Source organism: Desertivirga brevis (assembly GCF_017355835.1).
The window spans coordinates 346029-403699 of record NZ_JAFEWF010000001.1 but is presented as its reverse complement, the minus strand read 5'-3'; the positions used below and the strand labels follow the sequence as shown (position 1 = coordinate 403699).

At 40.1% G+C, this 57671-nt stretch carries 44 protein-coding genes (2 of these 44 cut by a window edge); 23 read left to right on the top strand and 21 right to left on the bottom strand.

The genetic code is table 11. The features are described 5' to 3' along the window. Both J4N25_RS01695 and J4N25_RS01690 read right to left on the bottom strand, forming a co-directional pair. On the bottom strand, positions 1-89 hold the 5' portion of the coding sequence (locus J4N25_RS01695) for a hypothetical protein (protein ID WP_207420409.1). 277 nt of this gene lie to the left of the window's left edge; 89 of the gene's 366 nt are visible here — the first part of the coding sequence; the start codon lies at positions 87-89; the stop codon falls past the left edge of the window. A gap of 62 nt (positions 90-151) precedes the next feature. Continuing rightward, complete coding sequence (locus J4N25_RS01690) at positions 152-937, bottom strand: C40 family peptidase (protein WP_207420408.1); 786 nt, start codon at positions 935-937, stop codon at positions 152-154. Between the two features lie 77 nt (positions 938-1014). Here J4N25_RS01690 and J4N25_RS01685 point away from each other — a divergent pair, with 77 nt between their 5' ends. The 8 genes from J4N25_RS01685 to J4N25_RS01650 all read left to right on the top strand — a co-directional run bounded on the left by J4N25_RS01685 (position 1015) and on the right by J4N25_RS01650 (position 15203). Beyond that, complete coding sequence (locus J4N25_RS01685) at positions 1015-1491, top strand: universal stress protein (protein ID WP_207420407.1); 477 nt, start codon at positions 1015-1017, stop codon at positions 1489-1491. Between the two features lie 336 nt (positions 1492-1827). Beyond that, positions 1828-2478 (top strand): HAD family hydrolase, encoded by a 651-nt coding sequence (locus J4N25_RS01680; protein WP_207420406.1) that lies wholly within the window; start codon positions 1828-1830, stop codon positions 2476-2478. A gap of 95 nt (positions 2479-2573) precedes the next feature. After that, entirely contained in the window at positions 2574-4625 is a 2052-nt protein-coding gene (locus J4N25_RS01675) for a dipeptidyl-peptidase 3 family protein (RefSeq protein ID WP_207420405.1), read from the top strand. A gap of 159 nt (positions 4626-4784) precedes the next feature. Beyond that, on the top strand, positions 4785-5873 hold the full coding sequence (mnmA, locus tag J4N25_RS01670; RefSeq protein WP_207420404.1) for a tRNA 2-thiouridine(34) synthase MnmA: 1089 nt from the start codon (positions 4785-4787) through the stop codon (positions 5871-5873). Positions 5874-5911: 38 nt separating this feature from the next. Next, on the top strand, positions 5912-6586 hold the full coding sequence (locus J4N25_RS01665) for a hypothetical protein (protein WP_207420403.1): 675 nt from the start codon (positions 5912-5914) through the stop codon (positions 6584-6586). A 107-nt stretch (positions 6587-6693) separates the two neighbouring features. Further along, positions 6694-9045 carry a type I DNA topoisomerase gene (topA, locus tag J4N25_RS01660; RefSeq protein WP_207420402.1) on the top strand — a complete coding sequence of 784 codons (2352 nt, stop codon included), beginning with the start codon at positions 6694-6696 and terminating at the stop codon, positions 9043-9045. Between the two features lie 62 nt (positions 9046-9107). Then, positions 9108-9512 carry a hypothetical protein gene (locus J4N25_RS01655; protein WP_207420401.1) on the top strand — a complete coding sequence of 135 codons (405 nt, stop codon included), beginning with the start codon at positions 9108-9110 and terminating at the stop codon, positions 9510-9512. A 1542-nt stretch (positions 9513-11054) separates the two neighbouring features. Continuing rightward, positions 11055-15203, top strand: coding sequence for an alpha-2-macroglobulin family protein (locus J4N25_RS01650; RefSeq protein WP_439648745.1), 4149 nt, complete (start codon positions 11055-11057; stop codon positions 15201-15203). Between the two features lie 92 nt (positions 15204-15295). Here J4N25_RS01650 and J4N25_RS01645 read toward each other — a convergent pair whose 3' ends face one another. Continuing rightward, positions 15296-15874, bottom strand: a complete 579-nt coding sequence (locus J4N25_RS01645; RefSeq protein WP_207420399.1) for a hypothetical protein — start codon at positions 15872-15874, stop codon at positions 15296-15298. A 228-nt stretch (positions 15875-16102) separates the two neighbouring features. Here J4N25_RS01645 and pbpC point away from each other — a divergent pair, with 228 nt between their 5' ends. The 3 genes from pbpC to rnr all read left to right on the top strand — a co-directional run bounded on the left by pbpC (position 16103) and on the right by rnr (position 21506). After that, positions 16103-18475: a penicillin-binding protein 1C gene (pbpC, locus tag J4N25_RS01640; RefSeq protein ID WP_242695751.1), complete on the top strand. Its 2373-nt coding sequence runs from the start codon at positions 16103-16105 to the stop codon at positions 18473-18475. Positions 18476-18495: 20 nt separating this feature from the next. After that, entirely contained in the window at positions 18496-19206 is a 711-nt protein-coding gene (locus J4N25_RS01635) for a 3'-5' exonuclease (protein WP_207420397.1), read from the top strand. Between the two features lie 128 nt (positions 19207-19334). After that, complete coding sequence (rnr, locus tag J4N25_RS01630; RefSeq protein WP_207420396.1) at positions 19335-21506, top strand: ribonuclease R; 2172 nt, start codon at positions 19335-19337, stop codon at positions 21504-21506. Between the two features lie 498 nt (positions 21507-22004). Here the strand turns inward: rnr and arsB are convergent, their stop codons facing one another. The 5 genes from arsB to J4N25_RS01605 all read right to left on the bottom strand — a co-directional run bounded on the left by arsB (position 22005) and on the right by J4N25_RS01605 (position 27983). After that, positions 22005-23078: an ACR3 family arsenite efflux transporter gene (gene arsB / locus J4N25_RS01625; protein ID WP_207420395.1), complete on the bottom strand. Its 1074-nt coding sequence runs from the start codon at positions 23076-23078 to the stop codon at positions 22005-22007. After that, a complete protein-coding gene (locus tag J4N25_RS01620; RefSeq protein ID WP_207420394.1) occupies positions 23078-23494 on the bottom strand; it encodes an arsenate reductase ArsC in 417 nt (138 codons plus the stop codon). Before J4N25_RS01620 ends, arsB begins: the two co-directional genes overlap by 1 nt. Positions 23495-23518: 24 nt before the next feature. Beyond that, a complete protein-coding gene (locus tag J4N25_RS01615) occupies positions 23519-24082 on the bottom strand; it encodes a DUF6428 family protein (protein ID WP_207420393.1) in 564 nt (187 codons plus the stop codon). 50 nt (positions 24083-24132) lie between these two features. Further along, positions 24133-24462 (bottom strand): ArsR/SmtB family transcription factor, encoded by a 330-nt coding sequence (locus tag J4N25_RS01610; RefSeq protein WP_207420392.1) that lies wholly within the window; start codon positions 24460-24462, stop codon positions 24133-24135. A 110-nt stretch (positions 24463-24572) separates the two neighbouring features. Then, entirely contained in the window at positions 24573-27983 is a 3411-nt protein-coding gene (locus J4N25_RS01605) for a response regulator (protein WP_207420391.1), read from the bottom strand. A 226-nt stretch (positions 27984-28209) separates the two neighbouring features. On the opposite strand from J4N25_RS01605, the gene J4N25_RS01600 reads away from it, so the two are divergent. Together J4N25_RS01600 and J4N25_RS01595 are read left to right on the top strand one after the other, a co-directional pair. Next, complete coding sequence (locus J4N25_RS01600; protein ID WP_207420390.1) at positions 28210-29502, top strand: esterase-like activity of phytase family protein; 1293 nt, start codon at positions 28210-28212, stop codon at positions 29500-29502. Positions 29503-29863: 361 nt separating this feature from the next. Continuing rightward, on the top strand, positions 29864-30640 hold the full coding sequence (locus tag J4N25_RS01595; protein ID WP_207420389.1) for a GNAT family N-acetyltransferase: 777 nt from the start codon (positions 29864-29866) through the stop codon (positions 30638-30640). Positions 30641-30711: 71 nt separating this feature from the next. On the opposite strand, the gene J4N25_RS01590 is transcribed toward J4N25_RS01595, so the two are convergent. Both J4N25_RS01590 and J4N25_RS01585 read right to left on the bottom strand, forming a co-directional pair. Continuing rightward, the gene (locus J4N25_RS01590; RefSeq protein WP_207420388.1) at positions 30712-31317 is read right to left on the bottom strand and encodes a class I SAM-dependent methyltransferase; all 606 of its coding nucleotides are present in this window, start codon (positions 31315-31317) and stop codon (positions 30712-30714) included. A 115-nt stretch (positions 31318-31432) separates the two neighbouring features. After that, positions 31433-31795, bottom strand: a complete 363-nt coding sequence (locus tag J4N25_RS01585; protein WP_207420387.1) for a hypothetical protein — start codon at positions 31793-31795, stop codon at positions 31433-31435. A gap of 445 nt (positions 31796-32240) precedes the next feature. On the opposite strand from J4N25_RS01585, the gene J4N25_RS01580 reads away from it, so the two are divergent. Both J4N25_RS01580 and J4N25_RS01575 read left to right on the top strand, forming a co-directional pair. Then, on the top strand, positions 32241-32705 hold the full coding sequence (locus J4N25_RS01580) for a hypothetical protein (protein ID WP_207420386.1): 465 nt from the start codon (positions 32241-32243) through the stop codon (positions 32703-32705). A 200-nt stretch (positions 32706-32905) separates the two neighbouring features. Then, entirely contained in the window at positions 32906-35125 is a 2220-nt protein-coding gene (locus J4N25_RS01575; protein WP_207420385.1) for a monovalent cation:proton antiporter family protein, read from the top strand. Positions 35126-35237: 112 nt separating this feature from the next. Here the strand turns inward: J4N25_RS01575 and J4N25_RS01570 are convergent, their stop codons facing one another. The 3 genes from J4N25_RS01570 to J4N25_RS01560 all read right to left on the bottom strand — a co-directional run bounded on the left by J4N25_RS01570 (position 35238) and on the right by J4N25_RS01560 (position 38328). Further along, entirely contained in the window at positions 35238-35390 is a 153-nt protein-coding gene (locus J4N25_RS01570) for a hypothetical protein (protein WP_207420384.1), read from the bottom strand. Positions 35391-35779: 389 nt separating this feature from the next. Beyond that, positions 35780-37957 (bottom strand): TonB-dependent receptor plug domain-containing protein, encoded by a 2178-nt coding sequence (locus J4N25_RS01565; protein ID WP_207420383.1) that lies wholly within the window; start codon positions 37955-37957, stop codon positions 35780-35782. 62 nt (positions 37958-38019) lie between these two features. Beyond that, a complete protein-coding gene (locus tag J4N25_RS01560) occupies positions 38020-38328 on the bottom strand; it encodes a hypothetical protein (protein ID WP_207420382.1) in 309 nt (102 codons plus the stop codon). A gap of 174 nt (positions 38329-38502) precedes the next feature. On the opposite strand from J4N25_RS01560, the gene J4N25_RS01555 reads away from it, so the two are divergent. The 8 genes from J4N25_RS01555 (at position 38503) to J4N25_RS01520 (ending at position 48254) form a co-directional block, all read left to right on the top strand. After that, complete coding sequence (locus J4N25_RS01555; protein WP_207420381.1) at positions 38503-39141, top strand: (2Fe-2S)-binding protein; 639 nt, start codon at positions 38503-38505, stop codon at positions 39139-39141. Beyond that, the gene (locus tag J4N25_RS01550) at positions 39138-40121 is read left to right on the top strand and encodes an FAD binding domain-containing protein (protein WP_207420380.1); all 984 of its coding nucleotides are present in this window, start codon (positions 39138-39140) and stop codon (positions 40119-40121) included. Before J4N25_RS01555 ends, J4N25_RS01550 begins: the two co-directional genes overlap by 4 nt. Before the next feature lie 14 nt (positions 40122-40135). Further along, positions 40136-42376: a xanthine dehydrogenase family protein molybdopterin-binding subunit gene (locus tag J4N25_RS01545; protein ID WP_207420379.1), complete on the top strand. Its 2241-nt coding sequence runs from the start codon at positions 40136-40138 to the stop codon at positions 42374-42376. A 184-nt stretch (positions 42377-42560) separates the two neighbouring features. After that, entirely contained in the window at positions 42561-43619 is a 1059-nt protein-coding gene (locus tag J4N25_RS01540; protein ID WP_207420378.1) for a PAS domain-containing protein, read from the top strand. Positions 43620-43712: 93 nt separating this feature from the next. Further along, a complete protein-coding gene (locus J4N25_RS01535) occupies positions 43713-44072 on the top strand; it encodes a response regulator (protein ID WP_207420377.1) in 360 nt (119 codons plus the stop codon). A gap of 52 nt (positions 44073-44124) precedes the next feature. Then, a complete protein-coding gene (locus J4N25_RS01530) occupies positions 44125-45672 on the top strand; it encodes a PAS domain-containing sensor histidine kinase (protein WP_242695750.1) in 1548 nt (515 codons plus the stop codon). Next, positions 45662-46024, top strand: a complete 363-nt coding sequence (locus J4N25_RS01525) for a response regulator (RefSeq protein ID WP_207420376.1) — start codon at positions 45662-45664, stop codon at positions 46022-46024. The genes J4N25_RS01530 and J4N25_RS01525 overlap by 11 nt, the downstream gene beginning before the upstream one ends. A 19-nt stretch (positions 46025-46043) precedes the next feature. Beyond that, positions 46044-48254, top strand: coding sequence for an ATP-binding protein (locus J4N25_RS01520; protein ID WP_207420375.1), 2211 nt, complete (start codon positions 46044-46046; stop codon positions 48252-48254). A 187-nt stretch (positions 48255-48441) separates the two neighbouring features. Here J4N25_RS01520 and J4N25_RS01515 read toward each other — a convergent pair whose 3' ends face one another. The 8 genes from J4N25_RS01515 to J4N25_RS01480 all read right to left on the bottom strand — a co-directional run. Further along, positions 48442-48675, bottom strand: a complete 234-nt coding sequence (locus J4N25_RS01515) for a hypothetical protein (protein ID WP_207420374.1) — start codon at positions 48673-48675, stop codon at positions 48442-48444. Between the two features lie 78 nt (positions 48676-48753). Next, complete coding sequence (locus J4N25_RS01510; RefSeq protein ID WP_207420373.1) at positions 48754-49881, bottom strand: glycoside hydrolase family 88/105 protein; 1128 nt, start codon at positions 49879-49881, stop codon at positions 48754-48756. An 11-nt stretch (positions 49882-49892) separates the two neighbouring features. Further along, positions 49893-50228 (bottom strand): L-rhamnose mutarotase, encoded by a 336-nt coding sequence (locus tag J4N25_RS01505; protein ID WP_207420372.1) that lies wholly within the window; start codon positions 50226-50228, stop codon positions 49893-49895. A gap of 52 nt (positions 50229-50280) precedes the next feature. Beyond that, positions 50281-50931 carry a GDSL-type esterase/lipase family protein gene (locus J4N25_RS01500; protein WP_207420371.1) on the bottom strand — a complete coding sequence of 217 codons (651 nt, stop codon included), beginning with the start codon at positions 50929-50931 and terminating at the stop codon, positions 50281-50283. 4 nt (positions 50932-50935) lie between these two features. Continuing rightward, the gene (locus J4N25_RS01495) at positions 50936-52339 is read right to left on the bottom strand and encodes an alpha-L-fucosidase (protein WP_207420370.1); all 1404 of its coding nucleotides are present in this window, start codon (positions 52337-52339) and stop codon (positions 50936-50938) included. A gap of 2 nt (positions 52340-52341) precedes the next feature. Beyond that, entirely contained in the window at positions 52342-54066 is a 1725-nt protein-coding gene (locus J4N25_RS01490; RefSeq protein ID WP_207420369.1) for a glycoside hydrolase family 3 protein, read from the bottom strand. A 20-nt stretch (positions 54067-54086) separates the two neighbouring features. Continuing rightward, on the bottom strand, positions 54087-56357 hold the full coding sequence (locus J4N25_RS01485; RefSeq protein ID WP_207420368.1) for a right-handed parallel beta-helix repeat-containing protein: 2271 nt from the start codon (positions 56355-56357) through the stop codon (positions 54087-54089). 128 nt (positions 56358-56485) lie between these two features. Then, positions 56486-57671 carry the final stretch of a hybrid sensor histidine kinase/response regulator transcription factor gene (locus J4N25_RS01480; RefSeq protein ID WP_207420367.1) on the bottom strand. 2873 nt of this gene lie beyond the right edge of the window, so only the last 1186 of its 4059 coding nucleotides appear in the window; the start codon falls outside the window, past its right edge; the stop codon is at positions 56486-56488.

Here is a 57671-nt window from a genome sequence, read left to right as displayed (position 1 = left end):
TTAGGGTCGAGCGGTTCAAGTTTGCCATACTGTGCAAAAGCGCAATTAACAAAAAAAAGCAGAAAAGATAATAGGGTTAGCTGTTTCATACGAATTACTTACACAAAAGTATAGAATAATCGTCAAAAAGTTATCCCCTAACTAAATTTGATCAAATTGTATATCTTTTTATAATGCGTAGTTTATGTGTGTGCTTTTTTAAGTCAAGACTATAAATTCCCTGGTCGTCAATCGGATCAATTTTTACCCTTCCAGATGCATGTATAATGTTGTTTTCATCTAGCATTATTCCTACATGAACAATCCTTCCCTCGTCATTGTCAAAAAAAGCAAGGTCGCCTGGTTTTACCTCTTGTAAAAAATTAACTACCAAACCTTGTTCTGCTTGTTGCCAGGCATCGCGACTTATCTGAATCCCTAACATCTTGTAAACTATTTGAGTGAATCCAGAACAATCAATGCCGAATAAGGTACGACCTCCCCATAAGTAAGGAGCATGAAGGAATAATGTTGCGAGAGGCCCTACGGCGCTAGGAAATTTAGTGGCACCACAGAACACTGGTTTTTCAATAAAGGAATAACGTTCTTCATTTATTGAAAATGTCCTGTCGAGGATATTATCCGGTATCGAACTCCCTGATGCAAGATAAATTACTTCACCAGTCGATAGTTTTTTTATACGATGTGCTATATCGAAGTTCAAGGTGAGAGATTCCTTATATTGCTTTAAATCATTCTCATCTATCCCCACATATTGTTTGCGATCTATCCAACCCTCATATTGGTCGTAACAAGTACGGATTCGAATCCATTTTTCTGTTTTTTCCAGAACTTCAAGGCAATCACCGAAAAGCAGCTGGGATAATATTTCGCTACGGTCTGTGGCTTCTGAGCGAATAGGTACAATGGATAAATTACAAATTCCAAATTCAGTCATATATACAAATCAACACAAAAATTAGCAAGATTATAAACTTTAAAAACTTAACTAAATCAATTAGTGTTTTTATGCTTATGAAAACTTTAAATGATGTACATAAAATACTGATAGCTGTCGAAGACAGCCTTTATTCTAGCCGAGCAGTCGATTACGGTTTTGATCTGGCTCAAAAATTAGGTGCGGAAGTTGGTCTTGTGCATGTGGATGAGCTTCCAGTAGCAACGCCGTATGTTGCTGATCCCTTAGTAACCGAACAACCCGTTATGATGCCCGAACTAATTAAGGTACAAGAGGAAACTAGCAAGAGGCTTCTTGACAGAATTGCTGACGAGAAAATGGGAAAAGCCCCCATATATACCTTCCCAAGGATCGGCAATACTCGAGATGAAATTCTAAGTGCTGCTGAAGAATGGAATGCTGATATGATAATTCTGGGAACGCACGGAAGAACCGGTTTTGATCATTTCATTTCGGGAAGTGTGGCTGAGAGTGTAGTTAGAAAGGCAAAATGTCCTGTTCTAGTGATTCCTAATAAAGAGTATGGCATTTGATACTATATTTTATAGTACACTTAATTACCCTGGGTAAATCGTATTGGATTTAGGATTGGGGCGTCCAAATACGTTTTGAAGATGTCTCAAAACCTTAAAAAGAGTTCTCCCCAAATCTTTTATATAAAGTGCCAGTAGGTGCAATTACCAAATACCTTAACCCATTCTATCTTAACTTTCACGAATATGCAGACATTACCAGAGATGTTTTAAAAGTACGGGGAGTAAATAGATATTTTAATTTTTTTATGAAATCCGGCAAAGATTGCTCAGGAGAAGAAGAAACAATTGCCTAAGCGACGATAAGTTAAAAAGCATTTTGTTTATACTTGCTTTATGTTAAAACCTGATAGTTTAATCTTTGATATGGATGGCACCTTATGGGATGCTCTCGATTTATATGTTGAATCCTGGAATAGCGGTTTAAAAGCTGAAGGAGTTAATACTCTGGTATCCCCAGAATTATTAAGCTCATTAATGGGCAAAGACTCAAGTGTAGTTCTAGACGCAATTCTGCCGGAATATTCAAAAGACGAGCAGCTTAGAATTTATAAAACGATCAATAAACACCGTGCTAACCTGGTTTCCACAAAAGGAGGCAGCTTATACGAGGGTGTTGTAGATGGTATAAAACAACTTGCTCAAAAGTATAAGCTCTTCATCGTTAGCAATTGTCCTGAAGGTATGATCCTTCTGTTTATGGAATGGGCAAAAATAAGTGAATACATAACTGATGAAATGGCATATGGCGTAAATAACAAGCCAAAACATCATAATATTAAGCTCCTGATAGAAAAGTACGATTTGAAAGCACCGGTATATATCGGTGATACTGAAGGGGACCAGCAAGAAAGTGAGTTAGCCGGTATTCCTTTTGTATTCTTTAGTTTTGGCTTCGGCAAGGTACAGAAACACGATCTTAAGTTCGATGATTTTAAAAGCTTTACAGACCACTTTATGAGTTTGGAGACTTCTTCGGTTTATTAGCCTCTTAATATAGTTTCGTTTTATTCATACTCGTAAACCCTTAAACCTTATTAATAATTTTTTTATTTTGCTATTTTTAATACACGATCATTAATATGAAGTTAAACTCTCTGGTACTATCAACCTTACTGTTTAGCAGTTTAGGTTATAGCTCTACGGTGTTGGGGCAAGCTCCAGGAAAGCACCCCACATTCGATGTGAATGCTGAGGCTTTTGCTGACCTCCAAATTTTGCGATATCAAGTTCCTGGTTTCGAAACATTATCCTTACAGCAGAAAAAATTGGCCTACTATCTTTACGAGGCAGGCCTCTCAGGTAGAGATATTATTTACGACCAAAAAGGTAAATACAATCTTCTGGTAAGGAAAACTATTGAGAATATTTACGGCACGTATAAAGGAGACAAGAAAACTGCCGATTGGCAAAAGTTTAAGACATATGCCGGAAGAGTATGGTTCAGTAACGGAATTTACCATCATTATGGGAATGAAAAGTTTTTGCCTGAGCATGACTTCTCTTATTTTACAAGACTGGTAAAAAATTCTGATCTAAAAAACTTTCCATTAAAGAAAGGCGAAAGTATCGACTCTTTTTTAAGCAGGATTAAACCTATCATATTTGATCCTAAATTTCAACCTAAAATGGTTGATCTCTCTCCTAATATTGATAATATTGTCGCCTCATCGAATAATTTTTATGAAGGCGTAACACAAAAAGAAGTAGAAGATTTCTACTCCAAGTTCGACAACAAGGGCAATGCTCCTTCATGGGGACTTAACTCAAAAACCCTGAAAGTTAATGGCAAGGTAACTGAGAAAGTTTGGAAAGTTGGAGGCATGTATAGTGCTGCGATTGAGAAAATTGTTGTCTGGTTGGAAAAGGCGGTTGCTGTTGCGGAGAATGCGCAACAAAAGGATGCCTTGCAAAAACTTATTAAATACTATAAAACTGGTGATCTGAAAGATTTTGATGATTACAACATTGCTTGGGTAAGAGACACGGCATCGAGATTAGATGTAGTGAACGGGTTTATTGAGGTATATAATGACGCCATTGGAAAAAAAGGAAGTTTTGAAAGTGTCGTTTCATTAAAAGACCTTGAAGCTACAAAAAGGATCAAAGCAATTGCAAACCAGGCGCAGTGGTTTGAGGATAACTCGCCGCTTATGCCTGAGCATAAAAAGAAAAAGGTAACAGGTATCACAGCAAAAGCAATTACAGTTATTGTTGAGAGTGGAGATGCTGCTCCCTCTACTCCTATTGGAATAAACCTTCCCAACGCCGATTGGCTAAGAAAGGAACATGGTTCTAAATCTGTTTCTCTAAGTAATATTATACATTCTTACAATGTAGCTTCCAGTAAAGGTGGTGGTACACTGGACGAGTTTGCTTATGGGGCCGAAGTGAAAGAAAGAATTAAAAAATACGGAGCTCTGTCGTCTGATCTTCATACTGATATGCACGAATGTATCGGCCATGCTTCCGGCCAAATAAATCAGGGAGTTGAAACGCCGGATAAAACACTTCGTAACTATTCATCTGCTCTGGAAGAGGCTCGTGCGGATCTTGTTGCTCTATATTACGTTATGGATCCAAAGCTTATCGAGATTGGCGTAATGCCCTCTTTAGATGTTGGGAAGGCTGAATATGATAGCTATATTATGAACGGTCTCATCACTCAGCTTACAAGATTAAAACCCGGAGATGACCTTCAGGAAGCACATATGCGCAACAGACAACTAAACGCGAATTGGGCTTACCAAATGGGTAAAAAAGATAACGTTATTGAATTTGTAAAGGAGAATGGAAAAACCTACACAAAAATCAATGATTATAGTAAGCTTAGAACACTCTTCGGTCAGTTGCTTAGAGAAATTCAGCGTATTAAGTCTGAAGGTGACTATGAAGGGGGAAAGAACCTTGTAGAAAACTACGGTGTTAAGGTAGATCAGGAACTCCTTAAAGAAGTTCTGGCCAGATATGCCAAACTTGATGCTAAACCATACAAAGGTTTTGTACAGGCCAAGCTAGTTCCTGTAGTAAAAAACAATACAATAACGGATGTTAAGGTGGTATACCCAACTTCATTTTATGATCAGATGATGGAGTATGCCAAGAAATATTCTTTTCTACCTGTAGAAAACTAATTTTTAATCAGGAGACTGGCCCTCTACACTATGAGGGGCAGTTCTCCGGATTTTCCTTTACTTTTCCCTAAACCTAAATCCTATTTTCGATTTTACAAGTTCCTGACTTCCTCTTTTCACGCAACATTTTTAAAACACTTATCTTTGCACACTTATATTATGAGTAAGCACGGAAGAATTTTAGTTGCGATGAGTGGCGGAGTAGATAGCTCGGTTGCCTCAGTAATGTTACATGAGCAGGGGTATGAGGTTATCGGGTTAACCATGAAGACATGGGACTATGCATCTTCCGGGAGCTCTTCTAAAGAAACTGGATGTTGTAGTCTCGATTCCATAAACGACGCCAGATCCCTCGCTGTCTCTTATGGCTTTCCTCATTATATCCTTGATATCCGTAATGAATTCGGTGATTTCGTAATTGATAATTTCGTTGACGAGTATCTGGCAGGCAGAACGCCTAACCCTTGCGTGCTGTGTAATACTTATATCAAGTGGGAAGCCCTTTTAAAGCGTGCAGATAAACTTGATTGCGAATTTATCGCTACTGGTCACTACGCAAATATCCGTTTACAAGACAGCGGTCGCTATGTGATTTCAAAAGGTAAAGACGAAAATAAAGATCAATCTTATGTATTATGGGGCGTTTCCCAAAAAAACCTTGCCCGTACCAAATTTCCATTAGGAAGCTTTACTAAAGCTGAGATTCGGCAGATGGCATTGGATATGGGACAGGAGGAATTAGCTAAAAAAAGTGAAAGCTACGAGATCTGCTTTGTTCCCGACAATGACTATCGTTCCTTTCTCCGTCACCAGGTTCCTGATCTTGATATGAAGATAGGAAAAGGAAATTTCATACTATCTAACGGTTCTGTAGTCGGCGAGCATCAGGGATATCCGTACTATACAATTGGTCAGCGAAAAGGCCTTGGAATTGCCTTAGGACAGCCAATGTTCGTTACGAGGATCTTGCCTGAAAGTAATACGGTGATGCTTGGAACTCAGGATGAACTTAAGCAAACCACAGCTTTAGTAAGAGATGTGAATCTTATTAAATATGAAAGCATTGCTGAGTCTATTGAAGCAGTTACAAAAATTCGTTATAAAGATTCCGGTACTTTAAGCTCTATTGTTCAGGAAGGCGACGTGATGAAGGTAGATTTCCATCACGAGGTAGCTGGTATAGCACCAGGGCAATCAGCTGTATTTTATGAGGGAAATGACCTTCTTGGTGGTGGGTTTCTTTTATAGTTAAGCGGTTTTAATTATCTAGTAGTATGAACAGAATTATGGATATAACTTTTAAGCTGACTTTTTTTGGCTTTGCTATGTTCCTGATAGGCTGTTCTAAAACCGAAAATGCCGACCTTCCCGATCTGAAAAAGGAGTACTTTCCCCTCTCGCCTGGACGTAGCATTACCTACCAAGTTGATTCAGTCGCCTTTAATAAGTTTGATAATTCAGAGATGAAGTTTTCATTTCAGATTAAAGATACCCTTATAACGGAAATTGAGTCAGGAATACGGACTCATACAGTTTATATTGAACGGTATAAAAGGGAAAACCCGGCGTCGGGTTGGACTTTCCAAAAGGTAATATCACGAAATATTACAGAACTTCGAGCTGAAGAATTTGTTGATAACCAAAGGTTTGTGAGAATGGTGTTTCCTCCGTTCAAGAGCTCTATATGGAATGGAAATACATATAATAATCTTGAGAAGCAGGATTATTTCTATAAATCTGTTGATAAAAAAGACACTATTAATTCCTTGGCCTTTGACTCTGTGGCAGTAGTTGTTCAAGTAGATGAGAGTAACTTACTGAATGAACACTTTGCAGAAGAGCATTATGCAAAGCATGTTGGACTAGTTAAAAAACAGGTAAAAAGCATAGAAAAAGACTTTTATACACAGAAAACCACTCACGGCTATATTTATACTATGCAAATCTTATCTTTCAAATAATCAAGCTGTTCACTCTCCCATTTTCCGCTATCTGAACTTTTTTAAAGCAATTCAATTTTGCATTAGTTCTATTAATGACTTTATTTGCAAAAAAATGAGGGTTCTTAATGGCTAAAAATTTACTAATAGTTGAGTCTCCCGCTAAGGCAAAGACAATAGAGGGATATCTTGGAAAAGACTTCCTGGTAAAGTCAAGTTATGGCCATATACGAGATCTGGTTAAAACAGACGACGCAATAGACGTGAACAATAACTTTAATCAGAAGTATGAGGTGCCGGCTGATAAGAAATCGCTAGTAAGTGAACTTAAGAAACTGGCAAAGGAAGCAGAGACTGTTTGGCTAGCATCCGATGAGGACCGTGAGGGAGAAGCTATTTCATGGCATTTGTTCGAAACACTTGGCTTGAAAGAAGACAAGACAAAGCGCATTGTTTTCCATGAGATAACCAAACCGGCTATTTTAAAAGCTATCGAGAACCCGCGTCAAATAAATTACAATCTTGTTAATGCTCAGCAGGCAAGGCGTGTATTAGACAGATTGGTCGGTTTTGAGCTTTCTCCTGTTCTTTGGAGGAAGGTAAAGCCTTCGTTGTCAGCTGGAAGAGTTCAGTCAGTTGCAGTCAGACTTATCGTAGAAAGAGAAAGGGAAATCAATAAGTTTAAAGCAACCGCAGCCTATAAGGTTACCGCTATATTTTCAACAGGTAAACAAAAGGAGCTTTTCAGAGCCGAATTACCTGAACGTTTTGAGGAAGAAGCAGCTGCTACCAAATTCCTTGAGGACTGCAAAAAAGCAGTTTATCAAATAGCCAGTCTCGAAACAAGACCGACAAAGAGAAGTCCAGCCCCTCCTTTCACAACATCAACTTTACAGCAGGAGGCAAGCAGAAAGTTAGGTTATTCGGTATCGAGGACGATGTCTATTGCTCAGAAGCTTTATGAACACGGGCATATCACTTATATGCGTACAGATTCAGTGAATTTATCTGATACGGCGCTAAACGCTGCTTCTGCCGAAATTAATTCGGCTTACGGCAGTAAGTATCATCAATTAAGAAAATTCAAGACTAAGGCTGCCGGAGCGCAAGAAGCTCACGAGGCCATTCGTCCAACCTATTTCGAGCAGCATACCATCGAGGGGGACGCTTCAGAAAAACGTCTTTACGACCTTATCTGGAAACGCGCTATTGCCTCTCAGATGAGCGAAGCGCAATTTGAAAAAACAACGGCGAAGATTACGATCACAGGTCGTACCGAGAATTTTGTCGCAAACGGTGAGGTGATGAAATTCGATGGGTTCCTTAAGGTCTATATGGAATCAACAGATGAGGAAACTGAAGCTAGTGTCGATGAGGATAATGCTAATGCTATCCTTCCACCTCTTGCACAAGGACAAACTTTAACTGCACAGGAAATTAAAGCTACTGAGCGCTTTTCCCGTCCCCCTGCAAGGTATACTGAAGCTAGTCTTGTGAAAAAACTAGAAGAGTTAGGCATCGGCCGTCCTTCAACATACGCCCCAACTATTTCTACTGTTCAAAACCGCGGCTACGTAGTAAAGGAAGAACGGGAAGGTAAACAGAGACAGTTTAACCAGCTTACCCTAGTGAGTGGGGAATTGAAAAAAGAGGTGAAAACTGAAACGACAGGAGCTGAAAAAGGCAAGCTCTTTCCTACAGATATTGGTGCAGTTGTGAATGATTTTTTAGTTCAATATTTTAAAGGTATTGTAGATTATCATTTCACCGCCTCTGTTGAGAAACAATTCGACGAGATTGCTCATGGCCTGAAAGAATGGACTGAAATGCTTAAGTCTTTTTACAGTCCTTTCCACCAGGAGGTAGAAACAACTATTCAAACTGCGGAGAAGGCTCGTGGAGAACGTGATCTTGGTGTTGATCCTGAATCCGGAAAAAGAGTGTCGGTACGTATTGGTCGGTTCGGTCCTTTTGTTCAGATTGGAGACACTCCAGAGAACGAGGGAGAAGAGAAACCAAGGTTTGCGAGCCTGAGGTCAGGTCAGATGATCGAAACCATCAGCTTAGAAGAAGCTCTTGAACTATTCAAGCTACCAAAGAAGGTTGGTTCTTACGAAGATAAAGATATGACGGTGGCAATTGGTCGCTTTGGGCCCTACATACGCCATAACAGTGCTTTTTATTCGTTACCCAAAGGGCTTGATCCTCATGACGTAACGGAAGAGCAAGCTATAGAAATCATAGAAGATAAACGTAAGAAGGATTCTGAAAAATTGATTAAAGTATTTGAGGAAAATCCAGAGGTAAAAATATTAAATGGCAGATGGGGTCCCTATATTGAATTCGGAAAACAGAATGTCAAAATTCCTAAAGGCAAGGAACCAAAGGACCTGACATTCGAAGAAGTTAAGGCCTTAGCAGAAGCAGCAGAAAAAGAGCCTAAGAAAGGTGGTAAGAAGTTTGCTGCTAAGAAGAAGTAGTTGATAAATATAGAGCCGGGAGCTGTTGTCTTGCGGTAATGCCCGGCTCAAATGATATAAAAATGAAAAAAGACATTCCTGTAAAGATAGTAGAAGACGTAGCGATCGCAGTTGTTCTTGAACGAGAAACCCCGGAAGCAAAAGTGTGGAATGTCTATCTGGTAAATCTTAAAAATGAACCTATTGAAACCGTCCTGGTAAGCTCTAAAGGGTATGGGGTTAAAAATGGAGAGGACGTCAAAACCTCCATACTTCGGCACTCCATCGGAACTGTAGGAGGTCAGGATTTTGCGAAGATAGAGGCTATCGACGAGCAGGTTTTTGGTTTAACTAATGAATATTGGCTTAGCTTTTATATCAATGGCCACATCTACGACAAGAAATTTATCTTTCTCCCCGAAAGCATTGTTGAATCAAATTTAATACGGATTCCGGTTGTAAATAAACCAGGAGTTATGATCGGCTAAGATTTGTAAAAATATTTTTTGTAGCTGTAATTTATTGCTTAAATAATTATTACTTTCCGTGGATAAACCTTACATATGGTTCCCGGAAATACTTCATTTTTCAGAAACAGGCAGAATTTTCTTATCCTAATCCTGTTCATCCTGGCAGCGGTAGCTATCCTAAGTCGCCAGAAACATTCAAGAAAGCTTAGCGAAAGTAATTACGAATTATTCACGGGTTTTGTGGACAGTTACACAACCGGAATTATCTCAAGGCAAAGTCCTATAACCATTCATCTTGCTTCAGATCTTCAAACCTTTCATGGTCAGAATGAGGAGATAAAAGAAGAATTGTTCCATTTCTCACCGAAGATAAAGGGCAAAGCTTACTGGAAGGACTCCCGGACTATTGAGTTCAGACCAGAGGGAGCTTTAGAACCGGATAAAGAGTATTCTGCTTCATTCAAGCTTTCAAACATTATGGAAGTTTCGGAAAAAGTTGGGGAGTTCAATTTCGATTTTCAAACCATCAAGCCTGATTTTGCTATTGAAATAGATGGGCTCCGCTCCTCCTCAAGTAACTCTTCAGAGAAGATGAAGTTGAAGGGAACAATCACTACCGCTGATGTTGAAGAAAGCACTGCTGTTGAAAAGATCATCGAGGTCAGTTACGATAAGGATATTAATATTACCTGGGAACATAATCAGGAAAGTAAGCTTCACACCTTCACCATTAACAACCTAAAACGTTATAAAACTGAGAAAGAATTAAGCATCAATTATAGTGGAGCCGCGATTCAGGTTGAGGGAAAAGGAACAGAATCGGCAACTGTACCAGCTTACAACGATTTTAAGGTACTGGATGTAAAAACTGTTCAGGACAAGGAGCAATATATATCAGTACGCTTTTCAGATCCTATACGCATTGGTCAGGAACTAACAGGCTTATTGGGATTGAGCAATATGTCCATGCCAGCTTATACAATCAATGGCAGTGAGGTTAAGTTATACCCTGTAGAAAAACTCGACGGGAATTATACGGTTTTTGTTAACGAAGGTATTGAGAATTTCCAGGGAAGAAAGCTGCCGAGATCGTTCTCAGGGAACATTGTCTTTCAGAATGTTGAACCTTCTGTAAGTATCCCGGGGAAAGGTGTTATCCTGCCTCATTCGGGAAAACTAATGATGCCATTTGAAGCAGTTAACCTTAACGCTGTAGATGTTACCATTATTAAGATCTACGGGAACAATATTCCTCAATATCTCCAGAATAATGATTTCAATGGCGAGAGTCAGCTTAGGCAAGTCGCCAGGCCTGTTAAGCAAACCACTATTCGTTTAGACCAGGATAAAAGTGTCAACCTTCATAAGAAAACAAGATTTATGCTGGATATAGACAAACTGGTAAGGACAGAGCCAGGGGCCATATATCGCATTATGATAGGTTATCGCCCCGATTACAGCATTTATACTTGCAAGGCCGGAAGTGAGCAGTCGTCTGGTGAAGAATCTGAGGACGAAGAATACGGCGAAGACGAAGAGTATAGTGCCAGCGGACAGGGAATTGATGAGGATGACGAATTCTGGAGTAGGTACGATAATTATTATCCTTATGGATATAACTGGGATGAAAGGAACAACCCCTGCAATAAATCTTATTACAATAAAGAGCGTTGGGCTTCAAGAAATGTCCTTGCTTCCAATATCGGCTTGATTGCCAAGCAGGGTGGCAATAACCAGATATCCATAGCTGTCACAAATATTCTTTCTGCTGAGCCAATGGCTGATGTTGAGCTCGAGTTGATGGATTATCAGCACCAGATTATCGGCAAGGCTACATCCGGGAACGACGGTCTTGTAGATATACAGCTAAAAAGAAAGCCTTATTTGCTTGTTGCAAAAAAGGGAGAAGAACGCGCCTATCTGAAACTTGACGATGGCAGCTCCCTTCCCCTTAGTCGTTTTAATATAGGAGGAGAACAAGTACAGAAAGGTCTGAAAGGGTTTCTTTATGGTGAACGCGGCGTTTGGCGACCTGGAGATTCTTTGTATCTCACATTTATTCTGGATGATAAAGAGAACAAACTTCCTGCAGGCTACCCTGTCGAACTGGAGCTCTATACACCTCAAGGACAATTATATAAGAAACAAAGTCAAAATAAGTCCGTGAACGGCTTTTACACCTTCAAAACTGCAACTGAAACGTCCTCTCCCACCGGAAATTGGACCGCAAAAGTTAAAGCCGGAGGGGCGCTCTTTGAGAAACGGTTAAGAATTGAAACGATCATGCCGAATCGTCTTAAGATCAATCTTTCCTTTGATCAGAAGAACTCCCTTACTAAAGGTGAAGACGTCAGCGGGCAATTGAAGGCGGAATGGCTCTTTGGCGGTGCTGGCCGAAATCTAAGTGCAAAAGTAGACGCATTTGTTTCAGCAGCACATACCCAATTCAGCGCGTTTGAAGGATTTATCTTTGATGATCCAATCCGAACATTCAGCTCTCAGACGCAGTCTGTATTTGACGGAAAACTTGATGAAAACGGAGTAGCACTGCTAAATGCAGACATAAATATTGAAGAGCAGGCTCCGGGAAGGTTAGATGCCAGCTTCCTTGTTAAAGTGTTTGAACCTGGTGGTAATTTCAGCATCAACCAGGTAACCTTACCCTACAACGTTTATAATAGCTACGTCGGCATTAAATTGCCTGAAGGTACAGGTTACAACGGAATGTTAACTACAGACAAAAACCATCTCGTTGATATTGTAAGTGTCGATACGAAAGGGCGCCTTCAATCCGGTGTGCAGGAAGTTGAGGTCGAGCTTTATAAGATGAAATGGGCCTGGTGGTGGGACGAGGATGAGAGCTCCGTTAGCAATTTCACCCAGGATGAGTATAATAAATTAGTTTCCACAAGCACTGTAACGTTGAATAATGGCCGGGGAAGTTGGAATCTCAGAATTAATCAGCCTGATTGGGGTCGCTTCCTTGTAAGGGTAAGAGATGCCAGAACAGGTCATACCACTGGTAAGATTGTTTATATTGATTGGCCTAACTGGACAGAAAGGATGCAGAACGACAATCCTACAGAAGCTTCAATGTTATCCTTCACATCAAACAAATCAAAATATAAGGCCGGAGAACAAGTTAAACTCACCATTCCATCAGGAAATGCAGGCAGAGGACTGGTTAGTATAGAGAACGGTAGCCGCGTCATCAGGCGCTTTTGGTTCGAAGCTAAAAAGGGACAAACCCAGGTAAGATTCAAAGCTGAAGCAGAAATGACTCCCAATGTCTTTGTGAACGTCACTCTGCTTCAACCGCATTCCCAAACTTTAAACGATCTTCCGATAAGGATGTATGGAGTAATTCCCATTGAGGTTGAGGATCCCAATACTATCCTTAAACCTACAATCAGAATGCCTGAGGAAATAAGACCTGAGTCAAATGCCTCAGTTACCGTGTCTGAAGCTTCCGGTAAGCCCATGACTTACACTATTGCCATTGTAGATGAAGGCCTCCTGGATATTACCAACTTCCCTACCCCCAACCCTCATGCTAGTTTTTACGCCCGCGAAGGTTTAGGCGTCAAAACCTGGGATCTTTTCGATTATGTGATAGGTGCTTATGGAGGCGAACTTCAACGCATCCTAAGTATTGGAGGAGACCGGCAGTCAGGGAAAGGTGGTAAGAACCCTTCAGCAAATCGGTTCAAACCTGTAGTCAAGTTTCTAGGGCCCTTTCAGTCTGATGGCGGGTCAAAAACGCATTCGTTCAAACTCCCACAGTACGTTGGCTCAGTAAGGGTAATGGTTATTGCCGGTAATAAGGGAGCTTACGGTTTTGCAGAAAAAGCCGTAAAGGTGAAGAAACCTTTGATGGTGCTTGCTACACTTCCAAGGGTATTATCTCCTGGTGAGCAGTTCAAATTACCAATCTCGGTCTTCTCTATGAGTAACGCTGTAAAGCAAGTTTCGGTAGAGGTACAATCGAAGGCTTTCAATTTCCTCACAGGGAACAAAAGGGTAATAAGTTTTCAAAAACAGGGTGATCAGCTTCTGTACATGGATCTCGGAACAAAGAACGTAGCGGGTATAGCAAAGATCAAGGTTGTAGCCAGAAGCGGAAAAGAAACCGCATCTTATGATGTAGAGATAGATGTACGAAATCCAAATCCTGTAATCACAAGGGTAATTGAGAAAACACTGGAGCCTGGCAGTTCGATAAGTATCCCTTTTGCTCCTTTTGGTACAGCTGGCACTAATAAGGCAACCTTGGAAGTCTCTTCCATTGCGCCGATGAACTTAGACAAGAGACTGAGCTACCTGATCCAATATCCTCATGGTTGCGCAGAACAGGTAACTTCTGAAGCTTTTCCTCAATTGCACTTATCGAAGTTATTGAAGTTGTCAGACAAGAAGAAAGCACAAACTGAGTATAATATTAAGGCTGCAATAGGAAGATTAAATGGCTTCCAAACCTCAGACGGCGGAATTGCCTACTGGCCGGGATCAGAGGAGGCTGACGAATGGTGTTCCAATTATGCAGGGCATTTTTTAATTGAAGCTGAAGCGAATGGGTATATTTTGCCTTCCGGATTTATGAATCAATGGAAAAAATTCCAGAAAAACAAAGCCGTATCATGGACGCCGTCTACATTGAACTTCTATGGTGGGGATTTGGTTCAGGCTTACCGTCTCTACCTTCTTGCTCTTTCAAAATCTGCCGAGTTGGGAGCAATGAACCGCTTGAAAGAATTTAAATATTTATCTGTGCAAGCAAAATGGCAATTGGCTGCTGCCTACCGCCTGGCTGGTCACACAGAAGTTGCAACTCAATTGATAAGAGGTTTGACAATGTCAGTAAAACCCTATCGGCAGTCCTTTGGCACCTTCGGCTCCGATATAAGAGATCAGGCCATGATATTAGAAACCCTGGTTCTAATGGGAAGAAATAAGGAAGCCTATTCCCTTGCCAGAACCATTGCTTTTCGCTTGTCTCAGCAAGAGTGGTATAGCACCCAATCAACGGCTTATGCTCTCATCTCCCTTGCCCGGTACTGTGGGGCGAATGCTGCTGGAAATAAATTACAATTTGCCTATTCTATAAATAATACAAAAGGTGTCGTAAATGAAACTTCATATGTATGGTCTCAGCCAACAGTTATTACCTCTGGCAACAAAGCGAGCATCTCAAACAAAGGAAAAGGACGACTCTTCATCCGTATTATTCAACAGGGTAAGCCTGCTATAGGGCAAGAGCAGTTTGCACAGAACGATGATGATGTTCTTTCTATGAGGGTGAACTACTTCACGATGAATGGCCAGTTGCTGGATCCCGCCACGCTTACTCAGGGCACCGATTTTATGGCTCAGGTCAATATTACAAATCCAGGTAAACTAGGCCGCTACGATAACCTGGCATTAACTCAACTGTTCCCTTCAGGATGGGAGATCATCAATACCAGGTTATTAAATACTGAAGAAAGTTTTAAAGCAGCTAATTATGACTACAAGGATATCCGGGATGATAGGGTCAATACGTATTTTAGCTTGCAGGAAGGAAAAGAGGCTACGTTCTTTGTTTTATTAAATGCGTCGTATATAGGCAGATTCTATCTTCCTGCCACCTACTGCGAGGCCATGTATAACTCTTCTGTTTCGGCTGTAAGTCCTGGCCGTTGGGTACAGGTAGTTAATAATCAGCTGAAATGAAAAAAGGAATAGGCTGACGCCTATTCCTTCTGAAAGCCCTGGGGTTAACAGGGCTTTCTCGCATAAGAGACTGGTTTAGTTTAGCCCGCTTTTTATCCTTTATGATGCCTTGTTAGTGTTTTGGAAATTCCAATCCCTACCATCCAGGTATCAGCTGTATTAAATTTGTGATCGTATACTATCTCTGCCCCTAGTTGCCATGAACCTTTCAGGTGAAATTCATATTCAGCCCCTGCTGAGGTGATGAAGAAGTTTTCGTGATGAGCAATTTCATCTCCAAACCCGAATAATAAACCTAGATGTTTGTGGGTATGGTAGGTGCCTATAATTTTTGAAGCTACGGGTCTCTCTGTTTCAGCGCTTTTGCTTTCTCCAGCTTGTTCCTCTAACTCAATATCGTGCATTGGAATGTCGTTGTGCATTCCCAACGACCAGCGAGAGTTAAACATGTAATCGTAATTCAAGGCGTAAGCTGGAACAAAAGTACTATGTATCTCATTACTCTTCCCTTCATTAAAATATAGCTCAGCTAGAGAAAATGTAAACCGGTGCATGCCCTTTTCTCCCGATTCGTGAACTTTGAACTCAGACTGACTTTTTCCTGCAAATGCAAAAAATACAAGACCGGCTACCAATAAACTCTTTTTGTTGAATAAACGTTTAATATTCATTTAACCAGATTTAACATCGGGCAAATTAAAAGTTGTGTGATTTTTAAAAGATGATCCTCGTCAACTTTAAACGGATTCTTATCATTATAATAATTGACCGTAGTCGAGTTTCAAACTCAGTTACATGATCTGCTGAATACCTAAAGGTTAATTCATTTAGGAATACTATATTTAGTCCTTCCATATCAACACTTGGGCATGTTTACTCGCAAGTCGTTTAAATTGCATTTGAAATTTAAGGAATTCTTATTAAGGAAAAGCTTTCTGGCCGGCCTGTTTATTGCGCTCCTTGTTAGTTTCTGGTTTTCTGTTCCCGATCCACTTTTTAAAACTCCCACTTCCTTTGTTATTGAAAGTGCAGAGGGCGAATTACTTAATGCATCCATTGCTGCTGATGGACAGTGGAGGTTTCCTGCATCTTATAAAGTGCCAGAGAAGTTTCAAAAATGCATCGTCGCCTTTGAAGATAAAAGCTTTTATCAACATATTGGCATCAATCCTCTTTCCATTGCAAGGGCACTAAAACAGAATTTTAAAAGAAAAAAAATTGTCAGCGGTGCAAGTACGCTCGATATGCAGCTAATTAGGCTTGCTACAAGATATAAGAGAAATTTTTTTAACAAATTACTGGAAGCCATAAAAGCGGTTAGACTTAATATTAGGTATAGCAAGGATGAAATTCTCAGTCTTTACGCCGCAAATGCTCCTTTTGGGTCAAATGTAGTAGGATTGGAAGCAGCCTCTTGGAGATATTTTGGAAGAGAACCGTCAAAGCTATCCTGGGGAGAAATGGCATCTTTAGCTGTATTACCTAATGCTCCTTCGCTAGTTCACCCAGGAAAGAACAGAAGCAGACTCCTGAACAAAAGGAACAGATTAATTGATATCCTCGTTTCGGAGAAGGTTCTAAGCCAGATTGAGGGAAATCTAGCCAAATCTGAGCCCTTACCAAATAAACCTTTTGCACTGCCCGCATTAAGTCCTCATCTGATCAATTTGGCAAAAAGTGATTATAAACGAGGCAAAGTAAGCACAACACGGATAAGAACATCTGTAAAGAGTACTTTACAAAGACAGGTGGCCGGTATTCTCGATATGCATCATAAAAGGTTGATGGCGAACCAAGTAAATAATTGTGCAGCCTTAGTAATTGATGTGGAGAGTGGATCAGTCCTTGCCTATATTGGAAATATTTATCAACCTAAGGAAGCTGAAATTGAAAGTCATGTAGATGTTATCCAAGCTCGAAGAAGTCCTGGCAGTACACTGAAACCCTTTCTGTATGCTGCCATGCTCAATGAAGGTATGATCCTGCCTAATAGTCTGGTACCGGATATTCCTACCCAGATTGCTGGCTACCAACCCAATAACTATGATTTGGGTTATGATGGTGCAGTACCGGCATCTAGGGCGCTCGCCCGCTCCTTGAATGTTCCTGCAGTACGCATGTTACAGCAGTACAGATACGAGCGTTTTCACAATTTTTTAAAAAATTTAGGGATAACCTCGCTACATCAACCGCCTGATTTTTACGGATTATCTCTTATTCTTGGTGGCTGTGAAGTTTCCATGTGGGAGCTTTGCGGGATTTATGCAAGTATGGCCCGGGTGCTAAATCATTACAATTATAACGGTAAGTATAATAGCTCCGACTGGCGTTCACCCTCCTACCATGGTTTAAAAAAAACATTGCAAGATGAAAGTAGCACTATGTTGAATGCAGCATCAATTTATTATACCTTCCAGGCTATGAATGAAGTAATGCGCCCAGGCGAAGAGCTTTTATGGAAGCAATTCGCAGGATCGCAGCAAATTGCATGGAAAACGGGAACGAGCTTTGGCTTCAGGGATGCATGGGCTGTGGGGGTAACACCTAAGTATGTAGTAACAGTATGGGCAGGAAATACAGATGGAGAAGGCAGGCCCGGTTTAACAGGTATTGACGCAGCAGGCCCCGTTCTCTTTGATATTTTCCGATTATTGCCAGCTCCTCAAAATGGTTGGTTCGCCTCTCCCTCTCATGATATGAAGACATTTCAGGTATGCGAAGAAAGTGGGTTTAAAGCGTCGACGTTATGTACAAATACTCAACTTATCCGATTACCGCCAGCCGCCATGCGTGCTCCTGTTTGTAACTTCCACCAAACCGTTCATCTTGACCTTACGGGGCATTATCAGGTAAATTCGGAGTGCGAGTCGCCTTCTAACATGATTCATCGCTCCTGGTTTGTTCTTCCTCCAGTCATGGAGTATTATTATAAAACTAAGAATTACACGTACAAAGCCTTACCACCATTTAGAGAGGGCTGCAATGCAACAGAGATAGCAAATATGGAGTTGATCTATCCGAAGAACAACGCGAGAGTATATATCCCCAAGGGAATTGATGGAAAGCAGCAACAGGTGATCTTCCAGGTTGCCCACCGTAAATCAGGAAAAAAAGTATATTGGCATCTCGATAATACTTTTCTTGGGCTTACGCGGGACCTTCATCAGATGGCTTTGCTGCCGGCACCAGGGAAACACATTATAACATTGGTTGACGAGGAAGGCCTTCGTTTGCAGCAAACATTTACGGTACTAGCTAAGGAAGAACTTTAAAACAATTACTATATTGCCGGATGCTCGAAAACTTAGATCTTCAGCAAGTCATGGTCCTCGACATTGAAACTGTGCCACAATATGCTTCATTTGAGGAAGTTCCTAGCGTATTTAAAGAATTATGGGAGCTGAAAACAAGGTCAGCGCGCAAAGATGGAGAAACGCCTGATGAATATTATCCACGCGCGGGCATCATGGCTGAATTCGGCAAGATCGTATGTATTTCCGTAGGGATTTTTACTAAACACAATGAACAGGTAGGTTTACGCGTTAAATCATTTGCTGGGGACAATGAGTGCAACCTACTTTCTGAATTTATCTCCCTGTTAGACAAGCAGCCCGCTAATTTTACCCTATGCGCCCATAATGGCAAAGAGTTCGATTTTCCGTATTTATGCCGGCGCACATTGATCAACCAACTTTGTATTCCGTCTCAACTTAGAATTAGTGGTAAAAAGCCATGGGAGATTAATCATCTGGATACTATGGATCTTTGGAAGTTTGGTGATTATAAGAATTATACCTCTTTAAATCTTCTAGCTGCAGTTTTTAATATACCAACCCCTAAAGACGATATTAATGGCAGTGATGTCCATTGGGTATACTGGAAGGAAAAAGACATAGAGCGTATTAAAACCTATTGCCAAAAAGATGTGATCACTACCGCTCAACTATTACTAAGATTTAAAAGCCTTTCCTTAATGAATGATAATAATATAGTGATAGTTTGAAGTTTAAGGTTGCAAATCAATTATCAAGACGGAAAAAAGAACGATTTTATTCGAATCTTGTTATTCCAAAAGGTGAAGCAATTCACGCATAAATATTATAAAAGTAGGCACGGCCCCAATTCGATACAATGGCAAAAAAGAAAACAGCACATATTATACAAGTTTTTTCTCAGCTTATAAGCTCTATATTTGAGAAAAACGGCAATAAGCCTTTAAACTACAAACAAGTAGCATCAAAGTTAAACCTTAATGACTCCGAGTCCCGGGAAATCATTAAAGATGTTTTGAAAGACGAGAGCAAACACGGCTTATTTAAGGAAGTAGAGCTTGGTAAATACCAACTGAAGGAGTTGAAGACTTTCCTTACCGGAATTGTTTCCATGACAAGCGATGGATCGGCCTTTATCGTGCCTGAAGATGAATTCGAAAACGACATTTACATAGCCCCTCGTAAAGTAAAGACGGCATTAAATGGAGACCGTGTAAAGATCTACGTTTTTGCAAAGAGCAACGGAAAGCGTAAAGAGGGTGAAGTTGTTGAGATTCTGGAACGGGCAAAGATGGAGTTCACAGGGATAGTTAAAGTATCAGAGAACTTCGCTTTCTTTATCCCTGACGATAAGAAAATGCTAAGGGATATCTTTATTCCTCTTGAGGAGCTTAATGGCGCAAAGCATGGTGAAAAAGCTATAGCAAAAATCACAGATTGGCCCGAAGAAGCAAAAAATCCTATTGGCACCATTACCCGCATTCTCGGAGTTCAAGGTGAGAATAATACCGAGATGAATGCAATTCTTGCTGAATACGGTTTCCCGCTTCAGTTCCCTGATGAAGTGGAAGATGAAGCAAATCAAATCCCGGATGAAATTACGGCTGAAGAGATTGCTAAACGGAAAGACTTCCGTGAGATATTAACCTTTACAATCGATCCGGTTGATGCTAAGGATTTTGATGATGCTATTTCCTTCCAATATTTGGATAACGGAAACTACGAGATCGGAGTGCATATTGCGGATGTGTCGCATTATGTATTACCTGATTCTCCATTGGATAAGGAAGCATTCGAACGTGGTACATCTGTTTACCTGGTGGACAGAGTGATTCCAATGCTTCCTGAAAGGCTTTCAAATGGGGTTTGTTCTTTACGACCCAAGGAAGATAAGCTTTGTTTCTCTGCTGTCTTTGAGCTGGATAAAGATGCTAATATCATTTCAGAGTGGTTTGGAAAGACGATTATTCATTCTGACAGGCGTTTCAGTTATGAAGAAGCGCAGGAAGTGATTGAAGGTAACTCAAAGGAGTATTCAGAAGAAATTCTGATCTTGAATGACCTGGCTTATAAGCTAAGAGACAGGAAGTTTAAACATGGCGCCATTAGTTTTGAAACTTCTGAAGTTAAGTTTAAACTTGATGAAAATGGCAAGCCTGTTGGAGTTTACGTTAAAGAGCGCAAAGACGCGCATAAGCTAATCGAAGACTTTATGCTGCTGGCCAACAGAAAAGTGGCAGAGTTCATTGCGAAAAAAGGAAAAGGTAAAAATAAATTAACCTATGTTTATCGTTCTCACGACGCTCCAAATGAACAAACCCTTCTTAGTTTTGCAGCTTTTGCTTCTAAGTTCGGCTACAAGATCAACACAAAATCAGATAAAGAGATTGCACGTTCGCTGAACCACTTGATGGAAGATGTGGAAGGAAAGAAGGAACAGAATGTTCTTACATCGCTTGCTATCCGTTCCATGGCTAAAGCCATTTATACAACTAAAAAGTCAAGTCACTACGGTCTGGCCTTTGATTTCTATACCCACTTTACTTCTCCTATAAGGCGTTATCCGGATGTAATGTCTCATCGACTTTTAGAACATTATTTGGCGGGAGGACAAAACGTGAATGCTGAGCACTACGAAAAGCTCTGCCTTCATGCTTCCCAAATGGAGAAGAAAGCTGCCGATGCTGAAAGGGCATCGGTGAAGTACAAGCAGGCCGAATACCTGGAAGAGAATATCGGACGAGAGTACAATGGAATTATTTCGGGAGTAACCGAATGGGGTATGTATGTAGAGATCATCGAAAATAAGTGCGAGGGAATGATTCGACTCCGGGACATTTCAGATGACTTTTATGTACTGGACGAGAAGAATTATTGTATCATTGGCCAGCGTAAAAAGAAGAAATACCAATTAGGCGACGAGGTAAAGATCCTGGTTAAAAAGGTAGATCTGGCTAAAAGACAGATTGACTTCACGCTAATCCAGGACAAACTTAAAAACGAATGGGATTTTAAATCGGAGGACGCCTAGTATTTAAAAGCTAAAATTTAGAGGGTCATGCTAAGATAGCAGGGCCTTTTTCCTTTTAGGCCCTTTCCTCCTACTTGGATGCTATAGAAACTTTAATGCTATAGAAACTTTAATGAGACGACGTCTAAATTAAGGAATGAAGGTAGCCCAGCTTTTAGCGATCAGAAATTAAATGAACTTTCAAAAAAAAATAGCCTGCTGTATGGGACAGCAGACTTAACCTAAACCTTATCACAATTATTTGTTCAGCAAATATAGAGTTTTTTTAATAATCATATCATTTGTTATTACTTTAAATGTTTTTTGAGTTTTTGTTACCTGTGGAAGGTTCTGGTAGTACTTTTTGCATCAACCCTAGCCTTTCTTAAGCAAGCTGGCAATTCAATCCTTGGTCCTACCACTATCGGCTTTTCCACTACCCGATGTTCTAACTGATAATTCCGAGCCCACGAACTACTCCTATTCGGTTTCACAAGTATGCTCATTGCAGTTATTTTACTACATTTTATCATCTCTAAAATATTTTTCTCTGAAATAGAACGCAACATTTACCAAAGCTATCAGTGCGGGTACTTCCACTAATGGTCCAATTACTCCGGCAAAGGCCTGGCCTGAGTTGATTCCAAAAACTCCAATAGCCACAGCAATTGCCAGTTCAAAGTTATTTCCCGTAGCAGTAAATGCAATCGAAGTACTTCTGGAATAGTCTGCCCCGAAGTGCTTACCTATAAAGAAACTGGCAACGAACATCAGTACAAAGTAAACCACCAAGGGAATGGCTATCCTTATTACGTCCATAGGGATTTGTACGATCAGTTCTCCTTTTAAACTAAACATGATAACAATCGTAAATAAGAGCGCTATAAGGGTGATAGGAGAAATTAAGGGAACGTACTTTCTCTGAAACCACTCTTCCCCTTTCATTCTGATCAGAGAATAACGACTGATAATTCCCAATGCAAAAGGTATTCCCAGATAAATCCCGACGCTTTCAGCAATCTGAGCAATAGTGATATCAATCTGTAGCGACTTTAAACCAAAGAATGGTGGTAATACAGTGATAAAAATGTAGGCATACACACTATATAACAGCACCTGAAAAATACTGTTAAGGGCAATCAAACCAGCGCCGTATTCCCGGTTTCCTTCCGCCAGCTCATTCCAGACCACTACCATTGCGATACACCTGGCCAAGCCAATTAATATTAATCCGACCATATACTCCGGATAGTCTGCAAGAAATAAAATAGCCAGAAAAAACATAATAACGGGGCCAACTATCCAATTCAAAAACAAGGATGCTCCCAGTACTTTAGTGTCCTTAAATACTTCGCCCATATTCTCGTATTTAACTTTAGCGAGAGGCGGATACATCATCAGGATCAGGCCAATTGCCAGGGGGATATTCGTAGTTCCAGAAGAAAAAGAATTGATGAAGTTAGCTGAAGATGGAAAGGCGTAACCAACCACAACCCCTATTGCCATTGCCAGGAAGATCCATAAAGTAAGGAAGCGGTCTAGGAAACTTAACCGCTTCCGTTCTGCCGCTGGGGTACAATTAGTTGCACTCATTAATTTAAGTGTTGACTTACAAAGTCTTGTGAATAAACCTTAATCATGTCTCTAACCCTTCTAAACTCTTCCAGAATTTCCTCTTCGGTTCCAATCGCCTTCGCGGGATCAGGAAAGTTATAATGGAATTTCTGCGCATTGCTTGGGAAATAAGGGCAACGTTCTTTGGCATTGTCACAAACGGTAATTATATAATCGAAGGGAATATTAAAATACTCGTCAACGTTATTAGAGGTGTTACCAGAAATGTCAATATTATCCTCTGCCATAATTTTAATTGCCCTTGGATTTACTCCGTGGGTTTCTACACCCGCACTGTATATTTTTGCCTTTTCTCCCGCAAAATGTTGTAGATATCCATCGGCAATTTGACTGCGGCAACTGTTGCCCGTACATAATACTAGTATATTCTTCATTTTTAATTTGGTCTTTTTTATAATCTAGCAGCAGCCTGCTCCAGGTGTGCAACACCTTTCGGCTACCAGGTTCTTAAGTTCAATCTTAGGTTTTTCAACTACCTGGGGCGAGCAGCATACTTCTTCACCATTGGGAGTTCCGCAAGTTTGATTTCTTCCTAAAGCTTTACATTGCACGCTATCTGCTTGTAGATTTACGATTAGATTTTCTCCCTCTGCAGCAATACTAAAAGGAAACATTTGACGGGTATCAAACCTTGAATTTCCAAATTCTACTTTCAGCTCCGCTAAAGGATCAAGCACTATCGCTTTTTCTACAAGATCAATAATAGACATTGCTTTACTTGCCGTCATCGCTCTTTCCTGTTGTTTTTCTTCAGGTTCCCATAGCTGAACGATCACTTCTGTCCAGGTATTAACTTTCCCTCCGCAATCAACTGAAGTTATAGGAGCCAGTTTAATTTCAGTAATATGATAGGAAGGTTTTACCCATTCACCGTCCGCATACTGAAACTGTAGACTTAGATGGGGATAATTGGTAAGCTCTGCTTTGAAAGCCTCCCAGCTCATTGCGTTTGGATTGTTCATATGCTATAATTTAATTATCGTAATTTTACGATAAATTGGTTTAAAAATTTTTAACAGCAGTTTTGAGGTCCTTTGTAGGAGGCAAAGAAGCCACCTATCTGTCTTTCAAGGATTCTCCAATTTTCGGCATGAATGCAATAACATACGCTTACACCTTCAATGGTTCCCTGAATTAGGCCGGCATTCTTTAGTTCCTTCAAATGTTGTGAGATAGTCGCTTGTGCAAGTCCCAGTTCATTTACCAGGTCTCCACAAATACAAGCATTAGCTTTAATAATCTCCTGAAGAATGGCAATCCGGGCAGGATGAGCAATAGCCTTTAGCATTACGGCCAGCTTATTCTGTTCTTCGGAAAATATTTCAGTTTTAGTTATTCCCATTGATATCGCAATATTACGATTAATCTTATTATTTCACAAGGGTGTGTGACGTTTTATTAGAAAACACCTATTTTGGATATCTACCCTTCATTTATGAATAGAAAAATAAATTAAACTGCTGTTAAGCTCAGAAGACGGGTCATTAATTCGACAAGGGCGTCAACATCTACAGGCTTTGAAATATACTCATCTGCACCCACTGCCAAACATTTATCTCGGTCGTCTTTCATGGCTTTCGCTGTTATCGCTATAACAGGTAGATCCAAAAATCTGCTATCCTTTCTTATTGCCTCAATAGCTTCGTACCCGTTCATTACCGGCATCATAATATCCATCAGTACTAGATCTACATCAGGATTTGCATCCAACTTCTCTAATGCCTCTTTACCATTATATGCAATCTCGAACTTGAAATTCGCACCCTGGAGGGCACTGGTTAATGAAAATACGTTCCGGATATCATCATCTACTAGCAAAATAGTTTTCTCTTCAGTAATAGCCTCAAGTAACGATTCACTTGTTTCTTTTTTCTTTTCCTTTACCGGGCTTGTTTTCAACTTATCGATAAAAAGGTTCACTTCTTCAACTAGTCTCGTATTGGAGTGCTGCGTTTTAAATACCATCGAATTAGTATACCTGTTTACCCGCTCTAAAGTATTACGATCAAGCTCCATAGCAGTATTTATTACAACAGGAATTTCTTCGTTGCGACCATTTGATTTAATTTGATCTAAAAGATCCAGACCCGATATATCAGGTAGATTGATGTCAAGGATTATACAATCGAAGTCACTTTGATTTGTGAGATGGTCGATTGCCTCTTTTCCTGTAAAGGCCTGAATAACTTCAATGCCGATGCCGGATAATTGAGAAGTAAGAACGTCACTTTGAACCTGATGATCTTCAATCAGTAGTACCTTTTTCAAATGCATAACCTTTAGTCCAAACAGTGAATCGAGAGCATTTTCAAGCTGTTCTTTTTCAATTGGTTTTTTTAGAAATCCAAGCGCCCCTTCAGTGATTGCCTTAGATGAATTCTCTTCTTTTGCCGACATTAAATGTACAGGGATATGATGCGTTTGAGGATCTGTTTTTAATTGTTTAAGCACAGACCATCCATCAACAACCGGTAACATGATGTCCAACAGAACAGCGTCGGGTTTCGTTTGCCGGGCCATCTCTAGACCTGCATCACCACTTTCTGCAATTGTTGGAATTAATCCTCTTTCAATACAGATCTTTTCAACGATCATTGCAAAGTTCCGATCGTCTTCAATAATCAGTACGGTTTTACTTGTATCTGCTGATGAATTTCCTTCAGCAGGAGCTATATCTAATTGCTGCTGGGTTGGGACAGGATGCAGATCTTGAGTAAAGGAAATAATGGATGGTAATACCAAGCTAAAAGTACTACCTTCTCCCGGTCTGCTTTCAAGTGTTATTTCACCTCCAAGTAGCTGTGCAAGTTCGCGACTGATAGACAAACCAAGACCAGTTCCCCCGTAAATCCTGCTTGTTGATCCGTCGGCTTGTTTAAAAGCTTCAAAAATTGTTTGATGCTTATCTTCAGGAATTCCGATTCCTGTATCTTGAATAGCAAATCTTACTTTCCAATCCTCACCCTCATTATAAGTATCTATCTTCACCGTTACAGACCCGCGATCTGGTGTAAATTTAAAGGCGTTAGAAAGAAGGTTTTTCAATACCTGTTCTAATCTTCGTTCGTCGGTTACTATTGCGGCAGGTACAGCAGGCTCTGTTAAAATATTAAATGATATTCCTTTTGATTTCGCTGTTTGTGAAAAGAACATTTCCATTCGTTGCTTCACCTCCTTAATAGCTACCTCCCTAACGTCAAGCTCAACCTGGCCTGCTTCAACCTTCGCAAGGTCGAGTATGTCATTGATCAAGGCAAGCAAATCGCCACCCGCAGTGTGTATTACCTTGGCATACTTTACTTCTTCCTCATCCAAGTGGGTTTTTTTATTCTCAGAAAGGATCTTAGCAAGTATGAGTATACTATTAAGAGGAGTCCTTAATTCGTGACTCATGTTAGCAAGGAACTCTGATTTATATTTATCAGCCTGTTCTAGTTCTGCCATTTTTATGGAGATGGCTTCTCTGGCCAATTCAATAGCATTGTTCTTTTCTTCCAGCAAGCGGGCTTTGTCAAGCAATTCGGAATTTGCCTGTGATAATTCTTCTTGTTGTACCCTTAGTTCTTCTTCCGAAGATTGTAATGCTACAGTTTTCTCAAGAAGTTCTTCGTTGGTCATACGTAACTCCTCATGCTGATTTTCTAACTCACTTGCTTGTCTTTGGGCTTCAGCATATAATTCTTCTATTTTCTGCCTTGACTGTACTGCATGAATAGCAATACCAACGCCATCCCCAACTCTTTCTATAAAAAGGAGATCAAGAGCAGTCGGTTTGTTTACAAAACCCAACTCAATTACTGCAATCAATTTCTCGTGGTAAATAATTGGTTGCATCAACACGTGTTTCGAGTTTATTATGGAAAAGCCTCCCTCAACACTGCGTAGTTCTTCATTCAATTCTTCAATCAATACACGCTTTTTATCAATTGCTGCCTGCCCTATTAGACCTTCTCCAACCTCTATAGCTGGCTTTAGCGCTTTGGCGTAGCCGTACTTCCCTTTAAGTACAAGTAGATTTGTTTCTTTGTCAAAAATGTAAACCGATCCAATACGTGCTGAACTAAATTCGCATATTCCCGAAAGAATGGTGTCCGATAATTCTTCAACGCTCAACTCTCCACGCATAGACCTTTCTAACGACGAAGTGCCCTTTAGAAGCAAGTTCTGTTCAGTGTTCTCCCTCGAAACTTTCTCTAATTGCATGTTGGATTGCATCAAGCTCTCCTCAACTTTCTTTTGAGTAGAGAAACTTCGTGTGATAAATAAGAATAATAGCGATATTAGGAGAATTATGAAAAAGCTACCTATGTAGAAAAATCGGATAGTTTTTGATGAATTATGGTCACTTTCATTCCTCCGTTGATTAAGCAATAGGGATTGATTAAGTTTAATTTTTTCAACCAGGCTTTCGAGGCGGTCTAATGTAGTGTCTTCAGCTAACAATTCTTTGGCTTTTTCCGTTCCATCAAGGTTCGCAACCCACAGCACCCTGCTTAAAGCAAAAAGCTTTTCGTCTACATTGGCTTTTAGAGAATCAGCAGTAGCTTCGTCCCTCCTGTCTTCATTTAATAAAAATACAACACGATCCACAGAAGGATTAATCTTGCTTAGTGCGTTATTGTACTTATCCAGGTAGCTTTTTTTACCTGTTGCAATGTAGCCTCTTATATTGCTTTCTGCTTCAACAACATTAAATACTGCCTGGTTAGTAAATTTTAATATCTCTTGGGTATGATCTACAGCAGCACCGTCCTTTTGGAAATCTCCAATACGACTATAAGCGATGTAAACTCCAATGAGAACAGCAATAATTGTTAAAATGAAGCCTACTAAAATTTTTTGGTGGAAAGAGAACCTGATCATACTTGGAATAAATGGACTAAGAGTATCCTATCTTCAAAAATCTTAAGTTTATTCCTATTTTTCTATCATTTCGGCGGATTTAATAAAAACTTAATACATAATGTTGAAATATTATGTAAAATCAATTGTTTCTCTTTTAATCTTTTTGATTAATTGCTTTATATAGTTTTAATGATAATTTTATACAGCCTCCCTTGCTTTGTCTGAAATTCAATCAACGTTTTCAATGAACAAACAAGTACTAAGTTTTACTGCGGCTTTAACTATAGCCTTAACCTCTTGTAAAAAGGACAATAATGAAACTAAAGCTATCGAGTACCCTACAATGGCCGAAGCTGTGGATCCAGCAGTTCTATTTACAGCGAGTAATGGTGTAAAAGTGTACAATGGCGGCTATGGCTCAGCTGTAGCAGTAGACCCTGCATCTCCTGACGTATTTTATATGCTAACAGACCGGGGATCGAATGTAGCCGGTCAGGCAGCTAACTCAATTATCATCGGGAAGCCCGATTTCGCTCCTCAAATCGGTAAATTTAGATTGAAGGATGGCAAGCTAATGCTCGAGCAGGTTATTGAGTTAAAAAACTCAAGTGGAGCTAAACTTAATGGGCTTCCTAACCCTGCAGGTATGGGGGCCTCCGGTGAAACAGCCTACGATTTAAGTGGAACGGTACTTACGCCAAGTCCAGACGGAATTGATTCAGAGGGCCTTGTTCGAATGGCTGATGGATCGTTTTGGGTTAGCGACGAATACGGGCCACACTTGGCACATTTTGATGCGAATGGTAAAGCGCTGGAGCGAATTAATCCATTCGGTAACGGACAAGGAGGTCGCCGTATCCCCGCTGTTTTTGCAACTCGAAGGGCTAATCGTGGGATGGAGGGTTTGACAATCACTCCTGATGGTAAAACTTTGGTTGGAATTATGCAATCACCCATGTATAATCCATCAAGAACGGCTGTTTCCAACTCTGTTGTAATCCGTATCCTTACTTACGATATTTCCAGTGGTGCCACCAAACAGTATGCCTATTTGATGGAAAGCACTAGTCTTACAGGCGTAAGTGAAATTGTTGCAGTGAACAGCACCACATTTTTAACTTTAGAAAGGGACGGACTTTTTGGAGGAGCGCCAACTAATCCTGCTGCATTCAAAAAAGTGTTCAAAATAGATCTATCATCAGCCACAGACATTTCTGATCCTACAAATGGTGCAAATGGAAAGCTATTTGGCGGAAAAACAGTAGAAGAATTAAATAATGCTGCTGGATTGACTGCAGCAGGTATCACTCCTGTAAGTAAGGTGCTTGTACTTGATCTTCTTAGAGATCTGCCATCTGTTTATCCGCATGATAAAGCGGAGGGACTTGCTCTTCTTCCTGGAAATATTCTTGTTATTTCCAACGATGACGATTTTGGTGTAGTAGATAATGGTGCCAGCGGATTTGCACAAAAGATGTTACCTATTACAAATAAAGTAGATGGAAACAGATTATACTTTGTTAAGATCAATTTGTAATAATTCATCTGCAATTTCTAGAAAATATTGAAACTTCAGGCGCTATAAATGGCGCCTGTTTTATTTAACCCCTTAGTATTCTCTCTATTAGGTGATATATGCAAATCTCTTGCTGTTATGTTAACCTCTATCAGACTTAGCAATTCAACAGCCTAATGACCATTAATGTCGTACTATTCATTTAGGTAATATTTGGCGTTTAGCAACAAGATGGGATCTATGGCTTGTACTAAATTTGTGTTTTACCATTAGGATAATTAGCTGTGGGAAAATGACAATACTCATTTAATAATATTCTCTTTATACGTAAATTTAGGAGTACCTCCAGGCATACGCCGGCATCGGGAATCAAATCTTAAGAATGATGGAAAGCTTTTTAGACCTTAATCTCGAAAATATCTCGAATGAACATATTTGTTGTGCCATTTCGGACAAGAAATGTACGGAAAGCTACGAAGCAAAGAAAGAATGGCTACGTGGAGAGTTTAAAACCGGATACGTCTTTCGCCGGTTAAACGCAAGAGCAAAAGTGTTCATAGAGTATGGACCTTCTGAACTAGCTTGGGTGCCCGTTGAGGCACCAAACTACTTTTTAATCAATTGTTTTTGGGTTTCCGGTCAGTACAAGGGCAAAGGCTACGGGAAGGCGCTCCTCCAATCCGCTATGGATCATGCCAGGAATAATGGAAAAAACGGGCTGGCAACTGTTGCAGGTAAAAAAAAGTTTCATTTTATGAGTGATACCAAATGGCTGATCCAACAGGGGTTTGAGGTTTGTGATTCGCTTGAAATGGGATTCGTTCTTTTAGTGAAAAAAATTAATCCTTGTGCAGAAAACCCAAAATTTAAGACCAAGCTAGATTATCAGAGCATCCAGACGAACGGCTTGGTTGCCATTTATTCAAACCGTTGTCCCTTTGCGGAATTTCATGTTAAGACTTCATTGGTTAAAACAGCAGCGAAGCGACATCTTCCGTTAACAGTGATTAAGCTAGAAACAATGGAACAAGCACAATGCGCCCCCAGCCCTGCAACTATTTTCAGCTTATTTTACAAAGGGAAATTCGTTACAACCGATATAAGTGCTTGTATGGATAACAGATTCGACAGAGTGTTGTCCGACTTCCTTAAATACTAATTCTTCAATCATTTAAATGCCTTCGGCATCTCATCAAAGATGTTATGGGTACAACAATGGGAATTCAATCATCAAACGCTCTTACGACACTTTATGAGATAAAAAGGATAGTTCTCCTCTACCTTGCTGACTTCAAACAGGCCTGCATCTCCAAATTCTTCTTGTATGGTTCCTTCGTCATAGAAGAACATTTTTACCCCACCAAACATTTCAAACCTATCTTCACTAATTTGCCTCCCCCGCCCATAGGTTGTTGCCTGTTTCGTTATAGTGGTAAAAGCCATCCATCCGCCGCCCTCAAGTTGATTATAGCAGGCTTGGATCAGTCCTTTTCGTTCTTCCTGATCCAATAAGTGAATTAGGGCATAGCAATATATTCCATCATATTTTTTATCATCAAAGGGCATTTCCGTTACAGAGCCATGGTAAATAGAAAGATAATTCCCGAAATGTTTTTTCGCAATATTTATTGCCGTTTCTGAAATTTCAATTCCTGTTACCGACATCCCATGGTTAAGAAATATTTTAGCATTACGACCATATCCGATTCCTGGAATCAAAACTTGCTTTACTCCGTTATTAACAAAAAGATCCTTAATCAGCAAAGTAGATTTAGAAGGTTCAGGTCCCCACATTTCTTGCTTCTCCTTAAATGCTTCTTCCCAAAATTCTGTCATCTTGGTATTGTTAAATTTTCATAGTATGTGATTCCCCTAAGCACACTCTCCTGCCATTTAGAATCATTTTCTGCAATTATAATAGTTGCAAAGTTAAATTTATACCCTTCATTTTCTACACCTTTCGAGTCATCAACATGAATATCAATTCCAAAGGCGGGCGGTATTTTGAATAATTTTTTCTGTGTTCTCTCATTTCTTTATCATGAACTCGTTGGTTTATCACCCTTTTTATTCGAATTCCATGGGAGAAGAACATCAGCTTGATTTTCACTATAGAACGGAAAGATGTTGTGTAAATATAAATAGAGTGTCCGTCTTGTCCGAGCTTTTTGAAAAGATCAATTGTTCCCTTCCTGATTTGCTCAATTCCTAGAACCTTTTGATATAAAGATTGCTTTTCTGTTTCAAATGTCTTTACTCCCGGAATAAGGAGATCATCGAGGTCAAAAGAGAGGGTCATTGTCTTTTTTTTCATCAATATATTTACCATTATTGTCTGGTCATAAGTTATCCTAGCTACCCTAAAATACAAAAAATACTCATAACTGGTTAGGTCAGCGTGTCTGGTTTATTTGAATTCGAACTCCCACAGGTCAATGCCTGGCAAGGTAGGCAAGAACAAAGGCCCATTTTACATTCGGGCTGCTTATCCGTTATTAAAATCGGTCAATAATATGAAGAATATGATCAATAGCTTTTTCTCATTGTCTCGAACTAAAGGGGTAAATTATTCCTGGACCAGAATTTGGGTAGAAAGTGAAGTTGTAAAGGGGCGGCTTTTCCTTTTTTTATACCCCGATTAAAGAAATGAGGATAACGCCCCATTACTTATATTATAAAATCGTTAATTCAAAAGATCTAACATTTAATAGGTAAAGACTTGTGTTTCTTGGGTGGTTCTCCCCGTCAGTTTGAAAAAAATGCTCTTAAAAAGTAGGTTTTATCAATCTACTTATCTGCTTCATGCTTTTCAAAAGACATTAATTAGAACTAATTCCCCTAGTTTTGCAACAATGAAGTTGAAACAGATCCTTGCTGCTTTTAAGTACCTGGCGCTATTTGCGTTCTGGGTGCTTTCGTTGGGGTATGTTTTCAAATTAAAACAGGATGTTAGAGGGAAGGTTTTTGATTATAAACAGGAGTATTCTTCTTTTAAGGACCAGTCGAAGCACCATGGAAAGCTTTTACTTAACCATCTACCGCGATTACAAATCAATCTTAAGGATCAAAACTTAAAATCCTTCATTCCTGTATTTAATTTAAATGCAAATTCGGGATCCTTCTTAGCCTCGTTCTACGCGCCCGATTCTGGCTATTTCAAGATCATTCACCTGTTTTTTTTAAAACATCAAATCCTACTATACCCCTTCCATTCTTTATGGTAGATGGAGAATTCAAAGGTTATTTAATCCCCTCTTACCAGGGAACTTGAGTTTTTTATCACACTGAAAAACATTGAATCTGTTTCACTAAATGTAGCAATTGCCTGTGGGCCACTGTTTGATTGATTATACCCTTATTACTAACTAACACTTTGTGCCTTTCTTTATTTTAACTGGAAAGGCATTCATAAAATATTTCGCTGATGGTACATTTACCTCAATTAATAACTGACCTCGGACTTATTCTTGGCGCTGCCGCTATTACTACCCTAATATTCAAAAGGATTAAACAACCGCTTGTACTGGGCTATATCCTAGCCGGATTTCTAGTTGGTCCTCATTTTTCTTTTATTCCTACAGTTTCAGAGGAAAAAAGTATAGCTATCTGGGCAGAAATTGGGGTGATCTTCCTGCTCTTCAACCTTGGGCTCGAATTCAGCTTTAAGAAATTGTTGAAAGTTGGTGGTGCGGCTTCTATAACCGCTATTGTGGAAGTTGTTTTCATGCTCCTTTTTGGTTTCCTATCTGGAAAGGCCCTTGGATGGAATACTATGGATAGTATTTTCCTCGGTGGTATCCTTTCTGTTTCATCTACTACAATTATAATAAGAGCTTTTGACGAGTTAGGTGTAAAACATAAGCAATTTGCGCGTCTGGTATTTGGAATCCTTATTGTAGAGGATCTGGTTGCAATCTTGCTCCTCGTATTGTTAACCACTATTGCAGTTAGCCAAAACTTCGCTGGCTTGGAAATGCTAGAATCTATCCTTAAGCTGGGCTTTTTTCTGGTTCTGTGGTTTGTCTCAGGGATATTTCTTATACCTAGTTTGCTCAAAAAGGTTAGTCGTTTCATGACAGATGAAACAATGTTGATCCTTTCGCTTGCCCTTTGCCTGGCCATGGTTATTTTCGCAACAAAGGCTGGCTTCTCTCCTGCTCTAGGTGCATTTATTATGGGTTCTATTCTCGCAGAAACTGTGTATGCTGAAAAGATTGAACATCTTACGCTTTCAGTAAAGGACCTTTTTGCAGCGGTTTTCTTTGTTTCTGTTGGAATGCTTATCAATCCTCAGGTTCTGGTTGATTATGCTGTACCTATTTTGGTTATAACAGTTGTTACAGTCGGCGGAAAGTTCTTAAGTTCCTCACTGGGTGCCCTACTATCCGGACAGCCCTTAAAAACCTCGGTGCAAGCAGGAATGAGTCTCGCTCAAATCGGAGAGTTTTCCTTTATAATAGCTACCCTTGGCCTAACCCTTAAAGTTACCAGCGATTTCCTTTATCCTATTGCCGTGGCTGTTTCTGCTCTTACCACTTTTACTACGCCTTACCTGATCAAGGCTTCAAATTCCTTCTATGGCGCCTTGGAGCGTAACCTGCCTAACCGTTGGATTGCTGCAATTAATAATTACAGTACAAGCACCCAAGGTATTACTACTACAAGTGATTGGGAGATCTTACTTAAAGCATATGTGGGGAATTTCTTTATTCAGTCAGTTATCCTTATTGGGATAATCGTGCTTGTTTCTCGGGTTGCCATGCCCTTCGTTCTTCGACATATTGAACAGGATTTGCTGGCAAAAAGTATTGTCTTTACACTGTCAATGATCCTTATGGCACCATTTCTCTGGAGTCTTGCAGCGAAAAGAATTGAGAAACGTGCTTATTCGCACCTTTGGTTAAATACTCAATATTCTCGTGGTCCTTTGGTTGCATTAGAACTTCTAAGACTAGTGTTCGCTATCACCTTTGTTGCATTTTTAGTTACTAGTATTTTTGAAACTACTATAGCAGTAATTATTTTAACCGGCTTGGTCGTTGCTGTCTTAGCTATCTTCTCATCAAGGTTGAACAGCTTTTACAACCGGCTGGAGAACAGGTTCGTTTTAAATTTTAATGCCCGGGAGGTTGAACAGTCTCAGAATAAAATTATTCCCTGGGATTCGCACTTAGCTACAATGCAGGTTTCTGCAAACTCTTCTTTCATCGGTCGCACCCTTATTGAGCTTGCTATTCGCGAAAAATATGGCGTTAATGTTGCTATGATTGAGCGTGGTAAAAGGGTAATTACAACGCCAGGAAAAGACGAACGTCTATTTCCGTACGATAAATTGACTGTAATTGGAACAGACGAGGAACTTGCTACTTTAAAGCATCTCCTGGAAACCGAGGAGGATGAAGATCCGAAATACGATTACCGAAATAATATTCAACTTCATAAAGTGCCAATATCCTCCCGATCTCCTCTGTGTAACAAAAGTATAAGAGATTCCTCCGTCCGAGAACAAGCACAGGGACTGCTGGTAGCAGTTGAACGGGAAGGTAAAAGGATATTGAATCCAGAAAGTTCTTTTATACTTAGAGAAGGCGATATGATTTGGATGGTGGGCAACCGTGCTAAAATAGAAAGCCTTTTTTTCTGAAAGTTTAATTGTTTTTAAGAGGACAGAAAGTACCTCTCTAAAACTTTCATCCTTCGTTTGTGAGTTTCTGCTCATGGAGGTTTCTCTTGAATATCAAGGTTTGGAGCTGGAATTAAATATATTCCAGCTCCATTTCATCGAACAATCTGTCCTTTCCGTGATCTATGGAAACCACAATTTTCTCGCCTTTTTGGTAGGGGAAAGCTACAATGCCTGTTTGTCCAGTTGCAATTACTCTTACTTTTGATAATACTTTGAAAAACATAGCAACTCCTTACTAATACTAATAAGACAAAGTTATAAATGATCTCTTTAAATGCTAAAAAAATTAGTATTATTGTTTCGGTTGACCTTCATCTAGAGTAATGCAGGAATTATCTATTTCTGTTCATATATCACAAGCAAAGGTTTAATAGTAATGAGGAGATCTTGATAGCCAGGGTTGTATGATTAGATGTATTAGCATTAATAATGGTTAAGAAATAAAAAAGCCTACCGTATGGGACAGCAGGCTAACCTAAACCTAAAAACTTCACAAAAAACCCGTGAAGTGCTTGTCTTTCAAGAGCAAGCATTCAAATATTGTAAAATTATTTAAAAAATAATAACATCGATTTAATTTGAAATGCGTTTCTGTATTTATAAATTACTCGATTATAGGCGAAGTTTCAACCCTCCATTCACCACAAAGCCATCTAAAGGTGCATAAATGTCTTTGAAAACGGGATTAGAAATACTTCCTGTATAAATACTGTCAAAGCGTGTTTGTCTGGTGTCAGTGAAGTTCTCAAAGTTGATATAAAGCGAGAACTTGTCCCATAATTTTTCGGCCATAAAGCCAAAAATCCAGTACGGATTTCCATTGGTTCCGTCATTCAACTTCTGTTTGCTATAATAATAAGCTTCTGCGCCAAATTTCCATTTATCTTCCACTTCATACATCAGGACATTATTTAAGCGATGCTTCGCTGTAAGAGGGTTTTCGCGTAAAACGTTTCCTATATGTATTTGAGCATCTGTAAAACTATACCCTAAAAATAATTTTAGGTCCTGATATGTTAATTTCAAGTTTGTTTCCATCCCGCGGGTATCCATATGACCAACAAGGTTGTTAAATTTATACTGGTGGTTACCATGCTGCTCAAGCGTCAATGGGGCATTTAGGAAAGTATAAAAGAAAAGTTGATTGATACCAAGGCTAACCCTCTCGTTAAATAAAGTGGTACGATAATTAACATCCCAATTAAATCCGTAACTTTTTTCAAGTTTATTAGTGTTACTGGAAACAGGCAGCACATTTTGATACTGAATTCGCTCACTTTCTTCGGTAAAGATAGTTGGAGATTTATAGCCTAAGCCGCCGCCAATTCTTGAATTAAATTGCTCAGTTATTTTGATTAAACCTGATGCTCTAGGCAACAACACAAATCCGTAATCAGCTACATAGTCAGTTCTTATGCCGCTTTCCAACTCTAACCATTCCGTAATATGAATATTATTTTGAACAAATGCACCAACTGTAGTTTGTGAATAATCACGTAAAGGAAATGAATTTCGCGATTTCTCTTTAAATTGGTCTGTCCAAAGGTTTAAACCTGCTATCCATTCCGATCGTTTGCCACTAAGTGAAATGTTTGCCTCTGTAAATGATCCATATTGTATACCATTAAAGGCATAGCCCGGAACACTTATACTCCTGTTAAAATAACTAACGCTATTACGAAAATTGAATGCGGTGTGACCGTTCATTTTGTGATTTAGAGAAAGTTGGCTGGATATCCGCTCCGTAATATTTTTCTCAAAAAAACTGTGAGCCGGATCATTACTTCCATTTATGTAATGCAGATCTCCACCAATCCTTTTTTCGAAAGTTGAATTAAGCCCGATATTTAGTGAAGTCTTTTCATTTAGAAAAAGAAAGAGTTTTGGATTAAATGTATACCTCGAAAACTCGGGAATGGCTGTCAGGTCAACGTTACCAGGAGCATAAGGGCGATTGCTATTTCTTGCGGCAAATATTGTTAGTCCAGCTTTACCGTAACTCTCCGCATAAAAACCATTCAAATCCAGTCCTCCTGCTGTGGTACCATTTAAATGAAAATTCAATTCACGTTCTTCTCTCGGTGATTTACTGACTAGATTTACCAATCCTGCTATTGCACCTCCTCCATATAGCGTAGAAGCCGATCCTTTGATCACTTCCACCTGTTTTAGGTCTAATGGAGGCGTCTGTAATAAACCCAGTCCACTTGCTGCTCCTGAAAACAAAGGAAAGCCGTCTTTGAGTATTTGAGTATATCGCCCATCCAGACCCTGAATTCTAATAGAAGCATTTGCACTGGTTGCAGACGTTTGTTGAGTTTGAATACCCGTGCTTTCATTCAAAATCATACGAATGTCCCCCGGCTTCATGTTCCCCTTTTCATCCAGCTCCTCTCCGGCGATAACCTCGATCCTTGTGGGGATATTAGCAATGGTCCGGCTGCTACGCGTTGTAGAAACCACAACTTCCTCCAGCTCCTCTCCCTCTGCTTTTTCTAATAGAACCAATAGATCAACAGGTTTTGTTTCAAAGAGTGAGACTCTATCCTCTTTTGTTTTATAGCCGATATAACTGTACCGTATTTCGTATACTCCGTTAGGGATATTTAAGAAAACCGCTTCACCCTTGGTATCAGTTATTGCTACTTTATTAATTTTTGGAATAGTAACCGTTACACCGATAAGTGGCTCAGCTGATTCTATGTCTTTTATCAATATTTTAATAGTGTTTTGTGCAAAGGCAGATAAAACAAATGCCATCGCAACAAAAAGCATGATAATTCTTTTCATTGAAAGTTGTATAATCCCTTCTGGGAGTTGGTAAGATTAAATTGATAATAATTAGTGAAGGTTTAAGCTGCTTTTGGGGGTTGCCAAATAGAAACGGCAAATTGAATGCTATAGGTAACTGAATAAGCCTCGTACTTCTCTGATTTGATAAATGAGATATTTAGCACATTTAATATCGAGGGAAGTATAACGGAAAAAGGGCAGCGGGCACAGTGACAGAACGGAGAGCAAGGTTTCTCATCAGGATGCTTACCGTTGTCCGCCTGTCCAACTTCTTTTCTTACATTTCTTTCATAACTATCCAGATCATTACAAAGATCTACTCCCGTAATGAGCATTAAAATCGTCATGAAAATTGCAAGTACTTTCATCAGCGCAAAGATAATAAGTGAATTTTTATTAACTATTGATTTGACGAGAGATTAATGGGTCTCCATTATTCGTGGAACGAATCCTAATTACAAATAGTTTAAACAAAGAGGTTGCTACTGTAATTAGTAATTCGTAATACCCTCAATATTAATCCAGCATTTGAACTTAATAGCATGGACAGATCAAATCCAAAGAACCAGAAAGGCGGTGAATTAAAGAATGAGAGCCGGCGGGATTTTCTGAAACAGTCGGCAGTATTGACTGGAGTTGCGTTAACTCCCTCAGTAGCAATAAAAGCAGCAGACAAACAGTGGGACGAGAAACTTGCGGAAGCACTTGAAAAGATTCCCTTGAAATTAAATATAAATGGTGAGAGTAAAAGTCTAATGGTAGAGCCAAGAGTTACTCTTTTAGATCTTTTAAGGGAACAGCTGAACCTCACAGGTACTAAAAAGGGTTGCGATTACGGTCAGTGTGGAGCTTGTACTGTACACGTAAATGGAAAACGCGTTTTGTCTTGTCTTACTCTGGCTGTAATGCAGGATGGTCAGAAAGTTACAACTATTGAAGGCCTTGCCCAAGGAGATAAACTGCATCCAATGCAGGAAGCTTTTCTAAAACATGACGGCTTTCAATGCGGATATTGTACACCTGGTCAGATCATGTCTGCTGTGGCTTGCATCAGGGAAGGCCACGCCGGTTCTGAAGACGAGATAAGAGAATTTATGAGTGGTAATATTTGTAGATGCGGAGCCTACCCTAATATAGTTAATGCAATAGTAGAAGTAAAGAACGGAGGAAGGAAGGTATGATCCAGTTTCAATATACCCGTGCTACTGAAACCAAGGCGGCCATAGATGCAATTTCTAAAGATAGATCATCGATGTTTATTGCAGGAGGAACGAACCTTGTAGATTTGATGAAGCGAGGTATCATGATGCCTGAAAGAATTGTTGATATCTCACGGCTTCCTTTAAACCAAATTTCTTCAGATGATAAATTACTAAAAATCGGCTCTTTGGCTTTAAATAGCGCTGTGGCCGAAAATAAGCTGGTGCAGCAGAAACAGCCATTACTAGCGCAAGCTCTTAATGCAGGAGCATCTGCGCAGATAAGGAATATGGCAACTGTTGGAGGGAATATGTTACAACGGACTCGCTGCCACTATTTTTACGACACTTCACTCCCCTGCAATAAAAGAGAGCCTGGAAGCGGATGCGGAGCTCTGGAAGGATTTAACAGGATGCATGCCATTTTTGGATTCAGTGACAAGTGTATAGCCGTCCATCCCAGCGATATGAGCGTAGCCTTAGTTGCTTTGGATGCATCGGTATTGGTAGACGGACCAAGAGGCCAGCGCCGGATTCCTTTTATAGACCTTCACCGTCTTCCGGGAGATAAACCTGAAATAGACACCAATTTGATGGCGGGTGAATTGATTTTGGGTGTAGAAATACCTGAGAACACTTTTGCAAAAAATGTATACTACCTAAAGGTTCGCGACCGGGCTTCTTATGCTTTTGCACTCGTTTCAGTGGCCGTAGCTTTACAAATTGAAAAAAAGGTGATCAAAGATGCCCGGCTTGCATTGGGCGGAGTAGCTCATAAGCCCTGGCGTTTAACCGAAGCAGAGCGTTCCTTAATAGGAAAGCCTGTGTCTGAATTCAGTTTCCAGCAAGCGGCACAGATTGCAATGAAAGGCGCAAAAGGATTTAAATATAATGAATTTAAGTTGAAGCTAGCTCCTAATTCTATTGTACAGGCATTAAAGGTTGCATCAAAATTGGTTTAAAAATCAGACATTCCATGAGCAGGTTTTTCGATAAAGTTATAGGAGATCCCCTGAACCGTGTAGACGGTAAACTAAAGGTAACAGGTGCAGCCAGATATTCTGCCGAGTACCAGTTACCAAATATAAGCTACGGTGTTATCGTATCCAGTACTATAGCTAAGGGAAAAATTCGCTCTATTGATTCTAGGGCAGCACTTCGAGCTCCAGGGGTAATTGCGGTGATTTCCCATGAAAACGCTATAAAGGTTCCGGGATGGGCAGATAATGAACACCCAACAGAACCTCCAACTGGTGGACGGCCATTAAGGGCCTTCTACAATAACCGTGTCTACTCCAACGGCCAGCCAATAGCCATTGTCGTTGCCGATACCTTTGAACGAGCAAGGTATGCTGCAATGCTGGTTAAAGCAGAGTACGACACGGACAAGCATGAGACAAACTTTGAAGAGAACAAGGGAAAGGCTGTAGTTCCTGCTGTGGTAAAGAAAAATTCTAAGTCGGGACTTGCAGATTATGAACGCGGAAAAGCTGATGGTTATAAAAATGCGGCTGTTAAACTGGAAGCAGAGTACGTCCATCCTACCGAAGTACATAATCCAATGGAATTGCAGGCAATTACAGCATATTGGGAGGCAGATGACAAGCTGGTCGTTTATGATAAAGTGCAGGGGACAAAGCCTACTCAGCAGGCTTTTGCCAACGAATGGAAGATCCCCGTGCAAAATGTAAGGGTGATCTCTGAGTTTGTTGGTGGCGCTTTTGGAAATGGCTTACATAACTGGCCCCATGAAACCGCTGCTATTATTGCTGCAAAGATGGTGAAACGGCCGGTAAAAGTTATGCTAACGCGCGAACAGATGTTCTTTATGGTTGGTTACAGACCTTATACCTGGCAAAAAATAGGGATTGGTGCAGATAGGGATGGTAAGATCACCGGTATTTATCATGAAGCCATCGGCCAGACTTCATCTTATGAGGAATTTACGGAGTCTACCCTGCAGCAAACGAAAATGATGTATACGAGTCCAAACCTTGGTACGAAATACCGGCTTCTGCCGTTGGATGTAAGTACACCTATATGGATGCGGGGTCCTGGAGAGGCTACCGGAGCTTTTGCTTTAGAATCAGCAATGGATGAACTTGCCTTCGCGCTAAATATTGACCCTGTACAATTCCGTTTAATGAATCATACGGATACCGACCCTGACAAAAACCTACCATGGTCTACAAAATATCTAAAGGAATGTATACACGCAGGAGCTGAAAAGATCGGATGGAGTAAACGTTCCTTAAAGCCGGGAGGTGTTAAGTCTGGAGAATGGCTGGTTGGCTATGGCATGGGAGTAGGTACTTTTGGAGCACACAGGGGGGCGGCAGCTGTAAGGGCTAAACTGTTAGCTAATGGAAATGTGGTATTTCAAAGCGCAGTAACTGATATTGGTCCTGGAACAGGAACAGCTATGGTGCAGATCGCGTCAGAGCATTTGGGTTTGAGCCCCGATAAAATTACATTTCAACTTGGTAATTCTGATTTTCCTCAGGCACCTAATCAGGGTGGATCAGCTACAGTGGCCACTGTAGGCTCTGCAGTAGTAGCTACCTGTAAGGCAATGAAGGAAAAGCTTCTCGCAATGGCCCCCGCCTCCGATAAACGTTTTGCTAATTTGAAACTCGAAGATATTACTTTCGACAAAGGCTTTATATCACTTTCCAAATCTCCTTCAGTAAAAGTGTCGTATACTGAGGTCCTTAAGAAACAGAATCTCTCAGAGTTAGATGTGCTTCAAGATTCGAAGCCTGATCAGGAAGCTTCTAAATACTCAAGATATTCTTTTTCTGTCCACTTTGCCGAAGTACATGTTCACCCATTAACTGGGCAAGTAAGAGTTAAAAAAGTAGTAAGTTGTGCGGATGCAGGAACAATAGTAAATAAGAAAACCGCGGCCAATCAGTTGATAGGGGGCGTTACCGGGGGAATTGGAATGGCTCTTCAGGAAGACGCAGTGATGGATCACCGCTACGGTAGATACGTTACAAAAGATCTGGGGGATTATCACGTCCCTGTTCACGCTGACGTGCCTCCTATTGAGGTGTATTTCGTAAACAAGCCCGACTATATCGTGGATCCTATGGGAACTAAAGGCCTTGGTGAAATTGCTATTATTGGCGTTGCCCCGGCTATTACAAATGCTATTTTCAATGCCACAGGTAAACGGATAAGGGAGTTACCTGTTACACCTGATAAATTAATTTAATAATTAAAAGATAGTTTCCATTCCTCTTTGTTTACCCCCAAAATGATTTGATTATTAATTAGTAGTAAATTAAGTATTTGTAAATCAGTTTTTTGAAAGATTTTCAATCGGTCAAAAGATCCGTATTTATACTGAAACCGTATTTATACTTATAATTGTATAATCGTTAATTCTAAGTTTAAGTATGGGTAAGGATACGGAGGAGCTGGGATTTAAAATACTTGCTAACACAAAAGCTTTACTAGGTTATTGGGATAAGAATATGGTCTGCCGCTTTGCAAATCGAGCATATGAGGAATGGCTCGGAATAAAGCCGGAAGATATTGTAAATAAATCCACGTTAAGAGAATTTCTAGGTCCCATTTATGATAAACACCTGCCGATGATACGGAAGGTCTTCCAAGGTGAGCCGCAAGCTTTCGAACGGGAATTTGTAATTCCAGGAGGCGGAATTCGCAGGGCTATTGTTAGTTACACACCAGACATAATTGGAGATAAGGTCGAAGGCTTTTATGTGCATGCTGCCGATATCGTTGCGCCCGTCGCGCCAATGCATTCTGGTGTTCAAGGGGTAAAGTATAGAGATCATGCAATTGAAATTATTAAAACTCTTCAGTTAAATGTCCTTTCCAGGTTTCCTGGCATTGAGCAAATGGCCAAAGATGAGGGTATCTCTCAATCGAAATTAAAACGTGACTTTCGTAATAAAACTGGATTAAATCCATTCGCCTATTATCGACGGCTGCAAATGGAGTTTGCTCATTCTTACCTTAAAGAAAATCGATGCAGTCGGAAACAAATGTCAGCTCTATTAAATTTTGCTAATCCATCCAACTTCTCAACTTGTTACAATAACTATCTTCGGGAAAGGAGTTTAGAGGAGGGTAATGCAAATTTAGCTGATAATCGATACAAGATTTTTATCGAACAACTCCCCTTCCCTATTGCCATGGTGGATAATGATTTAAGAGTTCTTGCAGTTTCTGATAGATGGCTATCCTTCGATTCCAGAAGGAGACAAGATATATTCGGCAAGACGGTTTTTAATTTGTATCCGGACATTCACCCAAAGTGGAAATATCTAGCAATTGAGGCTTTGAAAGGCCGGCGTTTCTCTTCAAATCATAATTACTTAAATAGTAGTAACAGTATTCGTCTTGTAAAATGGGAACTGAAACCCTGGTATAACCATTTAGAGGAAGTAGGTGGTTTAATTGTATATTTTGAAGATACGAGAACCTGAACTGTTAGTATCCTGCCTCCAGCAGGTATTATTTAAACTTTAGCAGGTAGGAAATTTTTTTTACCTGTTTTACCTTGGCACCCTACTTACTCAATGAAAAAAGTACTTATTATCGAAGAAGATTTAAATATCGGTGAAATTTTTTCACTGGTTTTAAGCGAGCACTTTTTTGTTAAAATACTTTATACGATCAATAATGCTTATTTCGAAATAGAAAAGTTTCAACCCGATCTTCTATTGCTTGACCACTGGTTGGGAATAGCTAAGCTTTCATCTCTCATAGTTAAGCTTAAAAATGAAAAGCAATTGGCTAATATCCCAATTATTATATCATCCACAGACGACCGAATAAAAGAGGTTGCAGAACAATTGGAAGCAGATTCATGTTTGTCTAAACCTTTTGATCTTGATCATTTGCTCGAACTGGTCAGGGAGCATTTGGAGCTAAGATGATACCAAACTAATTTGAAGATTTAAGGGTTAACAAATTAAACACAACTACAAATTGAAAGAAGAGTTACATACAGATCCTTCTTCTCCTGGAAATGACAACGAGCTTGATTTGATGCGAAAGGCGCTTGATGCTAGCATTACAGGTGTCATCATTACCGATAATTTACTAGAGGATAATCCTATTATCTATTGTAATGCTGCTTTTGAACGCATGACAGGATATGTCAGACATGAGGTTATTGGAAGGAATTGCCGTTTTTTACAAAAGGAGGACAGACAGCAGGATGCGAGGTTGAAGATAAAGGAAGCCGTTCAAAAAGGATTGCCCTGCACGGTTGAAATTAGGAATTATAAGAAGAACGGTAATTTTTTTTGGAATGAGCTATACGTTACTCCAATTAAAGATCCTACGGGTTTAGTTACTCATTTTGTGGGGATACAAAATGATATCTCGGCTAGAAGAAGGGCTAAGGAAGACCTGGAGCGGATTCAGAGAGACACTGAAAGACTTGTACAAGAACGCACCCGTGAATTGAGGGAGAGTGAAGAATACCTTCTTAGTATAATTCAAACTGTTAGGGAATGCCTGGTGGTACTGGATGATCAAATGAATGTTCTCACTGTTAATGATCAATTTATAAGGGTATTTAAAGTGTCAAGAGCTGAAACAGAAGGTACAAACCTATTTAATCTTGGCAATGGACAATGGGCTATAGAAACGCTGCGCAACCTGCTTGAAGATGTTCTTCCCACTAATAATCCTGTTTTAGATTTCGAAGTAGAGCATGACTTCCCTCATATTGGTAAGAAGCTTATGCTTTTAAATGCCCACCGCGTTGAATTGGAAGGGCAGTATAAGAATCATGTTTTGTTGGCTATTGAAGATATAACAGATCGTCGTGAAATTGAACGTCGGAAGGATGACTTCCTGTCTATAGCGAGTCACGAACTTAAAACTCCACTAACAACTGTTCGAGGCTTCATTCAAATCCTGCAAAAAACCCCTTCCTCACAGCTTCCGGAACAATTTACATCGGCCCTTGAGAAAGCAAATACCCATATTCAACGCCTGGGAAATTTGATTAACGAATTGCTGAACGTTTCGAAGATCCAGTCAGGAAATATTGAGATTTACCGCGACTACTTCGATATTAATTCTGCCGTTTCGGATGCTATAAATGCTTTCCAGGAAGGCTTTAAAACCCATTCAATAATGCGGAAGGGTAATGGTCCGCAAAAATATTACGGTGACGAGTCGCAAATAGTTCAGGTGATTAAAAATCTTATCTCTAATGCTATCAAATATTCTCCGGAGGGAAAAGAGGTAATTGTTACTATTTTTGTTGTAAGCGATTTTATAAAGATATCAGTAACTGATTTTGGAGTAGGGATCCGGCCTGAAGAACAAAGCAGAATATTTCAGAGATTTTACCGGGTTACAGAAACGCAGAAAGCGTTTCCTGGAATGGGGATGGGTCTTTATGTTTGCGAGCAGATAGTTAAAAATCATGGCGGTACGTTATGGGTCGACAGCGAACCCGGGAAAGGTTCCACTTTTAGTTTTACCCTCCCCTTAGTTATTCCTGCCGATGAAAAATAAGACTATTCTAATATGCGATGACGATGAGGGAATTTTAGATTTGGTTTCTATTATTCTCGAAGAAAGCGGCTTTCAAACGGTTTGTGTTCAAAATAGCCTGGAGATATTTAAAAGGATTTCTGAGAAAGATCCCGATTTGATCTTTCTCGATCTGTGGATGCCTCAACTGTCAGGAGACCAGGTTCTTAAGGCAATAAGGGAAGACGCATCGTCTTCAGAAATTCCGGTGATAGTTATGTCTGCAAGCCGGGATGGGGCATATATTGCCCAGCAGGCCGGGGCTAATGATTTTCTTGCAAAGCCCTTCGATATTGATGAATTAGTACATAAAGCAATAGCGCTCATGCGCTAGCTATTTGAATTTTATAATAATGCCTAAGTTTAAAGTCGACCTAAGTAATTGCGACCGCGAGCCAATTCATATTCCAGGTCAGGTTCAGTCCTGGGGGTTTATAGTGGTTGTAAATGCTACCAGTAATATTATTAATTATGTGAGTTCTAATATCCTGGATCATCTCAATGTAACTGCAGGATCCATTTTAGGACAAAGTCTTGCGACTTTTGAACAAAAAATTTCCAGTAAAGAGAATCCTAATCCCCTTGCCGCTTTTGTAGAATCAGCAAAAAGGAAACAAGAAAGTGAGTCGTACCAAATTTACTTCGAGGAGCAGCGGTTTGATCTAATAATTCACTGCCATAGCCAGCAAATTTATTTGGAATTTGAATTAAGGATAGAAAGTGAAGTTCCTGATATTCACAACCAAATCGGCCGGCATGTTTCTGCAATCCTTGCTACCAGTAATCTTCCTGATATACTTAGCCGGGCAGCCTCTATTGTTAAGCAATTGATCGGTTACGATCGGGTGATGATCTATAAATTTATGGAGGACGCCCATGGCAAAGTGGTTGCTGAAGCAAGAAATGAGGATTTGGAACCTTTTTTGGACCTCCATTATCCAGCATCCGACATTCCTGCCCAAGCTCGTCTTTTGTATAAAGCGAATAAAGTGCGCCTGATAGCTGATGTATATTCATCCACTTCAGCTATTTTAGCTTTAACTGACAACCCTGTTGACCTTACCCATTCCGTTCTTCGGGCTGTTTCCCCAATACACATCCAGTATCTTAAAAATATGGGAGTTGCTTCAAGCTTCAGCATTTCCCTTATGTGCAAGGGTGAGTTGTGGGGGCTTATTGCCTGCCATAATTATACCCCTAAATTTATAAGTCACCGTGTACGCGAGGGAGCCAGACTACTTGGACAGATCATCTCATCTTCCGTTGAGTTTAAGGAAGAAGAAATTGTAAATGCTGACCAAAAAAAGCATAAAGCAGTATTTGAGAAAATAATTTCAGAGCTGCGACTTGGAGTTGATATTAAGGACGCGGTATTAAACCCTTCTGTTTCCTTTCTGCATATTGTAAAGGCAACCGGAGTGTTTATGCGTTATGAAGGGAAAGTGATTAAAGACGGCATTATCCCTTCTGCTGATCAAATCGAGAAGATTATAGAGTGGGTCTCCGAAAAACAGGACGAATCGCTGTTTCATACAAATAAGTTGGTTGATATAATGCCCTCGGCAAGCGAATTTGCAAATATTGCGAGTGGAATACTAGTCTGTACGATATCAAGGGAGCTGAAGGAATATATTATCTGGTTTCGGCCTGAGTACGCCGAAAGCATTACATGGGCAGGTAACCCGGATAAACCAGTAGAGGTGGACGAAAATGGAGAACAAAAGATTTCACCGCGCAAATCTTTCGAAAGCTTCAAAACAATAGTTCAACATACAACGGAACGTTGGAAGGTTTACGAACAAAATTTGGCAGAGCGTTTTAAAGAAGAATTGCTATATATTATTAATAAAAAGGCAAGTGAAATAAGAGTTTTAAACGAGAAGCTGAAAGAAGCTTACGATGAGTTAGAAACTTTCAGTAGTACAATATCACATGATTTAAAAACTCCATTAACAGTAATCAAGAGTTATGCGCAACTCCTGGAGCGAAATAAGTCATTAGATGATGATGGGAAGAACTTTGCTGCCCGGATCAGTTTTGGTATTACCCGGATGAATACACTAATTGCCGAAGTTCTGGACTACTCCAAGGTTGGTCGATCGGAAATAAATTTTCAGCCAATAGATATGAGTAGTTTGCTTCACACAATAAAGAATGAGGTGGCTACAGCTTTCAATAATCCTAATATGGTCTTTAATGTTGGAGGTACTCCCGTTGTTTATGGTGACCAAACCATGATCTACCAAGTATTTCTTAATTTAATAAGCAACGCCGTAAAATATTCAAGGCTTTCTAATCCATCGATCATTACTATCGAGGGTTCGGAAAATGAATATGAAGTGGTTTACAAGGTGCAGGATAATGGAATAGGAATCGATCCAAAACATTATAATAAAGTATTTGAATTGTTTAAGAGGGTTAATGTAAAAACTGATTACGAAGGCACAGGCGTCGGATTGGCAATCGTAAAACGGATCCTGGAAAAGCATAAAGCTAATATCTGGATTGATGGAAGGCCGGGAGTTGGTTCTATCTTCTGGATTAAATTTAGGAAGCCACAATAATTGAGTAGGACGGTCTGGAAACATAAAAACAGCGGTACCGTGGGATGGTACGCTGTTTTAATCGCTCAACTAAAATTTCTTCTTAGCCTAATTCCCGAGGAAGTACATCACTCGCAATAGACGTTTCTACATTAACGGGTGGTTAAAAGAAATAGTATGCTGAGTATGAATTTTTTTTAAATAGGTCTTACAATTGCTCTTTCGTCAATTGCGCCTCCAGCTTAAATGCGATTGAAAAAGCGTCGGTTAGACTCATTTTACTTACACTTGAAGCTTTCCAGATATCATCCTTTTGAATAGTGACAAGCATTTCGCCCTTCAACCAAATTTGAAAAACCATGTGAAGTGTGTCCCACTGAACAATTTTATAGGTAGTATTATTATAGGCGACAGAATACTCTCGCTTGCCCAGGTAGACCATTTGGCTAAAGGTAACAACAAAGTTCGAATTGTTGTTACGACAAGTAAATTTATTATTATGAGGTTCAAGGGCACAAAATTAATCCAATAATGCGGCCGTCGTCCATAATACAGGCGCTTGTCCATGCATATCACCTATCAGTCGCCTCCTGTCTAAATAAAATTGCCGGTCGTTCTTTTTGTTTGTTCCTTCGCACACCTCTGTTACGTCACCATTTTCGTTGATACTATCCACAAGAGCCAGCCATGCTTTTCTTGCAGCCGGCGCATAGATACTTTTTTTCAGCCATCCTTTTTTTATTCCAGTTACCATAGCATAGGCGAACATCGCGCTTCCCGAGGTTTCTGTCCATGAACCTTTATCATCTATTAATTGTCGCCACATACCGCTTTCTGTCTGGTACTTAAGAAGCGATGCCATCATCTTTTTATACCCCTTTAATATATACTGTCTATGGGGGTTACTTTCAGGTATTGATTTTAGTATTTCAGTCATTCCCGCAGCCATCCAACCATTTCCCCTAGCCCAATAAAACGGTACGTCAGGGGCATGAAAAAACAAGCCATTAGGTTTTTGTAGTGAATCCAAATAAAGCACCATTTCTTTTGCTGCTCTATTGATATATTTCTCATCCCCGGTTGCTTTATATGCCTGCACCTGTACTGCATTAATCATATACATGTCGTCTATCCATAAGCGCGTTTGCCAGCTGAAGCCTTTATCCAGATAGTTTTGTTCCTCTGTAGTAAGGTCTCGGTTTACAGGCCTTTCCCATTGCGAGTCTGCATAGTACTTGCCAAGTTTCAGGTAACTCTCGTTGCCTCCCATCGAGTACAACTGTAGGGGAAGCGTGCCAAAGACGGTGAAATCTACGTGATTCGGAATTGGAAGCAAAGATTTTTCTTCTTCAACTAGTTTTAAATATCTCTCTTCAAGTAATTTCTGCAAATCCGACCGTCTGCTTGTTTCACTTAATTTAAGCGCTCCGAACCAAGTGCATACCTCGGGATAGGTAATAAATCTTGGAGGGTCGGGCCGCCCATAATTTGTGTGGGGACTTTCAAGAAAACGTTTAGTTAGTTTTTGTCCTACCTCTGCCGGATCGTAGCCTTTTTTCCAATCGGTAAAAATCGTGGCATTTCTCTGCCCAAAAGTGGCAGATGAAAGGAATACCGGTAATACCAAACTTAAAATTTTCCTTAGCATGGATTATATATTTAATTGTTTAAACAGAAAATATTTTCCATTAGCACCCATTTTTCACCAGGTTTAGAGCCTGGCAATGCTTGTTGATACTTCCACATCAATTCCTCCCACTCCTGCACGCGAAGATTTTCTGCGTCCATTGCTGCTTTTTTTTCAAAACTAAATGAATCGTCAGCAATGATGATCATGCAGAGGCGGTTATTGTACCTGTAAATTTCCAGGTCAATTATTCCAGAGCTCCGAATACTTTCCTTTATTTCGTCCCAAACCTTCTTATGCCAGGTGACATATTCGTTAATCAGGTTTTCATCATCTTTTAGATCAAGTGTTAAACAATATTTCTTCATGTATCTTAGTATAAGTGAATTAAGTTTCCTTAAGTATGGATTCGACCACAATCTATTCTAAGTAAGGCCTGATGGCTTCAGCCCATAATTTGTAGCCCTCCATGTCCATGTGAACCCCGTCTGGTACAAAGATCTCTTCCTTAGGATTTCCATCCTCTTTTAATAACGGATTAAAAACATCAATGAATTGGTACCTTTTGCCTGAAGCCATGAAAATTTGCATCTGTTTATTCACCTCTTTAATTTGTGTCAGGTACTTTTGCCTGGCGGGACTGGGTTTTATAGAAAGAATGCTTATGGTCGCCCTGGGATAATTGTATCTGTAATGTTTTACGATTTTCTTCAGATCGTCAACTACCCTCTCAACCGTTTTTCCTGCAGCAAGGTCATTATCACCTTCATAAATAAGGATCTGTTTAATTTTGTTATCCCCTGTAATCCTGTCTGCGAAGTATAAAAGATCACTCGCGTGCGATCCTCCAAAGCCCCTGTTTAATATCAACTTACCTGGGAAATAAGTATTGATGTCAGACCAGCGACGGATGGTTGAACTTCCTGTGAATATTATTACCTTTTGCCGCCCAGTTTTTTCAGCATCTTGCTTTTCAAATGCGGATATCTCCTTTTCCCATCGTGAAACCGACTGAGACCTCGCTACAGAGAAAAAGCTTAAGAGTAAGCAAAAAACATATATTAATCTCATACCTTTAGTTTAATATAAGTTCGATAACGGGAATTTCGATATTGGGGCTGTATACCGGGAGTTCTAGCATCACATCGTTTTCTCCAGTAGTTTCAGTGGTATGGCTTCCCGGCTTGATATCAGACTTGAACTTAATCTCTGAACCATCATTCAACAGCTGTGCATACCTGAATTTGCCTTTGTAATTTTTTAGGTGCAGCGATTTAAAGGGCCAGGATAAAACATGAATATATAGTCTTTTTGTTTCAGGATTGTAAGTAAGTAAGCAATTGTCGGGCTTTTCGAAAACTGCAGGAGCCTGAGTACAATTATAAATTGAGCGATTGTTAAATCTCATCCAATTGCCAATAGCCTTAAGTCTTTCGTCCGCCTTTTCTTCAAAGGCACCTCTGGCTGTCGGACCTACATTTAAAAGTAAATTTCCCCCTTTGCTAACAGTCTCAATTAACATGGTGATAAGCTGCCGCTCTGATTTCCAGGAGTACTCATCGCGGTTATATCCCCAGGAACCGGAAAAGGTCTGGCAGGTCTCCCATGGAATGTTCACACCATTTAAACTTGGCCATTTAAAAGGCATAAATTGCTCCGGAGTTTTATAATCCCAGCCCCAGCTTGTTTCTCCAAGATCAAGACGGTCGTTCACAATTATATCCGGCTGAAGTTTCCGCACCAGCTTTAAAAGGCCTTCTGAGTCCCAGTCGTCCCTCCCCTTCCCATTAGGTCCTGGGTAAGAATAATCAAAGAAAAGTTCGTCGATCTTTCCATATTGTGTCAACAGTTCTGTTATCTGGTCTTTCAAGTACTTTTGGTATTTTTTAATATCCCTATTCTGGTTTATGGAAGCAATATTGCTTGCTTCTCGAAGCGGATGATTTCTGTCAATTGGAAAGTGCGGATGATTCCAGTCAATAAGCGAATAGTAAAATCCTACTCTTATGCCTTCAGCTCTTAATGCTGCAACCAGTGGTTTTAGCAGGTCTTTTCCCGCCGGTGTATTAGGAGCCTTATATTCGGTGAACTTCGAATCCCATAGACAGAATCCCTCGTGGTGTTTAGTGGTAATCACCACATATTTCATTCCTGCCTGTTTTGCTTTTTTTGTCCACTCTTCCGGGTTGTAGAGGTCGGGGTTGAATGTTTGAAAGTATTTATGGTATTCCTCTCGTGTCATTTTTTCGCGGTTTTGTACCCACTCGTGTCTAGCTGCTGCAGAATACAGTCCCCAATGAATGAACATGCCAAATCTTGCCTGCCGCCACCATTCCATCCGCTCCGATTTTTGAGCGACAGTTTCTTTAACCCAGGAAGGCTTGTTTAAATCTATATCTTGTTGGGCTTCAGCCGTTGATAACAAGGATCCAAAAGCTATAGCGAGAATTATGTTTTTTACTATCTGTTTATTTGGCATAATCAATTTTCGGCTAATGTATCTTTTCTTTCAAGTTTAACAGGTGATATCCCTTCGGCTTTCAGTTCGCCGGTTAGTACTTTAACTACTGCGTTATGCATCTCAGGGCCATTTGAGTATGCGTTGATGCAAGTATTCACCCGCTCAAAATACTCGTTTAAAATATAAGGACTACCAAAGGAAACTACAATAACTTTGTCTTTAGGCATTGCATTAACTCCCCAGGCTGTCTGTGCTTCATCGTCATATAACTGCAGCGGGCCGAATGGGGTATGAGTTTGCCTTACTACAGCAACAATAATTTTATCATATTTCTTCGTTACGTCCTCGTTCCAGCCCTGAGTTTCGTAAAGTAAATTGCGCTGAAAGTCTACAGAAAATCCTTTTTTCTCCAGCGCACCTGCAAAATTTTTCAAAACATGTAATCCTCCGTCACCTCCTTTTCGGCTTTCTGTAGTAACAGCTATTACAAGTATCTTCTTTGTCGTACCAGGATTGATTGGAATTACGGAATTCCGGTCACGCACTAGAGTAACTGCCTTTTCAGCGATGCTACGAGCAGTAGAAAAAGATACCTCCCGTTCTTCCGGAGACATTTGCCTTATCAGTTGATTGTTTTTACTCAACAACCCATACTTCAACTTCATCGCCCAGATTCGGCTTACAGCATCGTCAAGCCTCGCTATCGGTATTTCTCCTCGTTTAATGCGTGCTTCTACAGTATCCATAAATTGGTAAGAGGGCCACAAAAGCACGTCGACTCCAGCCAGAAAGCTCTGGATCTCCCCTTCCAACTGATCAGGGTACCAACCACGAAAGCCGCCCATGGTCATAGCATCTGAAACAATTACCCCCTTAAATCTCATTTCTTTCTTAAGGAGATCTGTTAGCAGTTCTTTTGATAAAGTAGCAGGGGGGAAAAAGCCGTTCAGCTTTTGTTTCTGGCATGCTGGAAGAGTAATATGGCCGGGCATTATCGCCGCAACCCCGCTATCAATTAAAGCTTGGAACACTTTTCCGTGATATTGTTTCCATTGATCCATACCTAAACTGTTAACTGTTGTTGTAAGATGCTGGTCGCGGTTGTCCATTCCATCCCCGGGAAAATGCTTTATTGTAGCTGCTACACCAGTATTCTGAAGACCTTTTATTTGTTGGCTTAAAAGTCTGATTGCTTTGTCTGGATCATCCGAGATAGCCCTGGTATTAACAATGGGGTTAAGTGGATTAATGCTTAGGTCGGCTACAGGATGCAAGACCCATTTAACTCCCAGCGACTTTGCTTCTTTTGCCAAGCTCATCCCGTAATTGTAGCTAAGCCCGGTAGAGTTGGCTGCCCCTAATGCCATTTCCCGGGGCAGGGAGGTCATCCCAGGAAGAGAGATCCCATTCTCGTAATCCTGTTGAAATATTAAAGGAAGGTTACTAGCATCCTGGTATTCGAGCACTGACTTTTTTAAATGTTCAACCCTTTGTTCTTCAGGTATATTTACAAAAAGCTTCCAGCCCATAAAGAAGCCAGTAACAGGATACCGTTTAAAGAAATCCTGAAGCCTGCCATTCCCCAAACGTAGCTCCGACTCTTTGTCTGGCAGCATCAACATCGTCTGACCTATTTTTTCCCGTAAGCTTAGTTTCTTCCAGTCGTCTATTGAAAGATCCTTCTTTTTTTGGGCAAAACAGGTACAAGCCAATACCATAAGGTATGTGGTAAGTTTAAATCTCATGTAGTGTATTATTTAGAAGGTTATTTTATCAGCTGGTCCTCATCCCATTCATTGCCTGCTTTTCCGCGATTTTCTAGTCCTCCCGTATCACCTTTTGTCGGTAAGTATTTTCGAAAGCTATCTTTTTGAAGACCAATGATCGGAAGGATTGTATTGAGATTTGGGAATTTTTCAAGGATATTTGGGTTAGTGGTACTGAAATCTAGTTGTTCAACATTAGTAAAACCTGCATCTTTAATTGAGGGTAACTCGAGATTACCACTTATTTCAATACGACCATGCTTAGGCCTGAGGTAAGGACCGCACTGAACCGAAATGTTGTCTAATAGAGCACAACCATTTGGGTATTCAGGGTGCCAGTCTGGATTTAATATATCCGTCCAAAGCTTCGATCCCAGCCCAAAGTCTAACATTAGTTTTTTACCGTAAGATTTCCAGGGTTCCTGTAAGGGTTTCATCTCAAGCAACCGTTCTTCATAATGACTTCCCAATCTGTAATTACGTGCAATACCACGGTCATCAATCCCCTGGTCTTTACAACGGATAAACAGGTTATTCCTGGCAATATTATTATGTCCACCTCCAAACTTTACTGCATCAATTGCATCATATACTACATTATTATAAAAGAGATCTCCGCTATCTCCATCATCACAATAAAAACCATTAGAGCGATTGATGTGATGTACAAGATTGTACCTGAAGATATTTCCGTAGGTACTCCATCCACCGTAGTTATAGAACGCTCCGTTATCACTTTCGCCAAGAGCTATATTGTGAATCTCATTATATTCGAAAATACAATTGTTGACCATATCTGTCCTTACGCCACTTTTAGGCATGTCATGCATCAGGTTATGTCTTAAAGTAAGCCCTACGCAGTTTGATAGCTGAACAGCCTCCCGGAATGATAATTTTCCAACATGATAAATGTGGTTATTCTCAATAGTAGCGTCCCCCGACTTCAGTAATTTCCTGTTGCCAGAATTAGCAGCCACTATTCCTGCACCTCCTGTCTCATAAATTGTGTTGCTTCGAATAAGGTTTTTATTGCCACCCCTCATTGTGATTCCATTGTTTCCAACATTATAGATAGTACACCCCGCAATTGTAGTACGACTACTTGTGACTATTTCAATACCGTTCGAACGTGTACCAGAGATATGTAAGCCAGTGAACTTTAAATCTGATGCTGTATTCACAGAAATAACGGGATGGTCTGAATCGGCGATCATTAATTGCAAATTTGCAACAGGCATAGGGGCATAGAAATAAAGTTTTTGATCCTTAATATCGAGTGCCCATTCACCCGGGTAGTCAATTTCTTCCAGCAAATTAACCGCTCTCCATTTCTCCTTTCCATTTCCGGTTCTCCATAGGGGATCCTTACTCGCAATACTGCTGTACTTTGATCCCATCCCCCCTTCAGGCTCCTCTGTAAGCTTTATTGTTTGCTCTTCAGCCGAAATGTTCTCAACCTTAATCGTAAATGGTTCCCACGGTACCCGCCAAAAACCTTTTAGCCAAATTTCATGTCCCTCTTTAATAGCTGCAGCCCAACGTGTCGACCGCCTGGATTTATCTAGATCAACTTCATTTAAGGTTTCTTTATCCTCCGGCTTCCCCCCCTTTCCAAAGAAAAAAGTTCTACTGTCCTTTGATCCATTACATGTAACCCAACCCGGATCGTTAGTGTTATTAATATTCTCCGCAGGGTTAGGCCATTGAGAAAGTGGCTGCCTTCTACCATTCATGAAAAGATCAATGATGTGCCAACTGTCGGAGAAACAGTTCGACGGGGCAAAACGAGATGCATTCTTTAGTTTTAAGAACCTTAGATCAACTTCGAATACCTTCGAGGGATCTGTCTTGGGATGGAGGCGTTTATAAGTGCTGGTATTGATCGGCCTAACCATAGTATCCGGAATTACCTTCGCCCCAATGAGTTCTACCTTGGCTCCCTCCTCTGCATTATAAGATATTGGTGAGCCGGGTGTTCCGGAATCCCTTTCATCAAATTTAATTCCTTCGGGTAAAAAGTACGTTCCCGCTTTTATTATTACTGTAAATCGAGCTGAATTAAGCTTTTTTGTTTGCTTCAATTTCCTTATCAGGTTTCTTGCCATCTCTATAGATCTCAGAGGAGCAGTTGCACTGCCGGGGTTATTGTCGTTGCCAGAAGAGGAAACATAAAGGGTTACAAGTTTACCTTGCTGTGCAGATGAACTATAATTGAAAGTCAAAACCAAAAAGAGGGTGCAGATCGCACTATTGATTAAAAACTTTAGCATGTGCCTACTTTCTGAAACTAGAATCATTGGTTAGTTGAATTAGAACAATAGGAGCAAATGTATTTTTCATTGAGCTCTCTGGCTGTTGGAAATGTTGCAGGAACTGTTTTCAGATGACCAAAGTGCATTTATTCCGCTTGTTGCTCTTTAATTACATCACCTAAGTATTCCTTCGGTGATTTCCCGTATTGTTTCTTAAAAGATGAGGTGAATGAAGACGGATTTTTGAAGCCTACTTCATAGGCTATTTCTGATATGGATAATTTTCTCTGCAATAGCAAATCCATGGAATGCTTGATCCTCACCTGATAAATTAATTCTATGGGCGTTTGACCTGTTATTGCCTTTAGTTTTCTAAACAAATGACTGCGGCTCATAAATACTGCAGCTCCAAGGTCTTCTACAGAAAACTCATCATTGGCCAGGTTAGCGTTAATTGTGTCAAGAACCTTTTGAAGGAATTGTTCGTCAAGGGGATTCTTTGCTATATCTTTAGGAATTATTACTCCATCTCCCCTATATTTTTCAATCAGACGGCGCTTAGATTCTATAAGATTTTCCGCCTTAACCTTTAAAATTTCTGGATGGAAGGGCTTTGCGATATAGTCGTCTGCACCAGTTTGTAAACCTTGTAACTTGTCATCATCAGTCGTTTTCGCGGTAAGGAGAATAAATGGAATATGACTAGTGTTAAGATCTGATTTTATTTGTTTGCAAAGTTCTTTTCCATCCATTAGCGGCATCATCATATCGCTAATAATCAGTTCAGGTTCATTCTCCTTAATTATTTCCAAAGCCTCCAATCCATTCATTGCCCGGGCCACGGAATATTGTGATTCAAAGAGCATCTCCAGATAATCTAAAATCTCCTTATTATCCTCTACGATCAAAAGCTTAGTTTTCTTCTGATTTTCAGACTTCGCAATAAACATTACCTCCTTACTATCTATTGTCATAGGCGCAAATTCCTGAAGAATACTTCCCGGACAAGAACTCTGCTGGTTATCGTTTTTGCAAGGAAGTACGATTTTAAAGCTTGTGCCTTTTCCCGGAATACTGTCAACTTTAATCGTACCGTTATGCAACTCTACAAGGTTTCTCGTTAGTGCTAATCCCACACCCGTTCCCTGTTTATTGTGCTCAGAATAAAAACGTTCGAAAATATAAGGTAAGTCGCTGCCAGGAATTCCTTTTCCATTGTCCTCCACCGTTATTGACAATTGTGGAACTTCAGTCAACTCATCCTGGTCCAAAGCAACAATTATGGAGATCTCTCCTCCTTCTGGTGTGAATTTAAATGCATTAGAGATCAAG

Bases quoted from the DNA above. Each gene is read 5' to 3' on its own strand.
- J4N25_RS01690 (WP_207420408.1), bottom strand. From the start codon at position 937: ATGACTGAATTTGGAATTTGTAATTTATCCATTGTACCTATTCGCTCA.
- J4N25_RS01685 (WP_207420407.1), top strand. From the start codon at position 1,015: ATGAAAACTTTAAATGATGTACATAAAATACTGATAGCTGTCGAAGAC.
- J4N25_RS01680 (WP_207420406.1), top strand. From the start codon at position 1,828: ATGTTAAAACCTGATAGTTTAATCTTTGATATGGATGGCACCTTATGG.
- J4N25_RS01675 (WP_207420405.1), top strand. From the start codon at position 2,574: ATGAAGTTAAACTCTCTGGTACTATCAACCTTACTGTTTAGCAGTTTA.
- mnmA (WP_207420404.1), top strand. From the start codon at position 4,785: ATGAGTAAGCACGGAAGAATTTTAGTTGCGATGAGTGGCGGAGTAGAT.
- J4N25_RS01665 (WP_207420403.1), top strand. From the start codon at position 5,912: ATGGATATAACTTTTAAGCTGACTTTTTTTGGCTTTGCTATGTTCCTG.
- topA (WP_207420402.1), top strand. From the start codon at position 6,694: ATGGCTAAAAATTTACTAATAGTTGAGTCTCCCGCTAAGGCAAAGACA.
- J4N25_RS01655 (WP_207420401.1), top strand. From the start codon at position 9,108: ATGAAAAAAGACATTCCTGTAAAGATAGTAGAAGACGTAGCGATCGCA.
- J4N25_RS01645 (WP_207420399.1), bottom strand. From the start codon at position 15,874: ATGAATATTAAACGTTTATTCAACAAAAAGAGTTTATTGGTAGCCGGT.
- J4N25_RS01635 (WP_207420397.1), top strand. From the start codon at position 18,496: ATGCTCGAAAACTTAGATCTTCAGCAAGTCATGGTCCTCGACATTGAA.
- rnr (WP_207420396.1), top strand. From the start codon at position 19,335: ATGGCAAAAAAGAAAACAGCACATATTATACAAGTTTTTTCTCAGCTT.
- arsB (WP_207420395.1), bottom strand. From the start codon at position 23,078: ATGAGTGCAACTAATTGTACCCCAGCGGCAGAACGGAAGCGGTTAAGT.
- J4N25_RS01620 (WP_207420394.1), bottom strand. From the start codon at position 23,494: ATGAAGAATATACTAGTATTATGTACGGGCAACAGTTGCCGCAGTCAA.
- J4N25_RS01615 (WP_207420393.1), bottom strand. From the start codon at position 24,082: ATGAACAATCCAAACGCAATGAGCTGGGAGGCTTTCAAAGCAGAGCTT.
- J4N25_RS01610 (WP_207420392.1), bottom strand. From the start codon at position 24,462: ATGGGAATAACTAAAACTGAAATATTTTCCGAAGAACAGAATAAGCTG.
- J4N25_RS01605 (WP_207420391.1), bottom strand. From the start codon at position 27,983: ATGATCAGGTTCTCTTTCCACCAAAAAATTTTAGTAGGCTTCATTTTA.
- J4N25_RS01600 (WP_207420390.1), top strand. From the start codon at position 28,210: ATGAACAAACAAGTACTAAGTTTTACTGCGGCTTTAACTATAGCCTTA.
- J4N25_RS01595 (WP_207420389.1), top strand. From the start codon at position 29,864: ATGATGGAAAGCTTTTTAGACCTTAATCTCGAAAATATCTCGAATGAA.
- J4N25_RS01590 (WP_207420388.1), bottom strand. From the start codon at position 31,317: ATGACAGAATTTTGGGAAGAAGCATTTAAGGAGAAGCAAGAAATGTGG.
- J4N25_RS01585 (WP_207420387.1), bottom strand. From the start codon at position 31,795: ATGAAAAAAAAGACAATGACCCTCTCTTTTGACCTCGATGATCTCCTT.
- J4N25_RS01580 (WP_207420386.1), top strand. From the start codon at position 32,241: ATGCTCTTAAAAAGTAGGTTTTATCAATCTACTTATCTGCTTCATGCT.
- J4N25_RS01575 (WP_207420385.1), top strand. From the start codon at position 32,906: ATGGTACATTTACCTCAATTAATAACTGACCTCGGACTTATTCTTGGC.
- J4N25_RS01570 (WP_207420384.1), bottom strand. From the start codon at position 35,390: ATGTTTTTCAAAGTATTATCAAAAGTAAGAGTAATTGCAACTGGACAA.
- J4N25_RS01565 (WP_207420383.1), bottom strand. From the start codon at position 37,957: ATGAAAAGAATTATCATGCTTTTTGTTGCGATGGCATTTGTTTTATCT.
- J4N25_RS01560 (WP_207420382.1), bottom strand. From the start codon at position 38,328: ATGAAAGTACTTGCAATTTTCATGACGATTTTAATGCTCATTACGGGA.
- J4N25_RS01555 (WP_207420381.1), top strand. From the start codon at position 38,503: ATGGACAGATCAAATCCAAAGAACCAGAAAGGCGGTGAATTAAAGAAT.
- J4N25_RS01550 (WP_207420380.1), top strand. From the start codon at position 39,138: ATGATCCAGTTTCAATATACCCGTGCTACTGAAACCAAGGCGGCCATA.
- J4N25_RS01545 (WP_207420379.1), top strand. From the start codon at position 40,136: ATGAGCAGGTTTTTCGATAAAGTTATAGGAGATCCCCTGAACCGTGTA.
- J4N25_RS01540 (WP_207420378.1), top strand. From the start codon at position 42,561: ATGGGTAAGGATACGGAGGAGCTGGGATTTAAAATACTTGCTAACACA.
- J4N25_RS01535 (WP_207420377.1), top strand. From the start codon at position 43,713: ATGAAAAAAGTACTTATTATCGAAGAAGATTTAAATATCGGTGAAATT.
- J4N25_RS01525 (WP_207420376.1), top strand. From the start codon at position 45,662: ATGAAAAATAAGACTATTCTAATATGCGATGACGATGAGGGAATTTTA.
- J4N25_RS01520 (WP_207420375.1), top strand. From the start codon at position 46,044: ATGCCTAAGTTTAAAGTCGACCTAAGTAATTGCGACCGCGAGCCAATT.
- J4N25_RS01515 (WP_207420374.1), bottom strand. From the start codon at position 48,675: ATGGTCTACCTGGGCAAGCGAGAGTATTCTGTCGCCTATAATAATACT.
- J4N25_RS01510 (WP_207420373.1), bottom strand. From the start codon at position 49,881: ATGCTAAGGAAAATTTTAAGTTTGGTATTACCGGTATTCCTTTCATCT.
- J4N25_RS01505 (WP_207420372.1), bottom strand. From the start codon at position 50,228: ATGAAGAAATATTGTTTAACACTTGATCTAAAAGATGATGAAAACCTG.
- J4N25_RS01500 (WP_207420371.1), bottom strand. From the start codon at position 50,931: ATGAGATTAATATATGTTTTTTGCTTACTCTTAAGCTTTTTCTCTGTA.
- J4N25_RS01495 (WP_207420370.1), bottom strand. From the start codon at position 52,339: ATGCCAAATAAACAGATAGTAAAAAACATAATTCTCGCTATAGCTTTT.
- J4N25_RS01490 (WP_207420369.1), bottom strand. From the start codon at position 54,066: ATGAGATTTAAACTTACCACATACCTTATGGTATTGGCTTGTACCTGT.
- J4N25_RS01485 (WP_207420368.1), bottom strand. From the start codon at position 56,357: ATGCTAAAGTTTTTAATCAATAGTGCGATCTGCACCCTCTTTTTGGTT.